49 protein-coding genes (1 of these 49 running past the window's edge) are annotated in these 57671 nt (G+C 37.3%); 36 read left to right on the top strand and 13 right to left on the bottom strand.

Annotated elements, in window-relative coordinates; translation table 11 throughout:
- The 9 genes from A3EE_RS0106910 to A3EE_RS0106870 all read left to right on the top strand — a co-directional run.
- Positions 1 to 214, top strand: partial view of a hypothetical protein gene (locus tag A3EE_RS0106910; protein WP_157446927.1) — the 3' portion only. The gene continues 110 nt to the left of window position 1, outside the view; only the last 214 of its 324 coding nucleotides appear in the window; the start codon falls outside the window, past its left edge; the stop codon is at positions 212 to 214.
- 135 nt (positions 215 to 349) lie between these two features.
- Positions 350 to 1456 (top strand): efflux RND transporter periplasmic adaptor subunit, encoded by a 1107-nt coding sequence (locus A3EE_RS0106905; RefSeq protein ID WP_018342714.1) that lies wholly within the window; start codon positions 350 to 352, stop codon positions 1454 to 1456.
- 63 nt (positions 1457 to 1519) lie between these two features.
- Positions 1520 to 4663 carry an efflux RND transporter permease subunit gene (locus tag A3EE_RS0106900; RefSeq protein ID WP_018342713.1) on the top strand — a complete coding sequence of 1048 codons (3144 nt, stop codon included), beginning with the start codon at positions 1520 to 1522 and terminating at the stop codon, positions 4661 to 4663.
- Between the two features lie 6 nt (positions 4664 to 4669).
- Entirely contained in the window at positions 4670 to 6118 is a 1449-nt protein-coding gene (locus A3EE_RS0106895) for a TolC family protein (protein ID WP_018342712.1), read from the top strand.
- Between the two features lie 276 nt (positions 6119 to 6394).
- Positions 6395 to 7009 carry a class I SAM-dependent methyltransferase gene (locus A3EE_RS0106890; protein WP_018342711.1) on the top strand — a complete coding sequence of 205 codons (615 nt, stop codon included), beginning with the start codon at positions 6395 to 6397 and terminating at the stop codon, positions 7007 to 7009.
- Between the two features lie 15 nt (positions 7010 to 7024).
- Positions 7025 to 7603, top strand: a complete 579-nt coding sequence (locus tag A3EE_RS0106885) for an RNA polymerase sigma factor (RefSeq protein ID WP_018342710.1) — start codon at positions 7025 to 7027, stop codon at positions 7601 to 7603.
- Positions 7587 to 7913 (top strand): hypothetical protein, encoded by a 327-nt coding sequence (locus A3EE_RS0106880; protein ID WP_018342709.1) that lies wholly within the window; start codon positions 7587 to 7589, stop codon positions 7911 to 7913. The genes A3EE_RS0106885 and A3EE_RS0106880 overlap by 17 nt, the downstream gene beginning before the upstream one ends.
- 4 nt (positions 7914 to 7917) lie before the next feature.
- On the top strand, positions 7918 to 8544 hold the full coding sequence (locus A3EE_RS0106875; RefSeq protein WP_018342708.1) for a Spy/CpxP family protein refolding chaperone: 627 nt from the start codon (positions 7918 to 7920) through the stop codon (positions 8542 to 8544).
- A 267-nt stretch (positions 8545 to 8811) separates the two neighbouring features.
- Entirely contained in the window at positions 8812 to 9366 is a 555-nt protein-coding gene (locus A3EE_RS0106870; RefSeq protein ID WP_018342707.1) for a sugar O-acetyltransferase, read from the top strand.
- A gap of 195 nt (positions 9367 to 9561) precedes the next feature.
- Here A3EE_RS0106870 and A3EE_RS0106865 read toward each other — a convergent pair whose 3' ends face one another.
- Complete coding sequence (locus A3EE_RS0106865) at positions 9562 to 11244, bottom strand: hypothetical protein (RefSeq protein WP_018342706.1); 1683 nt, start codon at positions 11242 to 11244, stop codon at positions 9562 to 9564.
- Positions 11245 to 11365: 121 nt separating this feature from the next.
- Positions 11366 to 12496, bottom strand: coding sequence for a sensor histidine kinase (locus A3EE_RS0106860; RefSeq protein WP_018342705.1), 1131 nt, complete (start codon positions 12494 to 12496; stop codon positions 11366 to 11368).
- Positions 12497 to 12741: 245 nt separating this feature from the next.
- Here A3EE_RS0106860 and A3EE_RS0106855 point away from each other — a divergent pair, with 245 nt between their 5' ends.
- Together A3EE_RS0106855 and A3EE_RS0106850 are read left to right on the top strand one after the other, a co-directional pair.
- A complete protein-coding gene (locus A3EE_RS0106855; RefSeq protein ID WP_245553813.1) occupies positions 12742 to 13335 on the top strand; it encodes an RBBP9/YdeN family alpha/beta hydrolase in 594 nt (197 codons plus the stop codon).
- 13 nt (positions 13336 to 13348) lie between these two features.
- Positions 13349 to 14431, top strand: coding sequence for a hypothetical protein (locus A3EE_RS0106850; protein ID WP_018342703.1), 1083 nt, complete (start codon positions 13349 to 13351; stop codon positions 14429 to 14431).
- A gap of 67 nt (positions 14432 to 14498) precedes the next feature.
- Here the strand turns inward: A3EE_RS0106850 and A3EE_RS0106845 are convergent, their stop codons facing one another.
- Entirely contained in the window at positions 14499 to 15542 is a 1044-nt protein-coding gene (locus tag A3EE_RS0106845) for a nucleoid-associated protein (protein WP_018342702.1), read from the bottom strand.
- A gap of 239 nt (positions 15543 to 15781) precedes the next feature.
- Here A3EE_RS0106845 and A3EE_RS0106840 point away from each other — a divergent pair, with 239 nt between their 5' ends.
- The 3 genes from A3EE_RS0106840 (at position 15782) to A3EE_RS0106830 (ending at position 18908) form a co-directional block, all read left to right on the top strand.
- Positions 15782 to 16504, top strand: a complete 723-nt coding sequence (locus tag A3EE_RS0106840; RefSeq protein ID WP_018342701.1) for a phosphatase PAP2 family protein — start codon at positions 15782 to 15784, stop codon at positions 16502 to 16504.
- Positions 16505 to 16792: 288 nt separating this feature from the next.
- Positions 16793 to 18289, top strand: a complete 1497-nt coding sequence (locus tag A3EE_RS0106835) for a bifunctional ADP-dependent NAD(P)H-hydrate dehydratase/NAD(P)H-hydrate epimerase (RefSeq protein WP_018342700.1) — start codon at positions 16793 to 16795, stop codon at positions 18287 to 18289.
- A gap of 79 nt (positions 18290 to 18368) precedes the next feature.
- Positions 18369 to 18908 (top strand): hypothetical protein, encoded by a 540-nt coding sequence (locus tag A3EE_RS0106830; protein ID WP_018342699.1) that lies wholly within the window; start codon positions 18369 to 18371, stop codon positions 18906 to 18908.
- 335 nt (positions 18909 to 19243) lie between these two features.
- On the opposite strand, the gene A3EE_RS0106825 is transcribed toward A3EE_RS0106830, so the two are convergent.
- The 3 genes from A3EE_RS0106825 to A3EE_RS0106815 form a co-directional block, all read right to left on the bottom strand.
- The gene (locus A3EE_RS0106825) at positions 19244 to 21379 is read right to left on the bottom strand and encodes a PDC sensor domain-containing protein (RefSeq protein WP_018342698.1); all 2136 of its coding nucleotides are present in this window, start codon (positions 21377 to 21379) and stop codon (positions 19244 to 19246) included.
- A 265-nt stretch (positions 21380 to 21644) separates the two neighbouring features.
- Positions 21645 to 22199 carry a hypothetical protein gene (locus tag A3EE_RS0106820; protein ID WP_018342697.1) on the bottom strand — a complete coding sequence of 185 codons (555 nt, stop codon included), beginning with the start codon at positions 22197 to 22199 and terminating at the stop codon, positions 21645 to 21647.
- 32 nt (positions 22200 to 22231) lie between these two features.
- The gene (locus A3EE_RS0106815; protein WP_018342696.1) at positions 22232 to 24697 is read right to left on the bottom strand and encodes a M1 family metallopeptidase; all 2466 of its coding nucleotides are present in this window, start codon (positions 24695 to 24697) and stop codon (positions 22232 to 22234) included.
- Positions 24698 to 25162: 465 nt separating this feature from the next.
- Here A3EE_RS0106815 and pyrH point away from each other — a divergent pair, with 465 nt between their 5' ends.
- The 19 genes from pyrH to A3EE_RS0106705 all read left to right on the top strand — a co-directional run bounded on the left by pyrH (position 25163) and on the right by A3EE_RS0106705 (position 45855).
- Positions 25163 to 25870, top strand: coding sequence for a UMP kinase (gene pyrH / locus A3EE_RS0106805; protein WP_018342694.1), 708 nt, complete (start codon positions 25163 to 25165; stop codon positions 25868 to 25870).
- 51 nt (positions 25871 to 25921) lie between these two features.
- Complete coding sequence (gene frr / locus A3EE_RS0106800) at positions 25922 to 26482, top strand: ribosome recycling factor (RefSeq protein WP_018342693.1); 561 nt, start codon at positions 25922 to 25924, stop codon at positions 26480 to 26482.
- A gap of 361 nt (positions 26483 to 26843) precedes the next feature.
- The gene (locus A3EE_RS0106795; RefSeq protein WP_157446926.1) at positions 26844 to 32369 is read left to right on the top strand and encodes an alpha-2-macroglobulin family protein; all 5526 of its coding nucleotides are present in this window, start codon (positions 26844 to 26846) and stop codon (positions 32367 to 32369) included.
- A gap of 147 nt (positions 32370 to 32516) precedes the next feature.
- Entirely contained in the window at positions 32517 to 33197 is a 681-nt protein-coding gene (locus tag A3EE_RS0106790; protein ID WP_033417670.1) for a hypothetical protein, read from the top strand.
- A gap of 36 nt (positions 33198 to 33233) precedes the next feature.
- Entirely contained in the window at positions 33234 to 33866 is a 633-nt protein-coding gene (locus A3EE_RS0106785; RefSeq protein ID WP_018342690.1) for a hypothetical protein, read from the top strand.
- Between the two features lie 141 nt (positions 33867 to 34007).
- Complete coding sequence (locus A3EE_RS0106780) at positions 34008 to 34739, top strand: VIT1/CCC1 transporter family protein (protein ID WP_018342689.1); 732 nt, start codon at positions 34008 to 34010, stop codon at positions 34737 to 34739.
- A 391-nt stretch (positions 34740 to 35130) separates the two neighbouring features.
- A complete protein-coding gene (locus tag A3EE_RS0106775) occupies positions 35131 to 35661 on the top strand; it encodes a carboxymuconolactone decarboxylase family protein (protein WP_018342687.1) in 531 nt (176 codons plus the stop codon).
- Between the two features lie 59 nt (positions 35662 to 35720).
- The gene (locus A3EE_RS0106770; protein ID WP_018342686.1) at positions 35721 to 36143 is read left to right on the top strand and encodes a nuclear transport factor 2 family protein; all 423 of its coding nucleotides are present in this window, start codon (positions 35721 to 35723) and stop codon (positions 36141 to 36143) included.
- Positions 36144 to 36159: 16 nt separating this feature from the next.
- A complete protein-coding gene (locus A3EE_RS0106765) occupies positions 36160 to 37038 on the top strand; it encodes a helix-turn-helix domain-containing protein (protein ID WP_018342685.1) in 879 nt (292 codons plus the stop codon).
- Positions 37039 to 37610: 572 nt separating this feature from the next.
- Positions 37611 to 38360, top strand: coding sequence for a helix-turn-helix domain-containing protein (locus A3EE_RS0106760; protein ID WP_018342683.1), 750 nt, complete (start codon positions 37611 to 37613; stop codon positions 38358 to 38360).
- Between the two features lie 23 nt (positions 38361 to 38383).
- A complete protein-coding gene (locus tag A3EE_RS0106755) occupies positions 38384 to 39544 on the top strand; it encodes an FAD-dependent oxidoreductase (RefSeq protein ID WP_018342682.1) in 1161 nt (386 codons plus the stop codon).
- Between the two features lie 459 nt (positions 39545 to 40003).
- Positions 40004 to 41323: a T9SS type A sorting domain-containing protein gene (locus A3EE_RS0106750; RefSeq protein WP_018342681.1), complete on the top strand. Its 1320-nt coding sequence runs from the start codon at positions 40004 to 40006 to the stop codon at positions 41321 to 41323.
- Positions 41324 to 41469: 146 nt separating this feature from the next.
- Positions 41470 to 41901, top strand: a complete 432-nt coding sequence (gene arr / locus A3EE_RS0106740; protein ID WP_157446925.1) for an NAD(+)--rifampin ADP-ribosyltransferase — start codon at positions 41470 to 41472, stop codon at positions 41899 to 41901.
- A gap of 21 nt (positions 41902 to 41922) precedes the next feature.
- Positions 41923 to 42480, top strand: coding sequence for a hypothetical protein (locus A3EE_RS0106735; protein WP_018342678.1), 558 nt, complete (start codon positions 41923 to 41925; stop codon positions 42478 to 42480).
- Positions 42481 to 42496: 16 nt separating this feature from the next.
- Positions 42497 to 42991, top strand: coding sequence for a hypothetical protein (locus A3EE_RS0106730; protein ID WP_157446924.1), 495 nt, complete (start codon positions 42497 to 42499; stop codon positions 42989 to 42991).
- A 168-nt stretch (positions 42992 to 43159) separates the two neighbouring features.
- The gene (locus A3EE_RS0106725) at positions 43160 to 43453 is read left to right on the top strand and encodes a TIGR03643 family protein (RefSeq protein WP_018342676.1); all 294 of its coding nucleotides are present in this window, start codon (positions 43160 to 43162) and stop codon (positions 43451 to 43453) included.
- Between the two features lie 103 nt (positions 43454 to 43556).
- Positions 43557 to 44186 carry a flavin reductase family protein gene (locus tag A3EE_RS0106715; RefSeq protein WP_018342674.1) on the top strand — a complete coding sequence of 210 codons (630 nt, stop codon included), beginning with the start codon at positions 43557 to 43559 and terminating at the stop codon, positions 44184 to 44186.
- A gap of 46 nt (positions 44187 to 44232) precedes the next feature.
- A complete protein-coding gene (locus A3EE_RS21620; protein WP_083921246.1) occupies positions 44233 to 44370 on the top strand; it encodes a DUF2256 domain-containing protein in 138 nt (45 codons plus the stop codon).
- Between the two features lie 3 nt (positions 44371 to 44373).
- Entirely contained in the window at positions 44374 to 45855 is a 1482-nt protein-coding gene (locus A3EE_RS0106705; protein WP_018342672.1) for a cryptochrome/photolyase family protein, read from the top strand.
- Between the two features lie 83 nt (positions 45856 to 45938).
- Here the strand turns inward: A3EE_RS0106705 and A3EE_RS0106700 are convergent, their stop codons facing one another.
- Positions 45939 to 46355 carry a DoxX family protein gene (locus A3EE_RS0106700; RefSeq protein ID WP_018342671.1) on the bottom strand — a complete coding sequence of 139 codons (417 nt, stop codon included), beginning with the start codon at positions 46353 to 46355 and terminating at the stop codon, positions 45939 to 45941.
- Between the two features lie 104 nt (positions 46356 to 46459).
- A complete protein-coding gene (locus A3EE_RS0106695; protein WP_018342670.1) occupies positions 46460 to 46963 on the bottom strand; it encodes a hypothetical protein in 504 nt (167 codons plus the stop codon).
- 155 nt (positions 46964 to 47118) lie between these two features.
- Here A3EE_RS0106695 and A3EE_RS0106690 point away from each other — a divergent pair, with 155 nt between their 5' ends.
- The 3 genes from A3EE_RS0106690 to A3EE_RS0106680 all read left to right on the top strand — a co-directional run bounded on the left by A3EE_RS0106690 (position 47119) and on the right by A3EE_RS0106680 (position 51068).
- Positions 47119 to 47682, top strand: coding sequence for an RNA polymerase sigma factor (locus A3EE_RS0106690; protein ID WP_018342669.1), 564 nt, complete (start codon positions 47119 to 47121; stop codon positions 47680 to 47682).
- A gap of 2 nt (positions 47683 to 47684) precedes the next feature.
- A complete protein-coding gene (locus tag A3EE_RS0106685) occupies positions 47685 to 49928 on the top strand; it encodes an anti-sigma factor family protein (protein ID WP_018342668.1) in 2244 nt (747 codons plus the stop codon).
- 162 nt (positions 49929 to 50090) lie between these two features.
- Positions 50091 to 51068 (top strand): hypothetical protein, encoded by a 978-nt coding sequence (locus A3EE_RS0106680; protein ID WP_018342667.1) that lies wholly within the window; start codon positions 50091 to 50093, stop codon positions 51066 to 51068.
- Between the two features lie 65 nt (positions 51069 to 51133).
- Here A3EE_RS0106680 and A3EE_RS0106675 read toward each other — a convergent pair whose 3' ends face one another.
- The 5 genes from A3EE_RS0106675 to A3EE_RS0106655 all read right to left on the bottom strand — a co-directional run.
- Entirely contained in the window at positions 51134 to 51922 is a 789-nt protein-coding gene (locus A3EE_RS0106675; RefSeq protein WP_018342666.1) for a hypothetical protein, read from the bottom strand.
- A 114-nt stretch (positions 51923 to 52036) separates the two neighbouring features.
- Positions 52037 to 53131, bottom strand: a complete 1095-nt coding sequence (locus A3EE_RS0106670) for a mechanosensitive ion channel family protein (RefSeq protein WP_033417669.1) — start codon at positions 53129 to 53131, stop codon at positions 52037 to 52039.
- Positions 53132 to 53308: 177 nt separating this feature from the next.
- Positions 53309 to 55465 (bottom strand): OmpA family protein, encoded by a 2157-nt coding sequence (locus tag A3EE_RS0106665; protein WP_245553812.1) that lies wholly within the window; start codon positions 55463 to 55465, stop codon positions 53309 to 53311.
- Between the two features lie 65 nt (positions 55466 to 55530).
- The gene (locus A3EE_RS0106660; protein ID WP_018342663.1) at positions 55531 to 56499 is read right to left on the bottom strand and encodes a PorP/SprF family type IX secretion system membrane protein; all 969 of its coding nucleotides are present in this window, start codon (positions 56497 to 56499) and stop codon (positions 55531 to 55533) included.
- A 108-nt stretch (positions 56500 to 56607) separates the two neighbouring features.
- Positions 56608 to 57671 (bottom strand): T9SS C-terminal target domain-containing protein (locus tag A3EE_RS0106655; protein ID WP_018342662.1); only part of this gene is annotated, 1064 nt, incomplete at its 5' end.

The following is a 57671-nucleotide window of genomic DNA, read 5'->3' as shown; positions in this document are numbered from 1 at the left end:
GTTGCCGGTACAGTCAGCTGTGTTGATCGAAAATTTTGATTTGGAAAAAGAAGTAGAAGTTGAACTGGATATTCTTCCTTCTATAGAAATAGTACCATATTCTTATGGCTTTAAAAATCTATCAAGTCTTTTTTTGAATGTGTATTTTACATATTCCGGTACTGTTATTAAAGTTGAATTTTTAGATATTTTCTCACCTCCTCCGAATTGCTAACCAAACGATTTATTACTCGATCTGAAAATTGAGTAATGAAGTTTAATCGCTTAACCGTCGATTTACTTCTTTTGAAATGAAATGTTTGTTATTGCACACTTAAGGCAAAAGGCTTGAGTGTTAAATTTATTATTTATGAGAAAATTAACGGTATCTGCGTGCATTGCTTTGCTATGCATGGCATTTGGATGTTCACTGGAAAAAGGAACAATACGAGCAGACAAGTACTCTGTAACAAGACCAATTTTAATAGACACAACATATTTTATAGATTATGTAGCCGACATACATTCTATAAAAAATGTTGATATACGTTCTCGTGTTAAAGGCTATCTGGATGCAATTTTAGTAGATGAAGGTATGCCGGTAAAAAAAGGCCAGGTATTATTTCGCATCAGCAGTCAGGAATACAAAGAGGATTTATTAAAAGCAAAAGCGAATTTAAAAAACGCAATTGCAGAAGCAAAATCAGCGGAACTGAATGTTCAGAATGTGAAAGTGCTGGTTGATAAAAATGTTGTATCCAAAACCGAATTGGATATGGCACATGCCAAGCTGGATGCATTAAATGCAAATATTGAAGAAGCACGTTCACACGAAGTGAGCGCACAGTTGAAATTGTCGTTCACAGAAGTGCGTGCACCTTTTGACGGCATTCTGGATCGTATACCAAATAAGGTGGGTAGCTTGATCGATGAAGGGACGTTGCTTACTACCTTGTCTGATAACAGTGAAGTATATGCATACTTCAACGTTTCAGAAAAAGAATACCTGGATTTCAAATCCGATGTGAGTGGTTCGTACAGCAAATCTGTAAAACTGATTCTGGCAAACAACGAAGAACATAAATACCTTGGACAGATCGAAACGATCGAAGGCGAATTTGATAATGCTACAGGTAGTATTGCGTTCCGTGCACGTTTTGAAAATCCGGATAAACTACTTAAGCATGGCTCAACCGGTAAGGTACGATTGACGCGCACTGTAAAAAGTGCATTGATCATTCCGCAAAAGTGTGCATTCGAAATTCAGGATCGTATGTTTGTGTATGTAGTGGATAAACACAACATCGTTACGGCGCGCAGTGTAGTTCCGCAATTGCGTATTCCGCATTTGTATATTATTGCTTCAGGTATTTCACCGAATGATAAATTTATTTACGAAGGCATACAGGATGTAAAGGAAGGAATGGAGGTATCTCCGGAGTTTGTTTCTCTCAAAACGATCATATCACAATTTTAATACAGACAACCCTTTTATCTGTGTTGATTCAAAATTGTAATAGTCATCCTTTAACGTTATTGTATGTTTAGTAAATTTATAGATAGGCCAGTATTATCGATCGTAATATCGTTGATCATTGTTTTTTTAGGGGTATTATCTTTATTGAAGATACCCGTTACGCAATACCCCGATATTGCTCCGCCCGTAGTTGCAGTAACAACAAAGTATACAGGTGCTAATGCAGAAGTATGTGCCAAGGCGGTAGTAACTCCTCTGGAACGTGCTATTAACGGCGTATCCGGCATGTCGTATATGACTTCCGTGTCAGGTAACGATGGTACAAGTATTATTCAGATCTATTTTCAGGCAGGTGTCAATCCCGATCTTGCATCGGTAAACGTGCAGAACCGTGTAACTGCAGTATTGGATGAAATGCCCGAAGAGGTTATTAAGTCGGGTATCATTATTGAAAAAGAAGTGAACAGTATGTTGATGTATATTAACATACTCAGCTCGGATACTACTGCAGATGAAAAATTTCTCTACAATTTCGCCGACATCAATGTGTTGGCTGAATTGAAGCGTATCAATGGAGTTGGTTTTGCCGACATCATGGGACAAAGAGAATACTCAATGCGTGTGTGGTTAAAACCGGATCGTATGACCGTATACGATGTGTCTGCAGAAGATGTAGTGAATGCATTGCGTGCCGAAAACATTGAAGCTGCACCGGGTAAGATCGGTGAAAGCTCCGGACGCAAACATCAGTCGCTTCAGTATGTATTGAGATACTCGGGTAAGTTCACACGTAAAGAACAATACGAGAACATTCCGATCCGTGCCAATTCAACCGGACAGATCCTGCGTTTAAAAGACATTGCAGAAATTGAATTCGGTTCATTGGATTACGATGTATTGTCAAAAGAAAATGGCAGACCCTCTGCTGCGATCATTCTGAAACAACGTCCCGGGTCGAACGCCAGCGAAGTAATTGAAAACATTAAAACAAAAATGGCAGACCTGAAGGGCACGACCTTTCCTGCAGGTATGGATTACACCATCAGCTATGATGTGTCGCGCTTTTTAGATGCATCCATTCACGAAGTAATTAAAACATTGATTGAAGCATTTATATTGGTTGCTTTAGTTGTGTTTATGTTCTTACAGGATTTCAGATCAACCATTATTCCGATCATCGCCGTTCCGGTATCTTTAATTGGTACCTTCTTTTTTATGGATATGCTGGATTTCTCGGTAAACCTGTTAACGCTGTTTGCATTGGTACTTGCGATCGGTATTGTGGTAGATGATGCCATTGTTGTTGTGGAAGCGGTGCACGTAAAAATGGAGAAAGATCACATGGAACCGCTCGAAGCCATTCATGCATCCATGAAAGAAATTAGCGGTGCCATCATTGCAATTACGTTAGTAATGTCTGCTGTGTTTATCCCCGTAGCATTCATGACCGGACCTGTGGGCGTATTCTACCGACAGTTCTCCATTACCATGGCAATTGCAATTGTGATCTCCGGTGTGAACGCATTGACGCTTACACCGGCCTTGTGTGCGTTGCTTTTGAAAAATCATCACGGTCATAAAAAAGTAAAAACATGGCTGGATAAATTCTTTTATATATTCAATAAAGGATTTAATAACATGACATTTAAATACAGTCATTTATTAAAGTTTGTTGTAAACAGAAAAGTAATCACGTTTGGTTTGTTGTTGTTTTTCATTTTCGGAATCAAAGGTCTGGGATCCTTATTGCCTACAGGCTTTATTCCTACGGAAGATCAAGGAACCATTTATGCGAGTATTACAACGCCTTCAGGTGCTACACTGGAGCGTACCGAAAATGTGGTTGATAACATCCAACGTGTTGCGAAAAAATACGATGCCATTGAATCGGTATCGACTATGGCGGGATTTAACATCATGACCGACGGATCAGGTGCAACTTTTGGTATGGCAATGATCAATCTTAAACCATGGGAATCGCGTAAATCATCTGTGGATCAAATCATCGATTCACTTGAAAAAGATACAAAAGATCTGAACGATGCATCCATTCAATTCTTTCCGCCGCCTGCAGTGCCTGGTTATGGGAATGCCAGCGGATTTGAATTCCGTATTCAGGATCGCTCGGGTACAGGCGATCTGCAGAAGTTGCAGGAAGTCACAAAAAAGTTTTTGTTTGATCTGAACAAGCAGGACGAAATTGAAGAAGCATTTACAAGTTTTGATGCAAGCTTTCCGCAATATCTGGTGAATGTAGATTATGATAAAGCAGCACAAAAAGGAGTAACGGTAAACAATGCCATGGATAATTTGCAGGCATTAATCGGTAGTTACTACGCAACTAATTTTATCCGCTTCGGACAGATGTATAAAGTAATGGTGCAGGCGCTACCAAAATTCAGAGCGGAGCCACAAGATATCTTAAAATTATATGTGAAGAATAAATCAGGAGAAATGGTTCCGTATTCTGCATTTGTTACGATCGAACGGATTTATGGTCCGGAGCAGTTGACAAGACACAACATGTTTACAGCTGCCATGATCAACGGAGAGCCTGCAAAGGGCTACAGCAGCGGTGACGCAATTGAAGCGATCAAACGAACAGCAGCAATTTCTTTGCCTAAAGGCTATACGTTCGAATGGTCGGGCATGACACGCGACGAAGTTGAATCCGGAAGTCAGGTTACAATCATATTTATGATTTGTTTGATCTTTGTGTATTTAATTCTCTCTGCACAATACGAAAGTTTTGTCTTACCCCTTGCTGTGATCTTTTCTTTACCAACAGGTATATTCGGTGCGTATCTGTTATTATTTATACTGGATCTTCAGAACAACATTTATGCACAGGTGGCATTGGTGATGCTGATTGGTTTACTAGGTAAGAATGCGATCCTGATTATTGAGTTTGCATTGCAGCGTCAGGATGAAGGACTGACTCCATTGCAGGCAGCGGTTGAAGGAGCGGTCGCACGATTCAGACCGATCTTAATGACATCGTTTGCATTTGTAGCTGGACTTATTCCATTGATGATCGCATCGGGTGCAGGTGCAATTGGTAACAGAACCATTGGTACTGCAGGTGCAGGAGGTATGTTTATCGGAACCATCTTAGGCTTGATCGTGATACCGGGCTTGTACGTGTTTTTTGCAAACATTCAATTGAAAATAACTGCGAAGAAAGCAGCAAAGAAGAAACATATCTAAAAGCAGATGATACAGTATTTTAAAAAATATAAAAGCATTTATTGGGGACTGGCTGCATTACTGTTTGTGCATTGTGCAGCACCAAAGTCAAGCCCGGAAGTATCTTTAAAGGCCTTACCTAAAACATATATTAATAATACCGACTCAACGAATATTGCTAAAATAAACTGGAAGCAATATTTTACCGATCCGGTATTGGTAAGCTTGATTGATACAGCCTTGGTTAATAATTTAGATGTATTGATCGCGTACCAAAAAATAAATGCTTCGCGTGCGCAGGTTAAATATGCAAAAGGTTTATCCGCACCAAAGGTGAATGCTGCAGTTACAGTTGGTGGTGAAAAGTTCGGAGACCATACCATGACCGGCGTTGGTAATTTTGATACCAACTTATCGCAGAATATTACTTCCGATCAAAAAGTACCAGATGGTGTTGTTCCTGAATATTATTTAGGATTACAAAGTTCATGGGAAGTAGATGTTTGGGGAAAACTCAGAAACAAACGCAAAGCGGCAACAGCGCATTACCTGGCAAGTGTTGAAGGTAAGAATTGGGTTGTTACAAATCTGATTACAGAAGTAGCTACAACCTATTATGAATTACTTGCATTGGATAGTGAGATACAGATCATAGATGAAACGATCGAGCTGCAGCAGGATCAGCTTGAACTTGTTATTGTACAAAAGCAAGCAGGCCGGGCAAATGAATTGGCAGTAAATCAATTTCAGGCACAATTGTTACAGTCTAAAATATTGAGATTGGAATTGAGTCAAAAAATTGTTCAGTCTGAAAATCATTTGAATTATTTATTAGGGAGATATCCGCAGCCCATAGCAATTGATACAACAAGCTTCACAAATGATTTGCCTACACAGGTTCAGGTGGGTATACCTTCTCAATTGTTAAGCAACAGACCGGATATTAAAAAAGCAGAACTGGAGTTGAAAGCAAGTAAAGCCAATGTACTTTCGGCTAAGGCAGCCTTCTATCCGGCGTTCAGTATTACCGCAACACTTGGGTTAAATTCATTTAATTCGAATTATATTTTTTCTCCGACATCACTTGCATACAACGCATTTGGTGGATTGGTTACACCATTGATCAATCAGAGCGCGATCAAAGCACAATTCAGAACGGCTAAAGCAGAACAGGTAGAGGCGATGTATCAATATCAAAAACATATTCTGAATGGCTATGTTGAAGTCTACAATCAGATGGTGTACATTAATAATTTAAGTCAGATCTATGATTTAAAAGATCAGGAAGTAAAAGTACTGACTACCTCAATTGAAACAGCATCTGAATTGTTCCTGACAGGCCGTGCAACTTATCTGGAAGTAATTGTTACACGTTCGGCAACGCTTCAATCAAAACTTCAGTTGATCGAGATCAAGAAAAAACAATTTACTGCGGTAGTAAATATATACCGGGCACTTGGCGGCGGATGGAATTGATAAGTAACTTCAGTTTATAAAATAGGAAGGTCGTTACGTTATTTAGCGTGACGACCTTTTTTCGTAAATGGGGTTTATATTATTTAACCCAACCACAACAGCGAGTTGAGGAGTGGATTGGTGAGAGTAAAAACAAATAGGATCTATCAGGGTATATTTAACTTTTAAATTATTTTCGAAAAAAGGTAATTTTCAGCGAAGGTTTTTGAATTTCTATACGTCTAATAGATATAAACCAGATTTAGAACCAAATTAAAGGATTCAAAAAATAAGATAATGGTATCAACAGAGTTTTGGGAAGCGAATTTTATTGAGAAGAAGGAGATGTGGGGTTTTCAACCTGCTAATTGCGCAATACTTGCGATGGATTTTTTTGTCAGACATTCTGTAAAAAACATTCTTATTCCCGGAATTGGTTATGGAAGGAATGCAAAAGTATTTATAGATAATGGAATAGCTGTAACAGGAATTGAAATTTCAAAGACTGCTATAGGTATGGCTGAAAGACAGTATGGCGCAAAGATTCCTATATATCATGGTTCTGTTACAGAGATGCCGTTTGATCCGTACAAATATGATGGAATCTTTTGTTACGCGTTGATTCATTTGTTAGATAGTAACGAAAGAGAAAAACTGATACATGATTGTTATAATCAGTTAAAGAAGAATGGATATATGATTTTCACTGCAATATCAAAAACTGCTCCTACCTATGGGAAGGGCAAATTTATTGAAGAAGATCGTTATGAATTATTTGAAGGCGCAAAAATGTATTTCTACGATCATGAGTCTATACTGAAAGAATTTGGTCAAATGGGACTTTGTGAGGTACTGGAGATTAATGAAAATCATCCGTTCTTTTATATTATATGTAAAAAAGACAACTCATAAATAGAGATCAGGAAATTGAAAATAGATGCAGAATATATTGCGGGATTAAAAAGCAGCGATCGAAAATCGTATGCTGAATTCGTTGGCGTATTTGCTTCGCGCATATATAACATTGCATTGAATATTCTTCAGAATAAAGAAGAAGCAGAAGAAGTTGCACAGGATGTATTTATGAAGATCTTCCAGAGCATTGAATCCTTTGATGGTTCGTGCAGTTTAAAAACCTGGATCTATAGAATTACCGTTAATAAATCGCTGGATGCACTTCGTGCAAAAAAACGAAAAGCAAGTTTGTCTGTTTTTTCTAATTTCTTTAATGAAGAAGGGGAAGAGAAAATTGTTGCAATTGAAGTTAATCATCCGGGCATTCAATTGGAACAACAGGAAGAAGCAGAAATTCTTTTTTCCGCAATTGATAAATTGCCTGAACGACAAAAAACAGTATTTGTATTGTATCAATTTGAAGATATGAGTTATAAAGAAATTGCCACCACGTTGGAGATTAGCGCTTCGGCGGTAGACTCTTTAATGAGCAGAGCAAAAAAACAATTAAGAGAATATTTAACAACTTTGTCTTATGGATCCATTAGATAATTTATTGAACAGTGTTGAGTATAAACGTCGTGAGCCTTTGCCTGAAGGCTTTGAGGGACGTGTACTGGATAAATGGTTTAATCAGCAGCCTATAAAGAAAAAGGATTATACTGTTTTTGCATACGCAGCTGCAGCATGTTTGGTGGCGTTTACATGCATCAACATTCTTTCCTTGAATGTGCTGAACCAATCAACATCAAACGATGTAAGTGCGAACTCACATACAACAATACAAATATCTTCAGAAACTGAATTTGCAGAAGCATATGGTTTTGTTGAAACAGCATCTTATTATACCTTAAACAAATAATTTTATGAAAGAGCTATTAAAAAATAAATGGGCGTGGGCTGTGCTTATATTGGTATTGATCAATATTGCAACCATCGGCGCTATCTGGTGTTCTATGTGTGGAAGAGATAAACACATGGAATGTCATAGAGGAGAAATGTGTCATCGGGGCGGACACGGCCACGACAAAGGATATCCGGAAGGCAAACATGGTCGCGGGCATCATGGACAAGGAGAAGATTTCTTATCCAGAGAATTAAATTTAAATGAAGAGCAGCAGAAAAATTTTGAGGCTTTGCGTAAAGAACATTTCGAAAAACTGAAAGTGAATTTTGACAGCATGCAGGTGCTTAAAAAATCTATGGTGCAAAGTTTAGGAAAAACCGATGTTGAAATAGACGCGACGATTCAAAAAATAGGTTCATTGGAAATGACCATTCAAAAGGAAACCTTTGATCATTTTAATAAAATGTATACCATCTGCACAGATTCGCAAAAAGTAATTCTGAAAGAAAAACTGGCGAATGTTATGGGGCATCGTGGTCCCGGATTTGCCGGAAAAGGTAGGGGAGACGACGACCAATGTGAACACGTTCATGGTGGTAAAGATGGACAGAAATCGTGCTGCTCAACTCCGCCGAAAAGATTTTGACAACGTTTCTAAAAGCAATGCAACAGATTTGTTTGTAGTTTAAGTAAATGGTCCCGATAGCTATCGGGACTGTTTTTTTTATTTTTAATAATTGATTATGAGTATAATATAAAATTATTGGTGGTAAGCAATCACTAAAATAAAATTTTACAATTTATTCTATATGCCATATAGGATTTTTAGTAAATAGGAATCAAAAAGGTTTTTTCAATTGTACGATTCGTATATTATAGTTGAAAGGTGTATAATATATCAACAAAGTAAATCATGAGAACAGAGCTGCAAAAAATGCTTTCCGGAGAATTATACATGGCGAATGATCCTGTTTTAGTCGGTATGAGAAATAAAGCAAGAGCCTTGTTCATGGAATACAATCAAACCTTAAATGAACAGATATTGGAACGCGGATTGATCTTAAAATCGTTGCTTGGTACAACGGGAGAAAATATTGACATACAGCCGCCATTTTTTTGCGACTATGGCAAACATATTACACTTGGCAATAATGTTTTCATTAATTACAATTGCACGATATTGGATTGTGCAGAAATTATATTGGGCAACAATGTTTTCATCGGTCCGAATGTGAGTATGTATGCAGCCTATCATCCAATCATTGCATCCGAACGCATAAAAGGACCGGAACTTGCCAGTCCGATTACCATTAAAGATAATGTATGGCTTGCAGGCAATGTGATCGTTTGCCAGGGAGTTACAATCGGCGAGAATACTACTATTGGCGCAGGCAGTATTGTTATCAAAGATATTCCGGCAAATGTTTTTGCTGCAGGAAATCCATGTAAAGTGATCCGTTCCTTATAAGATCTTGGTTAAAAATATTTAGATGTACCTTTATAAATACTATTATTATTTAAAGAGTCTTTATGAAATTATGGAAGTCAATCTGTATAAATTATTCTGAAATTATTTATGCCCCCGATGGGGTCAAGAATGTTTTTCATTATATCCATACAGATCTTCATAATGATGGCATTTATCAGGATACATCAAAAATTCTTACGGCATTTTATTTATTTGTTGTTCCATTTCTTTCGGAACACCTGTTTTGTCTTTTTTCCATTGAGCAATCTTGTCAAGTGCCGCCTGTTTTTGGCCGGTTTCCATAAGCAAAATAAGCAGATTGTTTTTTGCCATCATGAAAGTAGGAGACACACGAACGCATTCTTCCAGGTATTTCTGAGCAAGTACTTTATCTCCTTTTTCAAAATTCACTTTAGCCAATTCAAACAGATTGTCTAAAAATCCCGGATTGTATTGTTCTTCCCGTAATAAGTAATATTCTATTTTGGGATCTTTCGGATTTTTTGTCTGCAGATATTTTGCATAATATAAACTTGCATAACGCTCTGTAGAGTCTATCTCTAAAGCTTTCTGAATTTCTACTCTCGACTCTTCAAATTTGCTTTTATTGAAATACTTTACACCTAATAATTTGTGCGCATAGCTGGACGATGGGCTGTCGATCGCAGCATTTTCCCAAAACGTTATTTCATTTTTAAATTTTTGCTGATGTCCGTAATTGATCAAAACAAAAACGGCTGCAATTAAAATGGTGATCCAGAAAGTTATTTTTTGATTGACGATATATTTTTCTGAATAAGGAATTGTTTGACTTAATACAATGAATAAGCCGATGATCGGAAGATACAAGCGATGTTCAAAGGCCTGTTCATTGATTTCCTTCGGAACAAAAAAAGCTGGAAGTAAAAACAATACAAACCATCCAAAACCAAACAACAATAATTTTTTATCAGATTCTTTATTTAAAAAAAGCGCAACAGCAAGAAGTACTATAGCTGCTAATCCCAGATAGATCGTTGTGTCTGCCTGCATCGGGAATACAGATAGATTGAATGGTAAAAAAGATTTTCCTAAATAATGAATTAGCAATGGTAATCTGTTGATAAAGCCTTCACTATATTCTGAAGCAGTTGGTTTGATCAATGGTTCGATTGAAATGCTGCGCATATACAACCACGTAACTCCGATCACAATCCAGCCGGCGATAAATAAAAGATATGTTTTCAGTTCAGTTTTGGTAAGGAGAAATAAATAACCAAAAGCAAGTGCCGGCAATATAATACCCGACTCTTTCGTAAATAATGCCATGGATAGAAATACAAAATGAAGCAGCAGCTGGTACCATTTTTTTGTTTCAACGTATTTCAGCAAACATAAAAAACTTGCCAGCGCAAATGTAGTAAGCATCGAATCATTTCGTCCCGGGATCCAGACAACGGCTTGAGACAATACGGGATGTACCGTAAATAAAAGTGTCAGCAAAAAACTGACATCACTGCGCAGTTTTAGTTGAAGGAAGAAGAAGTATAACAATACACAGGAACTTAAATGAAAAAATAAATTGGTAACGTGGTATCCGTATAAATTTCCGGTTACAAGTTTATTGAACATGAACGATACCATCAACAGTGGACGATAATACGAATCGGTTTTTTCAAAGAATACACCTCTGAAAAATAAATGGCCTAAATTTTTAATATCCGAAAACAGCTCATTAAAATCTTTAATGAAAATACTGTCGTCGAGTTGCGTTAAGCCAAACCCTAAGGATTTAATGTATAAAAATATTCCGACTACAATAAGAATGGATATAGGGTATGAAATGTGTACATGACTATTCGTAATAGGTGACTCCTGTACAATTTGTTTTTTCTTCATCAGATAATCTGGCTTAAATAAATCTTTGGGGTAAAGTGGAATGAAGATACTCAGTTCTGACGAATACTCAAAAACATAGTATTGAAAAATATAACATATACTATGCTTATTAGTTTAGCTATTAGGTAGTTATTGTATCTCGAACAGGTATGTAAATGTCAAATGTTGCTCCTTTATTCAATTCACTGGTTGCCGTAATAACACCCCCGTGATTTTCGACTATTTTTTTTACAATGGTAAGTCCTATACCAGTACCTTTATATAAATGTTTATCATTCAATCGTTGAAATATTTCAAAGATTCTATTTTTATAATGAGGTTCAAACCCAATACCATTATCGCTTACTGAAATGTGAGAATATTTTTTCCCTTCGATTAAATTCGCATGCGTTTTTTTATTCGGAATGAAAATAGTAGAAGAAATTACAATATGCGGAGCTACATCTGGTTTTGAAAATTTTAGTGCATTGGCTATTAGATTCTGCAATAATTGTTTGAATTGAAAGGGGATAACATCAACTTTTAATAGATTTTTATATTCTATTACAGCAGATTTTAATTCAATTTCCTCTTTATATACTGCTTTAACTTCTTCAACAATTTTATTTAAATCTTCGTGTTCAAAAGTTCTTTCAGCAATAGTTGTTCTGGAATAAGCAAGCAAATCATTGATGAGCATTTGCATGTGCAGGGCCGATTTTTGCATCCGTTCAAAATAATTTCTTCCGGATTCGGATAAATTCTGATACTCACTTTCTAAAATACGGCTACTAAAAATGCGCATTTTTCGTAAGGGTTCCTGCAGATCATGACTGGATATAAATGTAAAGGATTCCAATTCTTTATTGGCAGCTATCAATTCAGCTGCGCGTTTTTCTTTCTCTCCATTTTGAAAAACCAGTTCTTTATTTGCAATGATAAGTTCGGCTGCCCTGTTTTCTTTTTCGATATTTTGAAAGGCAAGTTCCTTATTGGCGATTACTAATTCAGCTGCGCGTTTTTCTTTCTCTTCATTTTGAAAAATCAGTTCTTTATTTGCGATGATTAATTCAGCCGCTCTTTTTTCTTTTTCTGTATTTTGAAAGGCAAGTTCATTATTGGCGATGACCAATTCAGCTGCACGTTTTTCTTTTTCTTCGTTTTGAAAAATTAATTCTTTATTCGCGATGATTAATTCCGTTGCCCGCTTTCGATTTTCTTCTATTTGGAATGCAAGTGCTTTATTAGCAAGGCTTAAACTTTCTTCATTCATATGAAAGACTTGTTATAAAATTAAAATGAATAAAGAAGCTAGTTTAATGTATGTATGCAATATCGTAAAACGAGAGCCAATAACTACATAATAAAAAATAATCGGGTAAATTAATCTCTCAAAGTGTCTTGATTGAAAGCATACTAACTATTTAGACTTATTTTTTAATTTTGAACATCAAATGCGTTCCATTCTGTATGTGGCATTATAATTTATGTTTTGGGATAGTATATAAGAACTATTCAATGAAAAGTATAAATTTGACTGAAGGGAAAAGTAGTTGCACTATGCTGGATAATCGTTTTAATTACATCAATGTGCCCGGCCTTGGCGGTTCCGGTGAAAGTCATTGGCAAACGTATTGGGAAAAAGCGTATCCGGAAATTATTCGGGTAGAACAGAAGGATTGGGATCATCCCGTGCGTAGTATATGGGTAGATCAACTGATTGAAACAATTGCACAATCGGGAGGTAAACCTGTTGTGTTGATCGGACATAGTCTGGGTTGTGCGACTATTGTGCATGCAGCAAAAGCAAATGCATTACAAGGAGTTTCTGGAGCTTTTTTAGTTGCCATGCCCGATGTTGAGCGTGCAGATTTTCCAAAAGAATGTATTGGATTTTCTCCGATGCCCAGAATTGAATTACCTTTTACATCTGTTATGATTGCGAGTGAAAACGATCCGTATATTTCGTCTGCTGAATTAAAAAAATGGGCAGATATATTAGGTGCAGATTTTATTTCTGTAGGCGAACGCGAACATATAGGTACTGCTGCAAAGCTTGAGTATTGGGAAGAAGGGCAAGGTTTGTTTGAAGAATTTTTGAAGAGGATATAATTGTAATAGTGTTATGAAAATAAATACATCAGTACTTGGGTTACTTTTGATCGCGGTTTTTAGTGCATGTGAAAATAAAATTGAACAGACTAATACAGAGCCAGAACTAATAGCAATAGATAGTTTAGGTCCTAAAAAAAATCCGATTAGTCAGGAATTTCCTAAGGAGATTCCTTTAAAGAAAGTAAAGTCTACAGAATTTATTCTTACGCTTGAAAACAAACTTTCAGACTCATTGAATAGTATTTATTCGCCTACGATGTTATTTGCATGGCAGGAGATCAAAAATTATTATAAAACACCTATTGAAATATCTCCTGAAAATTCGCTTGATTTTAAATTAATCAATCGATCCAACACATTTCAGAACGTATTAAATAAAGATGAATATGAAACAACAGTGAGTTTTATAGATGGAATTGAAGTATCAGCCTATTTCAAAAAAGCACTTCCTTTTGTGCTTCCATTTCATACTCAAGATGAGCCTTTAGATTTTAATAGAAGTAAGGTAAGATCTTTTGGCTTGAATTATCCGGATAATGAATTACATGATTATTTTCAAATTCTATATTATCTGGATGATGATCATTTTGCTATAAAATTATTTCCTGCAGATACAAGTAGTGAAATAATTTTGGCTAAAGGCATTAATATCTCAGGAACATTTTCAGATTTAGTAGTTAGTACAAATAACTGGATCAAAAAAGGTGATAAAGAAAAAAATATAAAAGAAAAATTATGGAGATATGGATTTCAAAACGGAGATCATTTAATTATTCCTGCAATAAAATTTAATATTGGAACAAACTATCCTTCATTAGAAGGGCAATCGTTTACATCGGGTTCAACGCCGCATGCAATTGTAAAAACATATCAGCAAACGGCCTTTATATTTGATGAATATGGCGCTATCATAGAGAGTGAGGCAACCATAACATGTGATACTACATGTGTTTTACCTACTCCTGTAGAAAAGCCAATTCCTAAACAGATGATTTTTGATAAACCCTTTGTAATTTTTATTAAAAAGAAAGATAGCCCGAATCCATACTTTGCAATGAAGGTAATGAATGCAGAGTTGATGGAGAAAAAGTAATTATGCAAATCGCCTCTATCCCTAGAGAGCTGCGCTAACTCTACGGATAGAAACGGGAATTTAGCCCCTAGCTTTCTTCCTTATAATAGATCTTATAAAAATTCATTCCACTTGCATCGTCTCTTCCTTTCTCTATCAGATCTTTGTCGCCATGGATATAGATGTGAAAATTACGATCCAGTTTTAAGACACTTTTAAAGACCTTGGAATATTTTTTTACAGCGGGAGTAGAAATATCAAATTCATCTACGATCGCCAGATCACTTTCCTCCTGAAATTTTGTTTTGTAGCTTTTAAAAGAATCGATCAGACCTTTATCCTGGATCACATCGTCGGTGAACGTTTGCATGTCGAACGTTTCATTCTTTTTAAAATAATTTGCAGAACGGTTTAGCAGATCTATCTGATCTGTTTTCGATACTTCAAAATCTTCCGGCATTTTATCCGTCACAAAACTCTTACACATGCTCATGTAGTTTTGTGTATAATGGAAACTATCGTCGCGACTGACAATCTTTAAAAAATCATCTTTCCAGTATTGTGCATCGCTTGATTTGTTTGTTTGATCTACCACACAAACTTTGTAACCGTTTTCTTTTTCACTGTTTATGATGAAACAACCTTTGTCGAGTTTACGGATATCGATCCCTTTATCTGAGATCGCTTCGTAGCCGTCGCCCTGAGGAAATATTTTCAAGAAGGTTTCTTTTGTTTCTGATTTAAATAAACCAATCGCATCCGTGCTCTCCCCATCGATCACGCAATCATCAAAGTGTACGACATACAACTCACCGCCTTTGATCATAGGATGTTTAGACTGTTCGTACAAATGTTTGGCGATGTTGATGCTTTGAATGTAAAGCGAATCGGGGTCTGAAAAAATAGCAGAACAATACGTATACAGTTCATTTAAATTCAAATCCGCATCGTGATGAAAACGATTGTACTCTTTATTTTTAAACGGATTGGTGAAATAATTCAACAGCAATTCTTTTAACGATTCGTCGTTTAATTGCAGAGGCGTCTTAGAAATATTGATTCCTTCTTCATCCGATTTGTTACCTACAAAATGGGTGTATATTTTTTCAAAGTTTGCTAATTCAATCTGCATAAGTGCGTATTCAGTATTCTGTACATTAAAAATATGTATAATAGGACAATTTAAGTATTAAATAGGAAAAGGGTTATCTACAAATTATACAGAGGTTTATAGTGTCCTTACATTCATATATTTATGAGTCATGATGTGAAATAGAGAGCTGAAGTAAATTGTATTTTAGTTTGTTTGAATTTTGTCAATTAATAGGGAATTAAGAAAAAAAATAGTAGTATCAACTGTTGAAAGCATCTATGATTAAAAGAATAATACCATTGGTTTTGATCTGTACGTGTATTGCATTAAAAGCTACCGCACAGGTTGATACAGTATATAAAGGACAGCCCGTTTCGAAGTATTTCAAACAATCCATTGCGCCTGTTGCACTCATTGGATTTGGGATGTACATGAAATTGAATAAAACAGGTTTCAACGATCTGAGTGTGAAAGATAAAGTTGTTTCCAACTATCCCAATTTTCATACAAGTGCCGACGATTATTTACGGTTTGCTTCCGTACCGTTTATCTACGGGTTAGATTGGGTTGGTGTAAAAGCTAAAACAGATATAAAAAACAGAACAGCGATTTTAATAAAGGCTGAGGTGATAATGTTTGCTTCTACAACCTTACTTAAAAATGGAACACATGTTATGCGCCCGGATGGTTCAAATGACAAATCGTTTCCATCGGGACATACCGCACAGGCTTTCCTCGGGGCTGTAATGATCCAGCGCGAATACGGACACAGAAGTGTATGGTATCCGATTGCAGCATACACCGTTGCTACCTCTGTTGGTGTATTGCGTGTAATGAATAACAGACATTACACAAGTGATGTATTTGTAGGCGCAGGCATTGGTATGCTGAGCGCGCACATTGCATACTGGACACATCAATACAAATGGAATAAAAATGTGGTTGTAATGCCTACGTACTCAAACCGTGCAGCAGGGGTTTATTTTGCGATGACGTTTTGATAAAGGAATTATGAATTCTGAATTCACATGTTCTAGTGGAATTATTTAACCGTTGGCTAAAGCCAACGGCAATGAAAGCCGAGTAGTACTCAATATTCGCACTGCTCGGCTTTGATTGCCGTCACATTCATGTGACGGATGATATGATAAACATCATTCGTCAGACCACTTTTTTGTGGTCCGACGAATTGTAAACAAAGAATCTTAAAACTTATTACCTATTACTTAAAACTAAATTTTACCCATTCATAAAATTTGCATTGTCTTAACTAAATAATATCAAGTGTTATGAAAATTCTTACCGCTGCTCAGATTCACGAATTGGACCTGTATACTCAGGAAGTTGAAGGTATTACCTCACTGGAATTAATGGAACGTGCCGCAAATGCTTTTGTGGCTTGGTTTACAAAACATACCTCGTTTCAAAAAGAAGTGTGGGTGTTTTGCGGAAGAGGCAATAATGGAGGAGACGGTTTAGCAATTGCACGTTTGCTGATCAATCGCGGTTACAAAGTAAAATCATTCATTCTTAAAACAGGAGCACCAACTCCCGATTGTGCTGCAAATCTTGATCGATTGACTCAGCTCGGAGCAGTAGCGTCCATCGTGCAGGCAGAAGACATTCCAAATATTCCCAAACATGTACTGATCGTTGATGCATTACTGGGTTCCGGATTGAATAGAGAAGTTACCGGAATCTATGCAACAGTTATTGATCGCATCAATGCAAGTGATGCGGTGGTGTATGCAGTAGATGTTCCATCCGGTTTATACAGCGATTATCCTGCAAAGCACAGTTCAATCATCACTGCCGATCATACCATAACTTTTCAGGCGCCTAAGCTCATGTTGTTTCTGGCAGATCATGAAGCCTATACGGGTTCATGGCATGTTGTGGATATTAGCATGAAGCTTGAAGGAACTGCAGATCTGCTCAGCGAATATTATTATACGGATGCCGCTGTTGTGCATTCGATGATCCGCAAACGTCCGGTGTTTTCACACAAAGGTACATTTGGAAAAGTATTGCTGATCGCAGGAAGCAAAGGCATGATGGGCGCTGCTACACTTGCTGCAAGAGCAATTCTGCGTTCGGGTGCCGGCTTGCTTTGCGTACACATTCCAAGCAGCGGAGTAGATATCGTTCAGACATTGATACCCGAAGCAATCTTAAGCATAGATCCGAATACGGAAGTTGTTACGGAATTGCCGGAGACAGAAGAATTCAGTGCGGTAGGCATTGGCGTGGGATTAGGCGAACATCCATACACCGCAGATGTGCTGGAAGAACTACTTGTCTCTTCTATACATCCTTTGGTAATTGATGCAAGCGCATTAAATATATTAGCAATACATCCGCATTGGACTACACACATTCCGCCGAATAGTATTTTAACACCGCATCCGAAAGAACTGGAACGTTTGGCAGGTATCAAACTTCAGAACAGCTGGGAGCGTTTGCACAAAGCCATTGAACTTGCTAAAAAGATGCAAGTGATTATTGTGCTGAAAGGTGCATACACCGCAGTAGTGATGCCAACCGGCGCGGTACACTTTAACTCTACCGGTAACTCAGGCATGGCAACTGCCGGAAGCGGAGATGTGTTGACAGGTATCATCACATCTTTGTTAGCGCAGGGCTACACACCGGAAGAAGCAGCAAAGATCGGCGTATTTGCACACGGTTATGCAGGTGACGCCGCAGCTCGTATCCACTCCAAACCAGGCATGATCGCATCGGATATTATCGATCATTTGTCGGCGTTCTTTTTGGAGTTCGAGTAATAGTGGTCAATGGCCAGTAGAATAATGCTGATGCAGAATGAAATTTTGATCATCAAACCTAAATCAATACGATTAAAATATGATAGATAACGGAACTGCGAAAATTGAAAAAACAATTGACGGAATCAGAATTTCTATTCCTTCAAAGAAAAATTGGTTCGCACTTATATTTGGTACTGCCTGGCTCGGTGGGTGGTATGCTGGATTCACAAGTGCATATCCTACTGTTATGTATGGATTTGAACAAGGTGAAATGAATGGCTTTATGACATTTTGGTTAATTGGTTGGACAATTGGTGGGGTGGGTATTATTTCAGTATTGTCTTGGGGATATTTTGGTAAAGAAAAATTCAATCTGAGAAAAGGAGAAGTTTTATTTGAAGAGTCGATTTTTGGTATTGGCCGAAAAAGGCGACTACAAGCAACTGCCGTAAAGAATATAAGAACAGAATTGAATAATGATAGCTGGTTTGGTAGTAACCGTTGGGCATTCTGGGGACTTGGGCCGGGTAAAATAAAATTTGATTATGGATTAAAAACATTCTCCTTCGCACTTGGAGTTGATGATGCAGAAGCAAATCACATCGTTGCTTTATTAAAAGAACAATTTCAAAATTGATGCTTCATAAAAGCATCTTGAGAATACACAACAGACACACTTCGTTAAAGCCTGGCACGAGTATAAATAGTTGAAGAATTTGCATAGCCCACGGATTTATCCGTGGGCTTAATATTTTACAGCCTGTGCATTCAATGTGAAACGATAAGCCTGAAAGGCTTTCATACTATAACTTGGGGCATCGCCCCAAGGAGTAACGGATTTTTATACTGCCCACTGCACCACACTCTCCTTAGAGTTAGCGCAGCGCTCTAAGGAGCTTACAATAAAAGAGAGACTTGGTCTCGATTTAACTACTGGAAGTATTTTTCGAAATACAAACTGACCACTGATCACTAATAGAATAATATAATCGTCACCACGATACACGCAAACATAAATACCGGCCAGAACAATACCTTCGGCAGGTAGTTATTTTTATAATCTACAAATAAATAATCCTTGGTCGAAGAGAAGAAGAGCGCGTTAACCGTCACCATGAGTACATAGATGTATACAATGAAATAGAGATACTCCAGATAAGTCACCATTTCAATTTCCAAGGTGTTACGCAGATCGATATGCGAGATTACGATAACGAAGAAGAAGGCAGCACAACTGTTGATCACACCAAAGGTATTGTAACCCGATATGGTAGTATCTGTTTTTGAGAAGATAATAATTACACCGAACAGCATCAATTGAATAATGAACAGCGGAAGAATGTGTGCGATCAATGCACCGATGATTTTTCTGCTGAGTACAACATTGAAGCTCAACTCAGGTATATTTCGTTGGCGTTGAAAATGCTGCAATCCAAAATTCGTATTTAAACTTTTGTATTCGTAGCTGAAATAACTTCCAAGGAAATCCCAGCCTACGATCGGAATGCCTTTATTGATGCCGGGATTGGTAGATGGGATCAGCGATTCATAGGCGTCTGCATCCGGAATGAGGAAGATGTTTTTTCCAACGGTGCTGTGACGTAAATTTATTTTCAGATCTTTTCGATCGAAGGGGTACAATTTATAATCTACCTTATTTAAAATATTCAATCTGAAATTCCATCCAATAATGCGGTGCCCATCTTCAATGCGGTCATAGGCAACGTCCATGGTGTAGGCTTCTGCATCGGTTGAAAGATCCGGAAATGTTACGCCGGGTTCAATTCCTTTATGTAAAACCGTATCAAGCTTTTGCCAAAGCGATCCATTCAGTCCAATCAATCTGCCGTCTTTGAATTCAATGTTGCGGATGAACAAACCTGTGGGTATGTAGATCGGTGGCTCTTCATGTAACGTTTCTGTTTCTCCGTTCGATTGATTTACAAAGGTGTTGATCGAGTTGACATCGGAAATAACTGTTTCGTCTGAAGCGTAATCAAACATTGGTCGCTGCTGATGCAGATGCCAGATAAAACCAATTTCAAGAATAAAGAGAAAAGAAATTTCAGCAGCGATAACCCACAGACGGTCTGTTTGAAAGAGTTTAAAGAATACAACACTGCCGCTTAGTATGGCAAGCAGAATGAATAAGGATAAAATAATTTCCTGCTTGTAGGTATAATCAAAGTCCGGTTCAATTTCATCTTTAATAATATTGATTGCGATCGACCATTGTGTAGTTGGTATGGTTTGATAAAAAACGATCGACTTCCTGTTCAACAGTGGATTCAGGTATTCCACGTAGCCTGTTTCCTTGTTTAATAATTTTTTAACGGCTGCCCGATAATTTTCATCGTCTGTTTCTTTTGCAACCACATCCATGGATTTTAATGCCAACAGATAATCTTCGCGCGGATGGGAGAGTACATGTCCTTTGTCTGAGACAAGTATTGCATAACCTGTTTTACCTAATTTTAATGTATTCAGCATTTTATTGAAACCATGTAGAGAGAACGTGATATCAACCACACCGATTTTCTTTTTCGGATCTTTGGGATCGTAAAAGGGAACACCGTATTCTGTTACGACAGACTGCGCTGCAGGCCCGAATCCGGGCTCGGCCCAGAAGATGTTGTTTTCGATCGGGTTATAAACCCAGGCACTGTAGTTCCATACTGTTCGGTCTGTATAATCGTATAAGTCGCTTGTCTGAATGATCTTATCTTCTTTTCTGGTGTAAAAAGGAGCGTATAATTTTTGATCCGGTGAAAATTCATAGGGAAGATATGCAGCGGTAACACCTAAAATATATGCCTGACTGTTCCCTAAGTCACTCAGCGCTTTTTCAAGTTCTGCTTTTGTATACTTGCGGTGACTCAAGCTGTCGGCTAGTGTATTGGCAGCCGTGCGGATATTCAATAGAATCGAATCTATTTTATGAACGGAATTTTTTGTGATGGTTTCTCCGAATGCAATCGTCTCTTTATTGATCCGTTGTTTGCCTCTGTAAAATACAATGCTCCATATGGCTACTGCTGTAAGAGACAGTGCAAAAACAATTTTGCAGGCCAGCGTAAAATATTTTTTAAAATAATCGAGTGCGTTCATTCTATTTAAAAAAGAAAATTAAAAACGAAGTGTCAGAAATAAAAATTCCCGATCATTATCTTAAAGATACTAATCGGGAATTGAAATATGAATATTCTTGTGCCAATGTCGTTTAATTAAAGAGTATGTTAACTAATAAATGCAACTGACCACGAATCACGCTCTCCTTAGAGTTGTTAATGCAGCGTTCTAAGGAGTTAATAATAAAATAGAGACTTTGTCTCGATTCAATACTGACCACTGACTACTGTCTACTGATCACTAACTATTCTATCGGACGTTCAACCCAGGTATCTACGGATTGCGGAGCGAACATACGGGATTTCATATCGTTCAGCATGATGCGCTCTTCGCCTTTCTGGTAGCCAAGAAACAATACATCGTTCTCGTGATGATACAGGAAGAATGCTTCGTTTTTAGATCCTTTTGCGGAAGCACCTTGTGTATATAAGAAACCATCTGAATCTTTTTTCAATGGTTTTGCTGTGGCTAAGAATTTTACATACTCTTCATATTTATCTCCTAAGATTGTTTGAAGACGTTTTTTAAGCGGATCTTTTGATAACGCACTTGATAATTTGTCGCCAGCTTTTAAACCGAATGGATTGTTTGCAGGAGTAGTAACCGGCTTTTTCAAAAGACTATCTACAACCTCGGAATTCGGAGGGATGCTATCGATGTGCTTCACTTTATCCGGAATGGCAGTATCTTCAACCACTACAGCTGAGCTGTCAATACCATCTGTAACAACGTCTGGTTTTTTATCGCATGAAACAAGTATGAAAGCTGAAAGAGCAATCGGGTAGAGTATTTTTTTCATTTCAGGAATTAATTATAGTCGTCTAGTTTATATTATTTAATGGATTTGTCGATATACTGAGCGTAGGTTTTAGCATTTTTCCGAATCACATCGTGTGAATTTTCTACACTGATCTTCTTTAAAAAAGCACTTCCTTTCATTTTATCTTCATTTCCCAGTTGTAAAACGTACTTGGTAAATACAACCATGAGGTTGTATACGTCCTGATCCGAAGCTTGTTTCATTTTATTTTCAAACCATTGATAATGTGTCTGATCGCCTGTTTTTGTATAAAACTCAGCCAGGGAAGCAATGATGCTGGAGTTGCTCAGCGATTCAAATTCCGGAATCCGTGCGATCGTTGCTGTATCGTTCATAAGAAGCAAGGCATTCAGGCAAGCACCTGAAACGTGGTATGATGGAGCATTTAAACCTTCTTTATAGATCGGCAGATATGCTGGGTTGTTACCTAAGGAAGTTAATAATTGAATAACCGTTGCACGCAATTCGCCATTCGGTTCGTTTTTCGCCATGTCTACAAACTTAGGAACAAATACCGTTTCCAGGTTTGGCATCGGATGTTTGGTAAACTCCATTACAGCAACCGTTCGCACTTCAGGAGATTTGTCCTTTAGTGCTTGCTGCAATGTTATCAGTGTTTCCGGGTGCAGTACATACGGATTGTCTTTCGCATTGTCTGTTTGTACAATTGCCTCAAACGCTTCTTGGCGGATCAGATAATCCGTTCCGTATTTGAATTGATTGGTTAATAATTCTACAGATTTTTTATGTGTGACCGTTCCAACAACCACATGTTTGCTGTCAACCACCAGATATAATAACTCGTCAACGGGAATCGGCAATGTGATCGAATCTTTGTATGTGCTGATCCAGTATCTCTTAGAGTGCAGCGTTGTGTCCGTTTTCCTTCTGTAATCAATTTGTACCGGTATGCGATAGATCGTGCCTTCTGTCGTATCCTGCTTTTGTTCAATTATAATTTCTGTAGTATTCTTTTTACCCGCATGATGTTCAACCAACAATTGCGCATGTCCGCGTTTCATAAACCAGGCATCAAAAAACCAATGCATGTCTTCGCCTGTAACATCTTCAAAGGCCATACGCAGCTCATCTATTTCTACCGGAGAATACGCATTACGTACAAGATACAAATGCAGTGAGTTGTAGAAGGCTTCTTCGCCAACAGCATTTCTTAAAAGATTTAAAACCAAACCACCTTTGTTGTAACTATGTCTGTCAAACATTTCTTCAATGTCTGTATAGTGATAACGGATCAATGGATTCTGCGTTGTTTCTGCTTCAGATAAATATCCTGCCAGATCTTCCTGAGCATGCTTTAATCCTGCCTCGTAGCCCCACTTGTGTTCGAACCAGGCGATCTCAGAAAAGTTTGCAAACGATTCGTTCAACGGCAAGTTCGACCAGCTTTCGCAGGTTACCAGATCACCAAACCAATGGTGAAACAATTCATGCGAAACAATGCTTTCCCAGTTATCATCTACTAAGAAGCGATCATCTACTTGTAACGCTTCCATAAAAATACTTGCAGACGTATTTTCCATTGCACCCGAAACAAAGTCGCGTACAACGATCTGCGAATACTTTGGCCATGGATATGGATAATTCAGTTTAGTAGAAAAGAATTCGATCATGGCAGGTGTTTCACCAAAAATATTGCGCGCATATTTTTCGTATTCCGGTTCAACATAATAGCTCACTTCCATGCCGTTCCAGGTGTCGGTTACTTTGGCAAACTCACCAACTGCCATCATAAATAAATACGGAGCATGCGCTTTTTTCATTTCCCAACACCAGGTCGTCTGGTTGTTGGCACCTTCCGTTTTGTAAACCAATTCTCCGTTTGAAATCACCGTATATTTTTTATCAACGGTAATGTACATTTCCTGTGTGCTGCGTTGATTGGGCGAATCCAGCGTAGGGAACCAGCACGATGCAGACTGTGTTTCGCCTTGCGTCCATATTTGTGTTGGTCTGTGTGGATCCGTTCCCAGCGGATCAATAAAGTATAAGCCTTTTTCTTCCGTGATCGCATCACTACCGGACTTTGGAAGATCGTTCGGTTTTGCTGTGTAATCAATTACTAATGCAAGCGTATCCAGACGTGAATAATTTTTATTCAGCGTAATGGTAATATTTTTTTTATCGTAGGTGAACGTTTTTATTTCGGCACCATGCAGATAATGTATGGAATGCACATCAAAGCCTTTTGCTTGCAACGTCAATGTATTTTGAGAGTAGTAGTGTGGTGTTAAGCTGATTGTAGCTTTACCCAACAGATGTTGTTTTGCAAAATCAAAAGACACTTCCAGTTTTGTGTGTATCAGATTCCAATACAGTGGTGTACTTGGATTGTAGGCACCTCTGCTGGTTTGTATGGTTTTTGGTTTAGATTCTACGGAACGGGTAGCTTGCTGTTTGCAGGAATAAAAAGCAGCAACAGCAGCAAGAAGTAAAATGGGTTTTCTTAAGAAATTCATGAAATTGAAATCAACTGTATGTGATGGTCGTGCAAAGATCGCAGCACGAAATAAATGGCTTATTTACAAGATAAAGATACATTTTTTGGGTGATTTTGCAGTGGCAGCAGTGTTTTTTGATAGTGATTTAAGGAAAGTTATTGAATAGGAGACAAGTGGTAACAAGCTTTCGTCTGACTACCGTTTGCTAATGAGCATTCGTCAGACCACTTTTTTGTGGTCCGACGAATTGTTTCGATTAACAACAAAGAAAAACAAATCTTTTGTGGTCAGACCACTGGATTGCTATGCAACGACATTCATAACCGCATCTTAACCCCTTTATGTTGATATTTTTCTTGAAAATAGATTCTCTTAAGCCCTTTTCAATTTTCCTATTCGCGAAAATGGGTATATATTTGTAAGATTTGGCATGTTTGGAGCCTTGGCTTGCACGCCCGATCTCGAATCGAAAAATAAGAAACTATGAAATATAAACGTATTCTCCTGAAGTTGAGTGGTGAAGCCTTAATGGGCGAACAGAAATATGGTATAGACAGCCAGGTTCTTATCCGTTATGCAAAAGAAATTCAAGCAATTGCGGAAAAAGGAGTAGAGATTACAATTGTTGTTGGTGGTGGAAATATTTACAGAGGGATCGAAGCAGCTGCTACGGGTATTGACCGTGTGCAAGGCGATTACATGGGAATGCTTGCAACCGTGATCAACTGCATGGCATTGCAAAGTGCATTGGAAAACATCGGTTTGGATACACGATTGATGTCGGGTATTAAAATTGAACAGGTATGTGAATCCTTCATCCGCAGACGTGCGATCCGTCACTTAGAAAAAGGCCGTATCGTAATGTTTGGTGCCGGTACAGGGAATCCATATTTTACAACAGATACTGCAGCAAGTTTGCGTGCGATTGAAGTTGAAGCGGAAGTTGTATTAAAAGGAACACGTGTAGATGGCGTATACACTGCCGATCCGGAGAAAGATCCAAGTGCAACACGTTACACAACGATTTCTTTTGACGAAGCATACGAGAAAGGATTGAACATTATGGACATGACGGCCTTTACCTTGTGTAAAGAAAACGAAGTGCCGATCATTATTTTTGATATGAACAAACCGGGTAATTTATTGAAAGTACTTGAAGGCGAAAGCGTAGGTACCTTGGTTACGTTATAAGTAGAGAGACTTTATTAACTGAATTATATATTTATAAAAGGAATTTCAAACATGGAAGAAATTAATTTATATCTAGACGATGCAAAGGATAACATGCAGAAAGCGATCAAACATACAGAGTTTGAGTTATCTAAGATCCGTGCAGGAAAAGCATCACCAAACATGTTCGATGGGTTAATGGTTGAATATTATGGAGCATCTACACCACTTGGTCAGATTGCATCTATTACGGTTCCTGAGCCCCGTTCTATAACGATCAAAGCGTTTGAAAAGTCAATGATCACAACCATTGAAAAAGTAATTCGTGATGCGAATATGGGTTTAAACCCGCAGAACGATGGCGATGTAATTCGTATCAATGTGCCACCACTTACAGAAGAGCGTCGCAGAGATTTAGTGAAGCAAACAAAAGCGGAAGGCGAAAGTGGTAAAGTACGTATCCGCAAGATCCGTCAGGAAACAAACGACGAGTTGAAAAAATTGTTGAAAGAAGGTGCTTCTGAAGACGAAGTTAAAAAAGCGGAAGAAGTTGTACAAGCATTGACGAACGATACGAATGCGAAGTTAGATACCTTGATTGCTTCGAAAGAAAAAGAATTGATGACGGTGTAATGATCGTGCTTCGAAATAAATATGAAGAGAGTGATGCTGAGAAGCGTCACTCTTTTTTTGATTTGGATTCTTTGGATTGATCGGAAAAGTTGGATTAGAGTCGACTTTTTTCAATCCAATTTAATTACTGCTGACGATCACACCTTCTAACCTAACCACCACCCAACCTGCTGTTGTGCCAACGGCCAACAGCCCGGTAAAAGTCGACTCTAATCCAAACTTTCCAATCAATCCGATAAATCCCAATTCAATTGCTTTTTAAAACAAAAGAATACATATTGAAATCACCGCTTTAATCTGGTCAGGTTGCTTACCTTTAAGTTTTGAGTTGTATTTATAGTGAATTATTACAGAATATTCTATGCCCCGATTTTTACTCCCATTTTCCTTTCTTTTGTGTTTTCAGATTTCCTTTGCGCAGCAAATCAAAAAAACAGCTGCAAGCATACCGTATAAATATATCTATGCTGTTACTAAAGAGCAGGCGTGGGAATTATATGCAGGAAAATACAAAGGCGTTTATACAACAGCATTTCTTCATAATCCTGTGGATAGTATAAAAATAAACCAGGAAATACCTTTAAAATATCACAAAGGAGGATATATACTGTTATCCTCAAAGGATAATTATGCGCATACAATTTTTATAGCAAGTTTTCAGTTTTCAACCAACATCGTTAAAGCCCCACGTGAGATTGGCATAGAGGTTCATAATGCTGCCGATAAACAATTGACGGACGTTCAGTTTTATGTTGAAGGGAAAAAGATAGAACTGAAACACAATGGGTATTATTATGTAATCCCGGAATATGTATATGGCAAGAAACTTACGGTTGAATATAAAGATGAATTTCTGTTGACTGCAATTCCTGAGTCTGTGCGTAAAAAGAATTACCGGGAAGATATATATGAACGTAAGGGTGATAAAGGGTTTGTGTTGACAGACAAACCTAAATATCATATTGGAGATACGGTTTTCATGAAAGGCTTTTACAAACCTTGCATATTTCACAATAAGAGATTTTTGCAGATTCAATATACAGACATCAATTACGATTATGTAACGGTATACTCAAAGAAAATTGTTAGAGATAAAAACGGAAGTTATACAGGGTATTTTGTGCTTCCGGATACGTTGCCGATTGGTATGCGGTATTCTGTATATCTTTTTCGTAACCATAGTTCTGATTATAATTATTTTTTAGTTGAAGATTACAAGCTGGACGATTTTTTATTAGATGGATCATTAAGTTTCAATAAGCAGCATCAGGATTCTGTAACAATCAACATTCAATACACCAATGCTCAGGGCGATGCAGTTCCGGATGGCTGGATCTATCTGACACTTGAACCGAAGAATATTGAATTAGCAGCATTAAAGAATGGATATGTGCCATACACAATTTTGAAAGACAGTATCAGAGCAACAGGCAAAAAAGAATATATATACAAAGGAAAACTTGCACACCTGCCATTTGGGAAGTATTCCTTAACGTTTACACTCACAGCTACGAACAATGGTATTGTAGAAGAAAAGAAAAAAGTGTTTGGATATGTATATACGCCTGTTACAATGAGAGAACATATAGAAGGACATCTATGCACGTTTAAGCCTTACGGTGTAGATAATACTCCTCAACAAGGTTTTGCCATATATTACAATTCACACGTTAAAGATACACTAGCTGTTACCTTTCCATATCAGATCGATTTTGAACAGCAGAATTTTCCTGTTGCGTTTATAATAAATGATTCTTATATCAAAATAAACAATACTCAAAACGCTGAAGAGGTATTGGACTTTAATTATTCCATTCAGCAAAATAAAATTCATGTTCAGATTGAAAACCCTTATCTACTTGCTGTTCGCGTAAAAGATAGAGAAGGGGAAATTGTATGTCAGCAAAGTAGCCAGCAGATAACCTTTATAACTTCTTTGGATAAAAATCAAAACTTCTATTGCGATTATTTATTTCAGGGAAAATACATACAAACGCGTTTGGTGATCAGTCCGGATTATAAATCCCTTATGATCTATGCGAGCATGCCGGATACGATTGTTCCAGGCGGAGGTGATAAAGTGAAGGTGCATGTAACGGATTTGAAAGATAAAGCATTGCGCAATGTAAACCTGACAGCTTTGGCAGTTGACAATCGTTTGCCGCATAATGGCATTCCGCGCGAAAATGTACCCGTAAAATATGAGTATGATCTTATATCAAATTATACGAATGACTATCTGTCTGTGCCCGGCACATTTGATACAACTGTCAATAAGTCTTTATACAATGATTATCATGCATTTTTATATAAGGATAGCATAAATTATTTCCTTGTTCCAAAAGAAGGTGATGCATCAACCGAAGCTTTTTTATACATCTGTAAAAATAAAACATACATACGTCCCGGTTATATTCTTGAAGATGGAAAACTGGTCTACTGGGAAGATGTGGGAAATAAGTCCAAACAATCCTTTTACTCAACACCCGGTTATCATTCCTATGAAATACGTTTGGCAAACGAAAGTATTTTTATTGACAGTATATTGATTTATGCATCTTTTAAAAACAATATCCTTATTCCCGTAGACCGGATTGCTGCAGGTTCATATCGTTCAGAGCCACGACCGAAGCATTTGACTTCAAAAGAACGTGATCTGTTTTATAGCTGTTCATACGAAATAAAAAGCAACGGATATTTTTATGTTCGTACAAAGTATAATTATTATACGAATTGTTTCAGGTATGCATCTTTTATAAATGCGGACTCAGATTTTAACGTAATTTCAGATTCAACCTATACCATACATAAAGTAGATCCTGCGCTTAATAAAGAGCTTCGGGAGTATTTTCAACGCATTCGTTTTAAAACATTCTCATCCAAAGAAGGTAAAATTAAAATAGATGAACTGAAGACATTGGATTATGAAGCATACCGGAAGACTCCTATAACGTGCACGTATGCTCCTGATGAAATGTATCCACAGAAATTAAATGAGTATGCTGCCTTGTATGTACAGAATTTTTTCGATCAAAACGTAACAGTCAGATTGACGGATCAAACAAATACAGTATTGTACGATTCTTCTACATTCGGAAGAGATTTTAGATTCGGTGTTCAATCCGGTGAGTATATCATCCGGGTGCATAACAAAAACGGAGATATACTAAAAGAACAAAAAATAAATATTGATAAGCCGGGTTACTACATAACTTCAGTAATACCGGATACATGCAAAAATTATACAAGAGGGATTTTACCCACAAGTTTATATTCGCAAACGGATGTGTATTATCCGACGTCTACAATGTTTTACAAAAAGCCTTATTCATATAGTTCAAACAGAAGAAGGAACAGGAGAAGAAGCAATAGCTTTTCGTATTGTGGAATATATGGCGGGCTGAATGCATTGTACACAGGGCCTTCCGAGTCGGAATCCGGTTATCAGTTTGGCGCATTGGCAGGCCGTCAGTTTACGAATCATCTCCGCGGCGAACTACGATTTGAATACGGAAAGACAGCCTTGTCTACGTCGCAGCCATATAAGTATTCGTATGGTAAAATCAGTGCCATGGCGTGGTGTTCTGTATTAAAATATTCCCGTCATTCATTTAACGTGTTAGTAGGTTCAGGCATTTCAGGACAACAGATTTTTGATGCATCTATTAGAAATACAGCGCTAACGATACCTGTCGGTGTTTCGCTGAAATATCATATACAGTACATAGAAAGTATAAGTATAGAAGCACTGTGGAATAAATCCGTTTCAGGTACAGATTATTCGTATATGAATAACGGAATGTGGGAAGTGAATCTGCGATTGAATTTTGTGTTGCCGAGAAGACAAGGCAGAGTGCTATGTCCGTCAAATTTCTGGGGCGATGAGACAACTGTTCGCACGCCGAGATATCGTTATGAGCCGACAGATGCTAATCCTGGAGCATATTCAACAACAACGGGTATGGCATTTAATGAAGAAAATGGATTTCAGGTGGCGGACTATTCAGCGGCAGATACAACCGCTTTTATATCCGGTCATACGGTTAATAAAACCGTGCAGGTACGTTCAGATTTTTATGATCGTGCATATTGGGTTCCGTCTTTTTCAACAGACGCGTACGGCAATGCAAGCTTTACTACGCATTATACAGATGCCTTGACACATTGGGATAATTACATCATTGCTCATAAAGGTAAAAAATCCAATGTGTGGCGTTATGAAAACACGGCATATTTGAAAAATAACATTCAGTTGTATGTGCCGCGCTTTGCAATCCGCGGAGATAGCATCAGTGCAGCGTATCACGTACAATCAGATACGGCATTTGTTGTTCAGAATAGTGTAGAAGGTGTCCGTTTGAATGAATCAATACGAAACGACGATACATACAGCTTTTATATATCCGGAGTGAAAGATACTGTTCTTTGTAAATCGATTATGATCACAGGTGGCAAACAGATTGATGGCGAACAACGTATTATTCCGGTGTATGAAGCCGGTAATGAAACATACACGGGTTCTTATGGATTTCTGAAAGGAGATACAATTGTAACGCTTCAAAAGCCGGACTCGATCATTGAAACAAAAATCTATCTGTCAAATGATTTGAAAGATATTGTTCATATACAATATCAGCATCTGATGGATTATAACTATTTATGTAACGAACAAATAGCAAGTAAATTAATTGGCGCTGTAGCTGGCAAACAGCTTTCGGGAAGTTATAATGGAAAATATCCGCAGAATTTTTATTCCAGATTGAAATCGAACATAAACGATGAAAATCTTTATGGATGGTGGGGTAGAGCGCATACAAATATGTCTATGTCTGCGTATGTGTTTTATGCCTTGAATGTATATTACACGCAGCAGGAGTTAAATCCGGATCGTTTTTATACAAATATAGGCGCGCGTCTGATTGAGCGTGCTGCTGCCAACAAGGTTGATTACTTTACTTATTGGCTTATGAAGGAATCTAAGCTGCCAATGGATAATATTCTTATTAAATCACCTGAGCAATTAACATACAAAGAAGAGATTCTGAAATTAAGAATCCGTCAGCTACAAGGAGATAGTATTAAGCGTAACGAGATAGAGCAGTATCTTGATCAGACAATACTAGGTAATGCTTCGTTGAAAAACCAACAGACATTGAATTCAGACTGGTATGAAGATGAATTGATGTATCTGATTCTGCTGCATCGAATTGCGCATGTACATTATCCGGATATTGCATCCCGTATCCGGGTAGGATTGGTAGAGCACGGAAGCGTATCGGTACATACACCAACGTATGTAAAGGCTTTGTTCATAAATGAATTTTCAACACTTAGCACAACACAGAAAACTTCTGCTGTTATTACATACGATCAGGTTGCAGTAAATAAATTACCTTTCAATAAAATCATTAAGGACTCTCTTTCTCATACATTGCAAATTAAAGATGCTGCAGGTTTGTATGTAGTACGAAGCGAAAAACAAATCCCCACTACTGCTAAGGCATATCCCGATTTAAGTATAGATTATGTATTTAAAGAAAATGGAAATATGATCTCATCGTTACAGTCGGGAACAGTGGTGGAACAGGTTGTGACGATGAAGACAATTAAGAACTGTTCGTATGTAATGGTTGAGATACCACTGGCGGCAGGCTGCTTACTTGAAGATGTGTTGATTTCCAATCCGGGTTTATTGATACACAGAGAGGAGTTTCGCGACAAAGTGATTTTATATTTTGATAAAATGCCGGCTGGTGTATATACATTTACCATTCGTCAGAAGGTATTGTTTAAAGGAAATTATCAATTGAATCCATGTTCGGTTCATCTGATGTATTTTCCAATGATACAAACACAAACGGCAATAAGAAGAATGAAAATCAAGTAAATAAAGAACTGCGCTGTGGTTGACTTTTGTCTGAATTTGGATTCGTTGGATTAGTGGATTTACAGGATTAAAAAAGTGGACTCTAATCCAATTTTCCATTCAATCCGATAAATCTCAATTCAGACAATTGCTTTTTCAAACAAAAGGGTGGATATTGAAATATCAGCTAATTTTGAATTGATGAATACTTTTATGGCGGATACGAAAAACGGACACAAGGGTAAACTTTTGAAGATAATTGCAATTCAGAACAAACTTGTTAATGATTCAAAACATTTTGATAATAAGACTAAGGAAGCTTTTGTGAATTTGGGAAATTATTGGAATGATAGAATTGAAAAAGAATCATTCACATTTACTCAACTAAAATCTATAGCAAATAATATTTTAACGTATTGGCAAGAAAGTATTGGCATTGAAACGGAATTGTTTTGGATTGAACTACAAAAAAACAATATTGAATTTGAAAGAAATGATGAATTGAATTTTGCTCTTAATAAGAGTAGATTTAGAAGAGTTGATATTGGAATTGGCGCAAGAAAAGATTGGTCTATAATTAAAGATTTTGATTCTATAAAAGCTCGTTTTACAAGTGCTGAAATAGAAAAGATAGATTTTATTATTCAACAGGATGAAAAAAAACGAGTTGAAATTTTGAATAAATGTTTAAAAGCCAATAAAATTCCGCAGTCTCAATATTTAAAATTTGGAGAGTGTTGGGCTTATATAACAAACTGCGAACTTTGGGAGAAATATTTCAATAAAGATGAAGTTGAAAAATTGTATACAGTATGGACAAACTTTGGCACTCAACCTGGGCGAGGTTAGATCTCAATTTTCAAATCAAGTAAAAAAAAACGATCCATGTCAATTAAAAACACAATACACATTATATTCTATCTTTTATTTTTTGTAACAGCTCAAGAATCGTTTGCAGATTACGACAAATCCGAACTTGAAATCACACTTACATCCGTTAACGGTTCTGAAACCAGAATTTTTGTAAGCTTCTCAGGTTATGTCGAGCCGGATTCAGTTAACAGTTTTTCTTATTTAAAGCAAAGATTCATTGAAGGAAATATTCTGAATGAAGAAAATGTGCTATTTGGTTTTGATGATAGATACACTTGTGGAGGCATCTATATTTATTTTTCACAGACCTATATATCTCTCGACTCAATTAAATCATTAAAAGTAAATGACCTCTTCAATGGTTCTTATATGGAAGGAATAGAATCAAAGATAGAGCTAGAAGATAAAAGTTGGTTTACGAAAACCCCAATACAGGAAATCCAATTGAAAGATGGACAATTTGATTACGATATTTTCATATTCGAACGGAATAAAAAATTAGACAACTTAATTGAATCATTTAAATACGAATATAAAAAAACATTTGGTGCTGAAGTTGGAGACGACAACAGCAAAATAAGAGAGTTAATAGAAAAAATGAATAAATATAAAGTTGTCGTTACTATTTTTGGTTCCGGCTGCTAAAGAAACATATTTATAAAAACTATATCCCTCACGCCAGTCTTCAGACCGGTGTGTATCATTCCGTAGTCTTTGGCTAAATATTCCACCTTCACCAACTAAAAATATTTTTACCTATATTTAATTAACAAACACCCCACACCAATGGAAACGACACCCCACAGCGAAGAAAAAACAGTTACCATAGAAAATTATTTAGACAGTCATTACATTCATCGGAGCAATTGGTTGCGCGCAGCAGTATTGGGTGCAAACGATGGAATATTATCTGTATCGAGTTTAGCTGTTGGTGTTGCAGCAGCAAGTTTAACAAGAGAGCCCATTATGCTGGCAACTGTGGCAGGGCTTGTTGCAGGCGCCTTGTCAATGGCTGCGGGAGAGTATGTTTCGGTAAGTTCACAAACAGATACAGAAAAAGCAGACATTGAACGGGAAAAACATGAGCTGCAGGAAATGCCGGAAGAGGAGTTAAATATATTAACTCAAATATATGAAAAGCGCGGACTGAAAAAAGAAACTGCTCGACAGGTAGCTATTGAGCTCACAGAAAAGGATGCATTGGCAGCACACATGAGAGATGAGTTGGGTATAAATGAGATCAGTCAGGCCAATCCAATACAAGCTGCCATCGCATCCGGAGCCGCATTTACAGCTGGAGGCGTACTGCCTCTTATTGTCGTTCTTTTCGCACCTGTAAAAGGTATGGAATATTGGCTTTATGGATTCACGATTGTTTTTTTAATAATATTAGGAACCATGGCCGCTAAAACCGGAGGTTCAAGTATTGCAAAAGCTATTTTGCGTATTACTGTCTGGGGCACCATTGCAATGGGCTTGTCCGCGTTGGTTGGGTATATCTTTGGGGTGAGGGTGTAAATTTTATCCAAACAGATGATGTTCTTAGAATAATCCCATAGGGATGAAATATCTGTAGCTAAAAAATAAGAAATATAAAATCGCACAAGTCCCATCGGGACGCCTTATTATAAATTTTTGTTAGTCGCTCCTGACGGAGCTCCGCGCGTATGGTGCAAGTTGGATGGTCTTGCTACAGATATATCGCCCCGATGGGGCTAATTAATTTTAACCATCTGATTTTTTGAGTGCAAATCACAAAAAGCTGCATACTATTCATCATAAAAATGCACCCTACCATCGCTCTGGAAAAATTGTCCATCTACTTGCGTTATCCGTCCATTTAAAACAAAAACAAGTTGCCCCATCTTTGTATTGTCAATAACGACAAACAAATTAAACACATACAAAGATGACAACATTCATAGTTCCAACAAGAGAAGAAGTAGCACCCGTTAATCAAAGCATTTTCGATAATTTGACAAAAGCATTGGGTTTCGTTCCTAATCTATATGCTACCATTGCCTATTCAGCTAATGGCTTAGAACGTTTTTTAGCCTATCAGAATGCGAAGACCTCCCTTTCAAACAAAGAAAAAGAAGCCGTAAATTTGATTGTAAGTCAGGTGAACGGTTGTATCTATTGTCAGAGCGCCCATTTGGTTTTAGGCAAAATGAACGGCTTTTCCGATCTGCAATTAAATGAAATCAGACATGGTAAATCTTCCGATGCCAAATTGAATGCCTTGATTTCCTTGGCAGCTGACATTACAAAAAACAGAGGCAATGCAAGTGAAGCAAATGTAGATGCGTTCTTTGCTGTCGGTTATAACAAAGAAAATTTAGTGGACTTAATTCTTCAGGTAAGCGATAAAACAGCAATGAATTATTTGCATAACCTTACAAAGGTTCCGGTAGATTTTCCGGTAGCACCAGCAATTTAAATCTAACTTTTGTGAACCAACGAAATGCGTTGGTTCACTCATTTTAAACAATACATAAAATGAAACAGATTGAACAACGATTGCCACTGCCACCTTTCAATATGGAAACGGCTTTGCAAAAAGTACAGTTGGCAGAAGATGCCTGGAACAGTCAAGATCCGGAAAGGATCTCTAAAGCATATAGCATAGATACAGAATGGCGCAACAGAACTGATTTTATCAATGGACGCGAAGAAGTTGTGGCATTTTTAAAACTTAAATGGCAAAAAGAGTTAAATTATAAACTTAAGAAGGAGCTTTGGGGTTTTCGTGAAAACAGAATTGCCGTTCGTTTTGAATACGAATATAAAGATGTACATGGACAATGGTGGCGTGCTTACGGAAATGAAAATTGGGAGTTTGATGAAAATGGTTTGATGCAAAAAAGATATGCCAGCATCAATGATTTGGCGATTGATCAAATGAATAGGAAATTTATTTAACACGAACGATTTAGAAATGCTTTCAGATACGTACACATTAATCAATCCCCAAACAGGAAACTTAGCGTTTAAAGTTTTTTCATTTACGGATAATAGCTACTTTGATCATATTCAGCGATTGAATTATTACTCATTGATATGGATACAGAAGGGGAACGGCATGGTACGCGCTGATTTTTCAGAATATAATTTTACACAAAATACCTTATTTGCGTTTTCGCCCTATCAGCCTTTTATGTTTCAAACTACTGAACCGATAGAAGGTATCGTTTTGAATTTTCATCCGGATTTTTTTTGTATACATAAGCATCATCAGGAAGTAGCTTGTAGCGGTGTACTATTTAATAATATTTACAATCCGCCTTTTGCTTCAATTGATGAACAGACGAGTAATAACTTTGAAATGTTATTGGAACAAATAAAAGTTGAAATGCAAAACCCTGCTTTGGCTCAATACGAGTTGCTGGTTTCTTATTTAAAGATATTTTTAATTACGGCATCTCGATTAAAATCGAAACAGCAAACGGAAATGTCTGGCTCGCGCAATGAAGGTGAAGAACCGTTCATCCTGCAAAATTTGAAAAATTATATTGAGATACATTTCAAAAGCAAGCACTCGGCTAGCGATTATGCAGACCTGTTACATATTTCTGTCAAAGCCTTGGCTAAAATCACCAAGATGCATTTCAATAAAACCCTTACCGATTTAATTTCAGAAAGAATTATAATTGAGGCTAAAAGAGAATTGTATTTGACGAATAAAGCAGTAAAAGAAATTGCGTATGAATTGGGCTATGAGGACGAACATTACTTTAGCCGGTTTTTTAAAAACCATTCCGATATTTCTCCGCAGCTATATAGAGAAACGGTTGGCTTTGGAAAAGCAATAGTGTAATAACAGGAAGTATTGTAAATGGCAGATAATCCGCCGCGGTGGATAGGAGCTCTTCCGAATTGGTAATTCAATGTCGTTTAGTTAACGTTAAAGAATAGTTTCTACTTAAATTATTGTTGTGATTTAGTAATGTCCGACGGCCTCATTTCAAATTGCGTTAAGAAATTTTGGTTCATGGAGCTTTTTGAACGCTACAACTAGTCCTTTTTTAGGACGGTTTTGTAGCGTTCGCGGAATAAACCAAAATTTTAGCTTATTTGAAATCAGCCTTGATTTTTTGGTTCTTTTGCATCAAGGCAAAAGAACGGAAGAATCAAAAAGAAAGATAATCACGGGTAAGAAAGGAGAACTGTTCATGTCTAATTATAGCTTAACTAAACGACATTGAATTTGCAATTCGGAAGCCAGATAAAAAGGATTTGTAATCCGATGTATTTAAAGTGGAAATATAAAAAAGAGATTATAAATCTCAATTATCTGGGTTCGCGATTACAAATCACGAACAGCTTCGATTATAAATCACGAATAGCTGCGATATTTTTCGTTAGAATAAAATTAATAAACGAACAACAATGAACCAAACCCTGCAATATAAATTCATTAAACCCAACAAGCCGCTTGCAGATTTTGTGTATTGTTTTTCATCTTTGAAAAATCTGTCTGTCATCAACGAAGCTGTTATTATTCCAAATGGAAAAATTGACCTGATCTTTTCAAGAACCACAGATCATCAGCTTCGCATTGCGTTATTGGGATTGGAAACCAAACCGAAATGTGCAAATGTAGATGTGATAGAATTTTTCGGTGTGAGTTTTAATCCGCTTGCAATAGAATATATTTTTAACTGTTCCATTGCAGAGATATTAAATACCGGTAAAAATTTACCCGATAATTTCTGGGACTTTGGTGTAAAGGATATGGATGATTTTGATGCGTTTTGCGAAAACATCACCAGGAAAATTCATTCACTTTTACCCAAAAAAATTGATGAGCGCAAACGCAGTTTATTCGAATTGATTTTTTCGACCAATGGCGAAATAACAGTAAAAGAACTTTCCGAAAAAATAAACTGGAGTCCGCGACAGATCAACCGGTATTTCAATCAGCAATTCGGACTTTCATTAAAAGTCTATTGCAGCATTCTTCGTTTTCAGGCTGCTTTGGCACATATAAAAGATGGGACGCTCTTCCCGCAGCTCAATTTTACCGATCAATCCCATTTCATCAAAGAGATAAAAAAGCTTTCCGGCGTTTCACCCAAAGAATTGTTTAAGAATAAAAACGACCGATTTTTACAATTTCTGGTATATGATAAAGAGTAATTTTGAGCTATAAATTCAAAGTTATGTTGTTACAGAATAAACAAATCGCGATCGTTGGTGGTGGTCCGGGTGGATTAACACTGGCAAAACTTTTACAGCTGAAAGGCGTGGATGTAAAAGTATATGAACGGGATCCAAATAAAGATGCCCGTGTGCAAGGTTCACCACTTGATCTGCACGAAGAATCAGGCCTTGCAGCCTTACGCAAAGCAGGCTTATTGGATGTGTTCAAAAATAATTTTATGGATGGCGCAGACAAAACAGTCATTGTAAATGAACGTGCGGAAATATTTTTAGATGATCACGAAAATCCTCAAATTCAAAATTTTGGCGACGAACATTTTCGTCCTGAAATAGATCGGGGCGTATTGAGAAAGATATTGATCGAATCTTTGCAAGCCGAAACCATTGTATGGGATAGTCATTTTCTTTCTATGGAGAAGCAAGGCGAAGGCTGGTTATTGCATTTCAAAAACAGAGCAAGTGTATACGCAGATGTTGTTATAGCAGCCGATGGCGCAAACTCAAAAATCCGACCGTACATAACAGATATTAAACCCTTCTATTCAGGCATCACCATGCTGGAAGGAAATGTATATGACGCTTGGAAAACGATACCAAACATTTCTGCTATTCTTCGTGGCGGAAAAATAATGGCTTTCGGAAATGTAAAAAATATCCTGATGGGACAAAAGGCCAATGGAGAAATCGGATTTTATACAAGCTTTAAGACAGATGATAACTGGGCTGCAACAAGTGGCTTAAACTTTTCTGATAAAGTGCAGGTATTGGAATGGTTTAAAAAGTACTATTCAGAATGGAATACTATTTGGTATGAATTATTTGAACAAGCGGAAACTCCGTTTATCCCACGACCTATTTATTGTATGCCGTTGGATCAGACCTGGACTGCCTTGCCCAACGTAACCATGCTTGGTGATGCAGCACATGTAATGCCGCCATTTGCAGGCGAAGGTGTGAATATGGCCATGCTGGATGCATTGGAATTAAGCGAATGTTTAACAAACGATGCGCACAAATCTATACACAATGCAATAGCTGTTTATGAAACAAACATGCGTAGTAGAGCTTCAGCAATAGCGCAGGAATCACTTGATAATGGAGAAAAAATGCACAGTGAAATAGCATTGTCTACCATGCTGGATTTTTTTAGTGGTAAATAAAATTGCTTCGGATCTTATTATGGTTTGTCGCATACCAGATGTACCAACTTAAGGGATGTTCTCTTTTCTTAATCCCATTAGGGATAAAATATCTGTAGAAAAAAAATAACCCGAATCGAAACATGCACGAGTCCCATCGGGACGACATAGTGAAATCATTACAAGGCGCTCCTATACGGAGCTCCGTGCGTAAATAGTTGATGTTGGGTTTATTTCTACAGATATGTTACTCCGCTGGAGTAATTACTGAGATATATAAAGTGAATGTTAATTTTCGGTCTATTGCATGTAATACTTACCTTAGGTTGTAGTCTATGATGGCGCACAGATCATGATGAAAGTCTGGGGCACTTTAATATATTCAACATATTATATCCGGTTGTTTCAATCTTACATATTCTATATATTTACTTTTAGGATGTTAACGCATTCATCATATTTATACAAACCATATTTAGCATGAAAAAACATTTACTTAGCATCGCGTGCCTTCTTACTTTTAGCGCATTCACACAAGCTCAAACACCTTACACTGATTTTGATAAAGTAAACGGAGCAAATACTTACGCGGGCGGATTGAACGATAATAACTGGGTTAATCCAACTGTTGTGGGTCTTACAGCGAATGCAGGATCAGACGTGTTTGCATCTGCAAATGGGAATTCAAGCGGATCTTTTCCTGGTTTGGGTATAGAAAAAACATTGGGTGGTACAATCGAAAATAAAACCTATAATGTGTCATTTTATATCGCTACGTATGGTAGTGGTACAGGTGTATTGATTACGGATTTTACAACATTGTATATCGGAGGATCAGGAGGTACAACCACATGGACTTTAACACCAACTCCAACAGGAAGTACCTGGGTAAAATGGTCTGGTACATACACACCAAGTGTAGGTGATGTCGGACAGCCATTTGTATTCAAAGCTACTTTTAATCTAGCTGCAGGTAGAGCAATTGTACTCGACGGTACGATTGGTATTGAAGCAATACAGGCATTTTCAGGAGACTTTGATAAAGCAACGGGAACAAATACGTACGCTGGCGGATTATCCGACGGCAACTGGACGGATGGTACTGGTTTGGGCTTTACGGCTCATGCTGGCACGGAAGTACTTGCATCAGCTAATGGAAACATAAGTGGCGGAACAGTTTTTAATGGTTTAGGAATAGAAAAAAACTTGGGTGGTACAATCGAAAATAAGATCTATGATGTATCATTTTATATTGCAACATACGGAGGAGCTTTTGGAGTTCCATTTAGTGATTTTACAACATTGTATATCGGTGGGTCTGCAGGTACTATGACTTGGACGTACACACCTGTAGCATCAACAGGAACAAACGTTCAATGGACACAATGGAGAGGTACATATACACCTAATGCAGCAGAGATTGGAGAGCCATTTGTATTCAAAGCAGTTTTTAACCTGCAGCCATCCAGTGCAATTGCCATTGATGGCACGATTGGTATTGTCGAGCACACTACTACAGCAACAACGAATGCTGCTGCAAATGCTGCAGTGTCTGTTTATCCAAATCCGTTCAATGATCGTTTAACGATTGATTTAGATAAAAACACTACATATTCTAAAATTGAGATCTTCAACGCAGCAGGAGAAATCGTTCAGGTGATTGATCAGCCTTTAGCTACTGCGAACTGGAATGGCTTGTGTGCAAACGGAACGGTAGCAGCGAATGGCTTGTATACATTACGTATTCAAAATGAAAATGCAACTGTTATAAAACGTGTTGTTCTCAATCGAACAAACTAATTGATAATAAAAATCAATAAAAAAGAGCCGCGCTATTTAGTGCGGCTTTTTTTGTCTGAATTTGGATTTGTTGGATTGATTGGAAAATTTGGATTACAGCCTACAGGCCTCGGTGAAGAATTGATTATATTTACAAGAACGATTAAATGCTATCTATGGATACAAAAAACAATTCAATAGACCTGACTCAAACATTCTATCACGGTACAAAAGCCGATCTGAAAGAAGGAGACTTAATTGCGGCTGGTTTCAATTCAAACTACGGGCAGAATAAAAAGGCAGTATATGTTTATCTTACTGCAACGATGGATGCTGCTACCTGGGGTGCTGAGCTAGCAGTAGGAGAAGGACGTGGAAGAATTTATATCGTAGAGCCAACCGGTCTGATTGAAGATGATCCCAATTTGACGGATAAAAAATTTCCCGGCAATCCAACAAAATCATACCGTACCAAGGAAGCGCTTCGGGTAACAGGTGAAGTTAAAGAATGGCAGGGACATTCCGAAGAGCAACTTAAGACGATGAAAGATAATCTTGAACGTCTGAAGCAGCAGGGCATTGAAGCAATCGAGGATTAATTTTTTAAGCTAAGGGTAAGTATGAAAACAACAATTCAGCAAACACTTCTACGCACACACGTTATTGCATTGACAATTGCGATTGTAAACGCCGTATTCAAATTTATTACAATATATAGCCTCACTGGAAATGTAGAATTTATAGTTGAAATGATAACGGTAATCAGTGGAGCGATCCTTTTCTTTTTTTATCTAAAATCATCTGAAAATGATCGTTTCTATTTTTTAATATATCCTCTCGTAACATTCTTATTGATTGTTGCATTTGTAACGCGTGGAATAATTGGTTTATTGATTCTGATTCTACTATTTCCACTTATTCCGGATACAAAAGAATACGAACAGGATGGCATCATAATGTATACTCCTTATCAAGGGCCTATGGCTGAATGTTGCCGGTATCAGGTGAAAGAGCGCAAACTGTTGTTCTTTGAAAAAGATCTTGGTGTTTTTGGTAGCAGAAATGGTCCTATTCAGTATGAAAAAATGCATATTGAACAATCAGATAAAGAACTTATAGTAACGTTTGCAACAAGTTTTCATCAAGACTCGATTCAAACGGATATTATAAAAAGGTAATTGTGATTCGTATAACATGAAAAGAATAATATTCCTATCTACGTTTGTTTTATCAATCACACTTTCTAACTGTGTGCGAAAAACTACTTATGTACGTGGAATGAGTTACCTTGCTTCAAGGCCTAAAATTGAAAGTGAAGTTTTACGGTTGGAACGTGTCGCTATTGCAGATACAACACTTGCATCTATATCCGGTGAAGTTTTCGGAATAGATAGTACTGCAAATACTGTAACGGTTGATACCTTAATAGGCGCGGTTGTTTGTTTCATTGAAAAAAATACCGGAAAGGTGTATGGAAGCCAGGCAGATATTCATGGGAAATATCATTGTGTTTTACCTGCATCTATGTATGATTTCAAAATTCAAAGTATAGCATACAATACGTTGATTGTACAAAATGTGATTGTTGGCACCGGAGATATAATAAAGTTTGATGCGTTATTAGGAGCGTCTGGTATGGCAAAGGATAGCTCTGTTTTTGTAATGAAGGCCGGATTTAAAATTGAATAAATAATTCACCCTATCCATACCAATCTTTTTTCTTCTGCAGTAGATTGATTACATAGTTTAAAGAAGTATTTTTTTTACTTCTAAAGGAAAAACTTCCGAACAAACTTTCATCTCAGTTGTTTTAACAGGAATAGTGTCTTTATAATAAATACACTTTCCCTTGAGAATATGTATCAGCAGAATCTACCATTGACAGAAGAGTACGATGTGAACCGAATTATTGAAATGGCCTGGGAAGACAGAACTCCGTTTGAGGCTATCGAAGCGCAGTTCGGACTTTCGGAAGCAGATATTATTGTATTAATGCGAAGAGAATTGAAACGCAGCAGCTTCATTTTATGGAGAGCACGCGTGCATAGTGGAGTGAGTCAAAAGCACGCGCAGAAAAGAAATCCGGAGATCGACCGATTTAGGTGTAGCCGTCAGAGAAGTATTTCCATCAATAAGATCAGCAAGCGCTAAATGGTGATTCAACTTATTGCAGATAAAATAACAGGGTATCATCCTGCCTTTTTTGCATATTGGAAGAAAGTAGAAAAAGAACTCATACTAACATATAAAAAATATGATTATTGATAAAGAGACACTAAGTGCATATGAAAACCGATATCGTGCTACCTTCATAAATTCCCTGGCTGGTATTAAGCAGGCATTTTTAATCGGTACCAAATCGAAAGACGGTTTCAGCAATCTTGCCATTTTCAATTCTTTGATTCATATAGGTGCCAATCCGCCGCTATGGGGTTTTATATGCAGGCCGGATGTGGTGAAGCGGGACACACTGAATAATATTCTGGAGACAGGTTATTACACCATAAATTATGTTTCAGCAACTGATTTTTCAAAAGCGCACAAGACCTCAGCTAAATTCAGTAAAGAAATTTCAGAGTTTGATGCCTGCGGATTTACAGAAGTATATAATGCTGCTGTTGATGTTCCATTTGTAGCAGAAGCCCATATAAAGGTATTGATGAAACTGCAACAGAAAATAGATATTACAATTAATAATACGATTATGATCATCGGTAGTATCGAACAGATTGAAATAGATAAATCAATTGTATCCGCAGATGGTTTTGTAGCCTTGGATAAATCGAATACACTTGCCTGTGCTGGCTTGGATGCATATTACGCTACCTACTTGATAGATAGATTACAGTACGCTACAACAGATGCATTGCCGTTAACAAAGTAGATGCTTACGTAAATATACGATTGCTTTCAGCGAAGAAAATTGAATAATGCAGCAAAAGAAAAAAAGAGATTTTCCGACGAAGATTTGCTCCACCTGTCAACGGGCTTTTACCTGGCGAAAGAAATGGGAAAAGGTTTGGGATGAGGTAAAGTATTGCAGCGATAAATGCAGAATCAATAAATAAAAAATGGGCATAGGTATTATTTTTCCGCATCAGTTGTTTGAACAAAATATACTTGTTTCAAAGTGCAAAACGATTTATCTGGTTGAAGAAGAACTGTTTTTTAAACAATATAATTTTCACAAACAGAAAATTGCTTTTCACCGGGCAAGCATGAAATTTTATGAAAGCTATTTTAAAGCTAACAAGGTTGAAGTGGTTTACATTGAGTCATTCAATGAATTGTCTGACGTAAGAAAATTGATTCCCTATCTTAAATCACAACATATTAATACATTCGAATATATTGATACAACGGATTGCTGGCTGGAACAAAGAATTAGAAGGGCTTGCATGTCTTCCGATATAGTAGTTCATAAAAATGCTTCAACACTTTTTTTGAATACAACAGATGAAATTCATATCTACTTTTCAGGAAAGAAGCGTTTGTTTCAAACCGATTTTTATAAACATCAACGGATCAGCAGAAATATATTAGTAGAAAATAAATCAAAACCAATCGGCGGTAAATGGACGTACGACGATGAAAACCGATTAAAATATCCCAAAGGTAAAATAGCGCCAACAGTAGATTTTGTAAAACGAAATAATTTTTATGCGGAGGCGATTACATACACAGAAACATATTTTGCCGGTAACTATGGGAGCCTGAACAGCACTGTTTCGTACCCTTCTACTTATTCTGAAAGCAAAAGCTGGTTGCGTGATTTTTTTAGCACACGTTTTTCAGAATTCGGAGCATATGAAGATGCCATTGTTTCGAATCAGCACATTTTAAACCACAGTGTGTTAACGCCTATGCTCAATGTGGGTTTGCTGACTCCTCAGTTTATCATTGATGAAGCAATCACCTATGCCTCAGAAAATAATATCCCGCTCAATTCTCTTGAAGGGTTCATCAGACAGATTATAGGTTGGAGAGAATTCATCCGTGCCGTATATGAATTAAAAGGTACTGAAGAGCGGACTAAAAATTACTGGGGTTTTACGCGAAAAATTCCACCATCGTTTTGGAACGGCACCACCGGCATTGAACCTATTGACGACACAATTAAAAAAGTACTGAAAACCGGATATTGTCATCACATTGAACGCTTAATGGTATTAGGTAACTTTATGCTGCTGTGCGAATTTGATCCGGATGAGGTATACCGTTGGTTTATGGAATTGTTTATTGATGCATACGATTGGGTGATGGTACCGAATGTGTATGGCATGAGTCAATTTGCAGATGGAGGACTGATGGCTACGAAACCCTACATTAGCGGAAGTAATTATTTAATGAAAATGAGCGACTACAAGAAAGGAGCGTGGCAGTCAGTTTGGGATGGTTTGTTTTGGCGATTCATGCACGTGCATCGTGATTTCTTTTTACAGAATCCAAGATTGGGAATGCTTGTAATGACTTTTGATAAAATGGATACTCAGAAAAAACAAACACATTTACTGAATGCTGATCAGTTTTTGGCATCACTGGCATTCGAATGATTTAGATTAATATATTCTCTCGCGCCAATCTTCAGACTGTGTGCATCATTCCGCAGTCTTTGCCTGCATTTATTTTAACATCATCACTTCTTCATCAATGCCTTTAACGCACCCGTACTCCATAGCGCCCAGAGTATAAGAACAGGCTGAAAGAACAATCGTGTCAATCGTTTTTGATCCGTATTTAAACCAAAGGCATCATAGTGATTTGTGTATTGCGCCAGGTTTCCTGGGAATACAAGCACATAAAAAATCGCCAATATAATTCCGATGTACACTTTTTGTTTGGTCCAGAAGATCAACGCCAATCCTAAGAGCATTTCGGGGATTCCTGATAAGAGTACAACCGTGTCTTTATTCATCGGCACCCAATTTGGAACCTGTGCCTGAAAGTCTGCACGTGCAAAAGAAAAATGCCCGATTGCCGCACCGACCATAAAAATACCTAAGAGAATACGTGCACTATTTTGCAGTGCATTAGTGTGTACATGAGTTTGCATAGCTGAAAGAAGTATTGGTTATTATATAATATACAAAAAAGCATTGAGAAAAATGTTTTCGCCCATCGTTTAAATGATGGGCGAACTAAAAGCAGTATGAATATTTATCGATGAAAGGCATTGATAACACTGCTTACCCAAATGGTATCAGGAGACGGAGCAGGAAATAAAGATACAGGTCTTGTGAATTCAACATTGTTAAAAGTGATTCGTATGCTTTTGGGTTCGCTCGTTGAGATGGGAGTATTATTTTTAGCGACGATCTCTGCCGTACCTCCTGTTGCTACCCATATACCTGTTACCGGATGTCCGATCCACATAGTGGTTCCATTCGGATTACCATCTGAATGAAAAACCACAGGAGATGCTTCAAGTCCATTTTTAAAGTATATGCTGAAACCATAACCCGTCGTGGGTTGTTTCAACGCAATTGTAAAGGATGGGTCAAAAGGGCCGTATATTTCGGTTACAATCGGATCGTAGGTTGTTGTAGTACCGCTTTGATCTACAACAACCAATTGATTGAGTCCCGGCTCAGTAGTTGTTTTTTTACAACTCGTAAAAATGAATGTGGATACTAGAATGGAAAAGAAGAAAAATGTTTTCATGACGTGGCGATTCTTTATTTTTTTCAATATAAATATATGGAAATCTACCCATTCAGAGCATTATATCAGACATTTTCGTGAAATTTAAAAAAGATTATAAAATTGCGGGTGACCTTTCACGTTTGGCTCCATTAAGCTAAAAATGAAGAAGATTTATGAATGATACAAAGATCTTAGAACTCTTACGACAGAGCAAACATTCTCCGGCGATGGATGAATTGTATGAAGCGTTTCCGCCCATCTCCAGATTCATTAAGAATCATGGCGGCTCTGAAGACGATGCGCGCGACACCTTTCAGGAAGCATTGATTATTTTTTGTCGTAAGGCTGCACAAGCCGACTTTAAACTTACGGCAAAGATCAGTACGTATATTTTCAGCGTATGTAAATTTCTGTGGAAAGATAAACTCCAGAAAGAAAACCGCTATGTGCACTCCTATGATTTTGAAAGAGAAGCCGACATTTCAGATGTGACAGAAGCGTATGAGCAAGAACAGAAGTATCAGTTTCTGGATAAGGTATTGCTGACAATCGGAGACCGTTGCAAAGAAATTTTAGAAGCATACTATGTTCACAAATGGAGTATGCTGGTGATCGCAGAAAAGATGGGCTACGGTTCCGAAGCTTCTGCGAAAAATCAGAAGTACAAATGCCTTGAAAAGGCAAGAGTGCTTGCAAAAGAAGAACAGTTAATATTCAATAAACTTGGGGAGGTATAGTTATGGAAAAGTTCACAACAGAATGGATCGAACAATACCTTGAAGGCAAACTGAGTGTTAGCGAAAGGTTGGAGATGGAAGAAGCGATGGCGCAGAATCCGGAGTTGAAAGAAGAAGTGATGCTTCAGCAGGCACTTGTAAACAAGATCGAAGATCAGGCCTTACGCGCTTTAGCGAAGGACGCACATCTTCGGTATATGAAGGGCAACAGCGGTTCCGGTATTTCTTCAAATGGAAAATGGATCTTTGGAATTACGGTGTTTGTGATTACACTTGCAACACTTTTGTTTTTTGTATCTAAAACAAATACAGGGGTAGAGGCTTCTAAAGAAACAAAATCAGATACAACAGAATTTGCAGATACGGATACAACTCAAATTCCTGCAGTCACAGGAGTAATAGAAAAAACGAATAGTGATTTTCCTGAGGTGCCGTTTATGGTGTATACATTTTTTGCAGAGAAAGGTGCAGAAATTAAAGACCCCAGATCGGGTACAGTGATCAAAGTATCTGCCAATAGTTTGGTCCATGCGGACGGCAGTATTGTAAAAGGAAAAGTTGTTTTAAAATATCGGGAGTTCAGAAATCAGGCAGACATTGCCTTGTCGGGTATCCCGATGACATACAAAGAGTATAATTTCAACTCGGCAGGAATGTTTGAAATATATGCGCTGCAAGATGGAGATACTTTAGGAATAAAAAATCAGAGTGCTGTAGCAATAGACTTTGTAATGACGAAGAACGAAGCCGGTATTGGATTTTATCAATTGGATCAGCAAAAACAAGAATGGGAGTTTATTGAGGCATTGAATAATAGACAAGAAGTTGTTGATGGGTTTAATGCAGTATCACGAATTAGAGAGGCTTGGCCCCAAAAGACACCTACATTCCAGGGAGATCTTAAAGATGCTTTTGTGCGTTCGCTGGGTTATCAGGAAGCGGTTATTGAAGGAAAGACGTCTATTCCGGAAGTACCGGAAAAACCCAAAGGAGACTTTAATAAGCTGTTTGAAGATGAAACATACAAACAGATTGCAGGTTCAGATACGAGCTCCTCATCGAATCGTATTGTGGTGGAAGAGATCAAGAAAGAGTTTAAAAAGAAAGAGTCGGGCTTTGCGGCGTTTTTTAAAAGAATACGTCTTTCAGGAGGTTCTATTGTTATTCCCTTGAATGAAAATCCAAAGGTGGATACCAGTTTGAGTATTGTCGTAAAAGATAGAAGATATACGATAATTGAAAATGGTAAAAATATTGTCATGACAGAACTTCAATCTTTAAAGGGATCTCAATTCATTTACAATGGAAATGCTGATTTTGATGCACTCGCAAAAAAGACTGTATACGATCTACGTCTCACAAGAGATACTACAGTATTAAATCGATTTGTATTGGAACTGAAGACAGACGAAGGATTGCTGAACTATCAATTACGATTGGAAAGTCCTGATTTTACTTCATTTGAAGAATATGATAAACAGCAACGATTGCGTATGCTGACGTACGACAATAGAATAAAACTCAAAGAAAAAGAATATCAGAATCTTGTTCAATTGAGAAATGAAAGAAAGGACTTGATGGACAGTGTAAGCTTTTATGGCAATGAAAGTATTTTCCGGATGGCGCGACTGATCATGACGGAAGATGAATTGAAAATGACTCAGGAAGAATGGTTCGCTTCATTGGATACAAACAAAACCCTGAAGGCACGGATTGATGCAACATTGGATTCCATCGAAGCTTATGGAGATGATGCAAATGTGTACATGAATAAACTTGCAAATGAACGGAAGAAAAATCTTGCAAATAAAGATCTGTTTGAGCAGACATACGTGGATTCAACATATTACCATCTGAACCTTTTGATGAATCTAAAAATAAAAGATTTCGGAATCTATAATTGCGATCAGGTGTACCGGATTCAAGCTCCGATCAGAATTAAAGCAAAGTATGTTAAGGAAGACAATACGGACCTACTTGATATTGTAGAGATGTCGCTGATTGATCCCAAAGTAAACGCTGCCTTCAATCTTTATACTCCTACATCATTTACATGTAGTGCATCAGGAGATAATATGGTACTGGTCTTTACAAAAAATAAAATCTATTTCTTCGATAAAGAAAAATGGAAAGCCGAACAAATAAAAAAAGGCGGTGTCTGGTATATATTTAAAATGACAGATATTACTGCTCAGGTGAAGACCTCTAAAGATCTGCAAAAGATATTGGAAGCAGATCCATTATAGTTTTTCGGAATAAAAATTTAGTTTAAAAAAGGTGCGGCAATTTATTGATGCACCTTTTTTATTTTAATAGCGTAGCATTATAGATGTCGGAAATAAAAAATATTAGATTTATGAGTATATTTAAAAACGCCAATCCAATTTTAAATTTTTAATTTAATACGCATGAAGATAAAATCACTAATAACCTTGCATGCTTTTATACTAACAGGTGCACTAGCATTGATGCCGTTCAGTAATTCATTTGGACAACTTTTCAATCCCAACCCATATAAAATCTACTTTACAAATCTTGATATTGAGCATACAAAAAAAGAAGTTGTGAGTAACAAGATAAAGAGGGTGTCGTCAAAAGAATATGAAATAAAAAATAAGAAATTGGGAAAAGAAATACCTAAAAGTGATTTTTATATAATTGAATTCAATGAAGCAGGTAATCCTGTTAAGTATTATTATAAAGATTATAGGTCAAAGTCGGATGAATATGACGGATTGAGTGAAATATTTACGTATGTATTTGAATACGATTCCTTAGGAAAATTGATTCACATTCAGGAATACGAATTACATTCCACTATTCCTTATTGTCATTATGAGATTGATGTTTATTTTTTCTATGATGAAAATAATAAGTTGATCAGAGAGGCATATACCAGGAAGTTTATCTATGATCCGGATTATAAGTTCAAAGGGAAAGATAATACATCTACCAAACAATATGTTTTCAATTATTCGGATTCAGGAACAGTATCGACTGTGTTTAGCGAAGGATATGCTACATACGATGAGGAAAAATGGTACGATACATTAACATTCAATTGTTCGTTCGATAGTGTATTTGTTGAAAAATATATACCCCGAGGAGTTAAGAAAGACAGTGAAGGGAGAGTAATTGAAAATACAAGCTATGCGATTCATGCATTATTAAGGGGCGGTGGCTGTGTGAGCCCCGATTCTCCGCATGATATTATAACAAAATATTACTATGGCAACAATGGTAAATTAGTTAAGTCTGTAAGTCATTCAAGAAAGGGGAAGTTGGTTAGAAGAAAACGTTGGACATATAATGAAAAAGGGTTGCTGCAATCCATACAAGTAGAGCATTCTGAAAAAATAACAATGTATGAATACGAATTTTATTGATTCAGTGAAATAAGTGGAAATGGCATGTAATCCTTAGTCCATATTGAAGTGCTCCTGACCACTGTTTACTGACCACTGTCAACTAATATTCCCTTTAACATATGTGCTAAAATAGGTGCACATTTTTCCTGACAGGAAGGATAGAAATTTCCGTGCTTCCAATGCGTTGATTTAGGAGATTGTCCCCACCAGAACTCAGCCATAGCAAGTGGTTGCATGTTATGCAGGAAAGCGTATTGTAAAAGTTTGGGTGCAGCACATTCACCTGCACCGCTCGGTGGATTTTTACGTGTTGCTTCTTTAAATATGTCAGTTAAACTTTTTTCTTCGCCTGCCTGATTTAAAAAGAAGTAATGATTAAATATTTTCTGCTGCAAGGCATTCGAATGTTCTTTGCGATCTGTTTTAAGCTGAGCGATCTGATCTGCATGTTCACTTGTATTTTCTTCAAGAGATTCTAGAAGGGCGTTGATACGGCTAAGTTCCTGCATACCTACATTTAGAAAACCGCCATCTATCAATAGATCAAAAACAGGAGGAACAAAATGATCGTGATGATTTTCGCCGGCTAACTTTCCTGAAAATGCAGCAAGATAACCAATCTCCTTCTCTTTATTTTTCACAAGCAACACACCAAACATTTTTCCAATAACAGTTCCATCTTCTATGGAATCTGATAAACCAAAATTATGACTCCAGTCGGTTTGTGTTTTTAAATACGATTGTAGTTTGTCTACTGCCAGTAAACATATCGGGTGCGGCTTATAGTTGAAAGGGTCGTTGAATAAGTCCGGCAGCGACGATGGATCAATCGCAGTGTCAAATCGGTTAAAGCAGGAAGATGGATTTGACATGGAGTAAAATTTATCGTTACGAAGAATAACCTGATTTAAAGAATAAATAATAAGGACTTTTTAATATTAATGTACTTCTGCGCTTCATTGCCATCACATGTATGTGACGGATAATTATGTCAAAGGTGAATCTGGATTTTTCACAACAACCATTCTGGAAGGAAATGGGATTTCTATATTTTCTTTATCGAAACGTTTCTTGATGCTTTCATATAGATCACACTTCATTATAAAACCTGAAGTATAATCTTTAGACCAGGCCCAGGCTCTTAGTATAACTGCAGATTCTGCTAATTCAATTACCCGTACAATAACTTTCGGAACTTCATTCTTAATTTCCAACAGTGTTCTGTATTCAATCAGATTGGGATGAGCTTCACATTCCAAACGCATGATCTCTTTGGCTAGATCGATGTTGCTGGTATATGAAATTCCAATTTCGATCATCTGGCAGCATTTGCTATTGCCAAGATCATAATTGATTATCTTTTCTTTATTAATAATCGCATTGGGTACAACGATCATTTTGTTTTCAGAATTCCGGATGGTGGTATGACGTAATGTAATGTCTGTAACAGTGCCGATCATAGCACCTGAAATTTCAATAATATCGTTAATTTTAAAAGGTTTGAATATGATAATAAAAATACCCCCGACAATATTTGACAATGCTTCCTGAGATGCTACACCTGCAATCAATGCAATAACACCTGCACCTCCTAAAGCAGTATGTGCAGTGCCTCTCAGAGATGGAAAAGCAAGGATAGCTAAAATAATTCCGAAAAAATAAATACCTAAAACGGCTAAATACCTGAGAAATCTATGACTTGTAGGATCTTCTCCATTTTTAATTTTATGACGAATGGTCCGGGCGAATAATGTTTGTACAACTGAAGCTCCGATTACGGTTAAAAGCAATATAAATCCTAAATACGTAAGTACCCAGAAATTTTTTGCAGCCTGAGCATATAGATCTTTGCTTATAAAAACGAAGCTGGCTGCACTCATTCCTAAAATATACCAAAGCGTCTTGAGAATTATTTTTACAAGATGTAAAGTAACAGGTTCTTCGTTCGGAAATTTTTCGATCTGTTTTTTTTCAAAAAAAGAATACAGCAAATTTGTCACGAGCTGTAACACAAACACAATTGCTGCTATAACAAACAGAAAAATGATCTCGGTACTATGCTGACTTATAAATTCTATCATAATAAGCAGGGGATATGAATAGGAGCAGATTTTGATTGAATGAACGTTCAATCCATTTAACGAACAATATACTTAAAATTCCATTATTTAATAAATCTGAATGAGCTACAAAAAAAACGTGCAGCCTGATATTCAGGCTGCACGTTGAGATAGCTAGTTGAAATGTAAAATTGTTATCTATAATTGAATAATCTGGAATTCTGTGCGTCTGTTCTCCTGGTATTGTTGTTCTGTACATTTTAAACAATCACAATTATTTACCGGCATGGTTTCGCCAAACCCTCTGAACTTTAAGCGGTCAATAGAAATGCCTCTTTCTACTAAATAATTCACAACAGCGCGTGCACGATTTTGCGAAAGTTTCATATTATACAAGTCCGAACCTCTGCAATCTGTATGAGAGTTTAATTGAATTTTCATATTCGGATATTGATTCAATAAAGTGATCAGCTGATCCAGAGATGGCTTCGCATCATTTCGAATCGTAGCTTTGTTGTAATCATAATAGATGTTTTCAATTTTATATACTTCACCTACTTCCAGTTTTTTTGCGTAGAGTGTATCAACGATCCGTACTGTGCCGATTGCGGTTTCTATACCTTTGGTAGAAATATATTTCTCTTTGCTGTAGTAATTTGTTTTAACAGCATAGGTGTGATAAATGTTGTTTGGTTTTAATTCAACATGAAGCAATTCGCCTGTAGCAAGTTTTACGGTGTCAGTTTTAATGCCTTCTTTTTCCATCCATACTACAGAGGGATTTTCGATCGGCTGTTTTGTTTTTTCATCCAATACAATGGCGGTATAACTGATCTGGAAATTAGATTCCATGTTAACGAGTTTTTCAATGGTGTCGCTGCCAATGACAGTTAACGTAGATAGCGGAACTTCTACAGGTTTGTATCCTGCTTTATTGATCCGCACATTATAATCTGTCTGCAAATACAGCGGCGTAAACATCTTGCCTTTTTCATTTGAACTGAACGTACGATTGTCGGGTGTACTTACAAATTCAATGTAACAATCCTGTAATGGTTTTTTAGTTACCCCGTCAATGATGGTAAGATCAAGAAAAATATTTTGCGCTATGTAACTGTATATATTATCATTTGCTTTGGCTGCCGGCCTGTTTGATGCAAGGTAAGCCATTTCTGAAGTTCGGTGCTGAACAAAAGACATATCGTCATACGAAGAGTTTACAGGAACTCCCATATGCATTGTTGATATAAACATTCCTTTTTGGTCACTCCATACGGCACGGTATATATCAAGTCCGCCTAATCCCAGCCAGCCGTTGGATGAAAAATATAAAACTGAATCGTTGTAAAATGAAGGGAATACTTCATCGCCTTCAGTATTGATTGTTTTGCCAAGATTAACAGGTTTGCTCCATTTGTTACGGGTATCAAGGGTTGTCATATATAGATCTATACCACCTTCACCACCTTTCATGTCGGAAGCAAAAATAAGAATCTTGCCATTCGGACTCAGTGTAGGGTGTATAGTAGAATACGTGCTTTTGTTGTGTACAAAAGATTTTATTTTCTCATACTCTTTTGTTTCCGGATTTTGTTTGGAAGCGATCATAATCTGCAAGTGTACCAATTTGTTCGGATCGGATTTCGGTCCGTTGTTGATCATGCTGATTCCATAATTTGTTCGTGTAAAGAACATCGTGTCTCCGTCGTGACAGAAGGTACATGGTCCATCGTGGTATTTTCCATTTACTTTTTTTCCCAAATTTTTAACTTCAGAACTCGATTTTCCTTCGCTGTTCGTTTCTGTAAACCGGATCTGATAAAACGAATCGCCTGTCCATTTATCTTCTTTGTTATTTTCAGTGTTGTATACAGAGTCTGTTGTAAATACCAGATCTGTATTCCGGAATGTAGGTCCGAATTCATATCCATCCGTATTGAATGCTTGAAAATATAAAACACCTGAAGGCGGAAGCTTCAATAACGAGTCTGCATAATCGCAGCTATTGATCTTGTTCGATACAGATCTGTTTCCAGGATTCACTGCCTGATATTTCAAAAATAATTCTTTGGCTTCTTTATATTTTCCTAAGGTCATTAATGCATCGGCATAATTCTGATAGGCATAGGAAGGAAAATTTTCGTTTTTGATAGCAATGGAATAGCAGGATACAGCCTGATCGAATTTATCGATCATTCGATAACAGTCTCCCAGCTTTACCAGGATCATTGGGTCATCGTTATGTTCTACAACTTTTTCATAATGTTTAATTGCTTCTGCAAATGCCAGGTGTGTATACATGTAATCTGCAATCATTAGATCTTTATCATGATTTGATTGTGCTAACGATTTCACGGCAATAAAAAATAGGGCGATAATAAAAAACAACTGCGCTCTCATAAATCAAATAGTTAAAAGATTTAAAATAATTTTATAAAACGTGGATTCATGTATTTGTTCTTGTCTTTTATGAAATCAAATCCAACTGTGAATTCATGCGTACCGTTATTATATGTTCGCAGATCGGATAGTGCATAATCATACGCATAACCGATGCATACATTGTTTGTGATCTGCATGAACAAAACACCTTCTATGGATTTATCTGTTCTGTATGTTGCACCGATCATAAAACGTTCATAGAAAAAGCAGGAAAGGTTTAAGTCGGCATTAAATGGAAGTTTATACATATCATTTACGGCGTAACGCATCAATACCTGTGGTTCAAGTTTAACAACCGGACTGATTGTAAAAATATATCCACCGCTTAAGAAATAGGTTCGTACTTGTTTTCCATAGATATCACTGTTTGAATTGAAACTGTTCTTATCATATCTATTTTGTACTAAGAATGGAATACCCAGGCCTGCATAATAATTTTTACCGCTTAAATATACACCGGTACCAAAGTTTGGAAGGGGTACATTTGATACGTCTCTGGAATAATTAATAGTTGGATCGTTTTGATCCATCGGATTCAGTTTGCTGTAATCCGCACTGTAAAGAGTAGTTCCTGCCTGTAATCCGAAAGACAAGGTGGTATGTGTATTGAGTTTGATTCTGTACGAACAATAAGCCATAAGATTTGTATTGGTAACAATGCCGGCTTTTTCACTATTTACAGAAAATCCTGCAGCAACCGGTCTGAATGCTTTCATGTAACTGCCAATCGGACCATCGATAGTAACAGAGCCGCCGGTAGGTGCACCGTCAATACCAGTCCATTGTCTCCTCCCATAAACATTGATCGTTGTAAGCCCTTTGTTTCCTGCATAAGCCGGATTGTATAAAAGCTTGTTGAACATAAACATGGTATAGTGCGGATAATTTTGCCCTTTACAGATTCCTATTAAAGTGAATGTAAATAGCAGGAGTACAAAATTTTTCATATGCTTAGATGGTAAAATTGTATTAGTGTAAAAAAGCTGGTTGAACGTTTAAAGATTTTCATGGACAGCTAAAAAATAAGCTGTCCATGAAAAAAGTGATTTGTAAACTTATTGTATCATAACGAATCCTGTGTATTCACCTGTTCCATTAGGTACTTCACTTGAATTCAATTTTAAAAGATAATAGTAAGTACCTGCAGGTAATGGACCGGAATCGTTTTTGTTTCTTCCGTTCCAGTTGTTGTTGTAGTGATCAGCATCGTATACAACATCGCCCCATTTGTCAAAAATCTCAAGAGAACAAGCAGGATAGTTTTCAATACCTTCAATGACCATAACATCGTTCAAACCATCATTGTTTGGTGTAACTATGTTGTGGATGTTTAATGCGATTGTGCAATTTGATTTTACAACCTGGAACGATTGTGTTACCTGGCATAAGTGAGCATCTAAAACAATAACATTATATGTTGAAGCTGTCAAGTTTAGTATATGTGTAACGCTATTGTTGGCAGACGGCATGGTGCAGCTGTATGGAGATGTTCCGCCGGTAACGGTTAATGCAATGGATCCATCATTTCCGGAACAGGTTTCATTACTTGCAATTCCTGATAAGGTTAATGCTGTAGGTTCAGTAATGGAATATTGAAAATCTGCTGTACAGCTGGTTGTATTGTCTGTAACTTCAACAGTATATTGACCAGCATTCAAACTGTTGATCGAAGCTCCGGATGAGCCATTACTCCAGTTGTATTGATAGGAAGCACTGGAAGAAACAGGTGCTAATGTAATTGTACCATTTGCTAAGCCGAAACAAGTAATGTTGTTTATTGTTTCACTAACCTGAGGATCTGCAAAGATTGTTACAGTAGTATTGGCAGAAGTTGCTTCACATCCATTTGCGTCGGTTGCTGTAACAGAATAATTACCCGCAGCGTGAACAGTGATCTGAGAACTTGCATCACCAGTGTTCCATAATACATTTGAACCGACAGATGCGGACGCAGACAATGTTACATCCTGAGTTGAACAGAAACTGGTCGGGCCAGATGCGCTAACAGTAACAGTTGGCAGTGCTAAAGAAGAAACGGCAACCGATGCAGGTAAAGAAGCACAAAGGTTAGTTCCTGTAGCAACGACTGTGTAAGTACCTGCAGAAGAAACGGAAGTTG

The organism is Cytophaga aurantiaca DSM 3654, from assembly GCF_000379725.1.
GTDB lineage: Bacteria > Bacteroidota > Bacteroidia > Cytophagales > Cytophagaceae > Cytophaga > Cytophaga aurantiaca.
This window is presented reverse-complemented; position numbering and strand designations above follow the sequence as displayed.

Bases quoted from the DNA above. Each gene is read 5' to 3' on its own strand.
- A3EE_RS0106830 (WP_018342699.1), top strand. From the start codon at position 18,369: ATGATAGATAACGGAACTGCGAAAATTGAAAAAACAATTGACGGAATC.
- A3EE_RS0106860 (WP_018342705.1), bottom strand. From the start codon at position 12,496: ATGAATGAAGAAAGTTTAAGCCTTGCTAATAAAGCACTTGCATTCCAA.
- arr (WP_157446925.1), top strand. From the start codon at position 41,470: ATGCTATCTATGGATACAAAAAACAATTCAATAGACCTGACTCAAACA.
- A3EE_RS0106820 (WP_018342697.1), bottom strand. From the start codon at position 22,199: ATGAAAAAAATACTCTACCCGATTGCTCTTTCAGCTTTCATACTTGTT.
- A3EE_RS0106770 (WP_018342686.1), top strand. From the start codon at position 35,721: ATGAAACAGATTGAACAACGATTGCCACTGCCACCTTTCAATATGGAA.
- A3EE_RS0106670 (WP_033417669.1), bottom strand. From the start codon at position 53,131: ATGATAGAATTTATAAGTCAGCATAGTACCGAGATCATTTTTCTGTTT.
- A3EE_RS0106895 (WP_018342712.1), top strand. From the start codon at position 4,670: ATGATACAGTATTTTAAAAAATATAAAAGCATTTATTGGGGACTGGCT.
- A3EE_RS0106730 (WP_157446924.1), top strand. From the start codon at position 42,497: ATGAAAAGAATAATATTCCTATCTACGTTTGTTTTATCAATCACACTT.
- A3EE_RS0106755 (WP_018342682.1), top strand. From the start codon at position 38,384: ATGTTGTTACAGAATAAACAAATCGCGATCGTTGGTGGTGGTCCGGGT.
- A3EE_RS0106690 (WP_018342669.1), top strand. From the start codon at position 47,119: ATGAATGATACAAAGATCTTAGAACTCTTACGACAGAGCAAACATTCT.
- A3EE_RS0106815 (WP_018342696.1), bottom strand. From the start codon at position 24,697: ATGAATTTCTTAAGAAAACCCATTTTACTTCTTGCTGCTGTTGCTGCT.
- A3EE_RS0106775 (WP_018342687.1), top strand. From the start codon at position 35,131: ATGACAACATTCATAGTTCCAACAAGAGAAGAAGTAGCACCCGTTAAT.
- A3EE_RS0106870 (WP_018342707.1), top strand. From the start codon at position 8,812: ATGAGAACAGAGCTGCAAAAAATGCTTTCCGGAGAATTATACATGGCG.
- A3EE_RS0106825 (WP_018342698.1), bottom strand. From the start codon at position 21,379: ATGAACGCACTCGATTATTTTAAAAAATATTTTACGCTGGCCTGCAAA.
- A3EE_RS0106785 (WP_018342690.1), top strand. From the start codon at position 33,234: ATGTCAATTAAAAACACAATACACATTATATTCTATCTTTTATTTTTT.
- A3EE_RS0106725 (WP_018342676.1), top strand. From the start codon at position 43,160: ATGTATCAGCAGAATCTACCATTGACAGAAGAGTACGATGTGAACCGA.
- A3EE_RS0106865 (WP_018342706.1), bottom strand. From the start codon at position 11,244: ATGAAGAAAAAACAAATTGTACAGGAGTCACCTATTACGAATAGTCAT.
- A3EE_RS0106890 (WP_018342711.1), top strand. From the start codon at position 6,395: ATGGTATCAACAGAGTTTTGGGAAGCGAATTTTATTGAGAAGAAGGAG.
- A3EE_RS0106660 (WP_018342663.1), bottom strand. From the start codon at position 56,499: ATGAAAAATTTTGTACTCCTGCTATTTACATTCACTTTAATAGGAATC.
- A3EE_RS0106675 (WP_018342666.1), bottom strand. From the start codon at position 51,922: ATGTCAAATCCATCTTCCTGCTTTAACCGATTTGACACTGCGATTGAT.
- A3EE_RS0106850 (WP_018342703.1), top strand. From the start codon at position 13,349: ATGAAAATAAATACATCAGTACTTGGGTTACTTTTGATCGCGGTTTTT.
- A3EE_RS0106845 (WP_018342702.1), bottom strand. From the start codon at position 15,542: ATGCAGATTGAATTAGCAAACTTTGAAAAAATATACACCCATTTTGTA.
- A3EE_RS0106795 (WP_157446926.1), top strand. From the start codon at position 26,844: ATGCCCCGATTTTTACTCCCATTTTCCTTTCTTTTGTGTTTTCAGATT.
- A3EE_RS0106735 (WP_018342678.1), top strand. From the start codon at position 41,923: ATGAAAACAACAATTCAGCAAACACTTCTACGCACACACGTTATTGCA.
- A3EE_RS0106780 (WP_018342689.1), top strand. From the start codon at position 34,008: ATGGAAACGACACCCCACAGCGAAGAAAAAACAGTTACCATAGAAAAT.
- A3EE_RS21620 (WP_083921246.1), top strand. From the start codon at position 44,233: ATGCAGCAAAAGAAAAAAAGAGATTTTCCGACGAAGATTTGCTCCACC.
- A3EE_RS0106695 (WP_018342670.1), bottom strand. From the start codon at position 46,963: ATGAAAACATTTTTCTTCTTTTCCATTCTAGTATCCACATTCATTTTT.
- A3EE_RS0106700 (WP_018342671.1), bottom strand. From the start codon at position 46,355: ATGCAAACTCATGTACACACTAATGCACTGCAAAATAGTGCACGTATT.
- A3EE_RS0106760 (WP_018342683.1), top strand. From the start codon at position 37,611: ATGAACCAAACCCTGCAATATAAATTCATTAAACCCAACAAGCCGCTT.
- A3EE_RS0106685 (WP_018342668.1), top strand. From the start codon at position 47,685: ATGGAAAAGTTCACAACAGAATGGATCGAACAATACCTTGAAGGCAAA.
- frr (WP_018342693.1), top strand. From the start codon at position 25,922: ATGGAAGAAATTAATTTATATCTAGACGATGCAAAGGATAACATGCAG.
- A3EE_RS0106875 (WP_018342708.1), top strand. From the start codon at position 7,918: ATGAAAGAGCTATTAAAAAATAAATGGGCGTGGGCTGTGCTTATATTG.
- A3EE_RS0106750 (WP_018342681.1), top strand. From the start codon at position 40,004: ATGAAAAAACATTTACTTAGCATCGCGTGCCTTCTTACTTTTAGCGCA.
- A3EE_RS0106905 (WP_018342714.1), top strand. From the start codon at position 350: ATGAGAAAATTAACGGTATCTGCGTGCATTGCTTTGCTATGCATGGCA.
- A3EE_RS0106680 (WP_018342667.1), top strand. From the start codon at position 50,091: ATGAAGATAAAATCACTAATAACCTTGCATGCTTTTATACTAACAGGT.
- A3EE_RS0106705 (WP_018342672.1), top strand. From the start codon at position 44,374: ATGGGCATAGGTATTATTTTTCCGCATCAGTTGTTTGAACAAAATATA.
- A3EE_RS0106900 (WP_018342713.1), top strand. From the start codon at position 1,520: ATGTTTAGTAAATTTATAGATAGGCCAGTATTATCGATCGTAATATCG.
- A3EE_RS0106840 (WP_018342701.1), top strand. From the start codon at position 15,782: ATGATTAAAAGAATAATACCATTGGTTTTGATCTGTACGTGTATTGCA.
- pyrH (WP_018342694.1), top strand. From the start codon at position 25,163: ATGAAATATAAACGTATTCTCCTGAAGTTGAGTGGTGAAGCCTTAATG.
- A3EE_RS0106835 (WP_018342700.1), top strand. From the start codon at position 16,793: ATGAAAATTCTTACCGCTGCTCAGATTCACGAATTGGACCTGTATACT.
- A3EE_RS0106715 (WP_018342674.1), top strand. From the start codon at position 43,557: ATGATTATTGATAAAGAGACACTAAGTGCATATGAAAACCGATATCGT.
- A3EE_RS0106855 (WP_245553813.1), top strand. From the start codon at position 12,742: ATGAAAAGTATAAATTTGACTGAAGGGAAAAGTAGTTGCACTATGCTG.
- A3EE_RS0106765 (WP_018342685.1), top strand. From the start codon at position 36,160: ATGCTTTCAGATACGTACACATTAATCAATCCCCAAACAGGAAACTTA.
- A3EE_RS0106880 (WP_018342709.1), top strand. From the start codon at position 7,587: ATGGATCCATTAGATAATTTATTGAACAGTGTTGAGTATAAACGTCGT.